General features: G+C 61.0%; 55 protein-coding genes and 1 pseudogene (1 of these 56 running past the window's edge). 31 read left to right on the top strand and 25 right to left on the bottom strand.

Annotated features, from left to right (window positions below; translation table 11 throughout):
* The 3 genes from AB1E33_RS11050 to AB1E33_RS11040 form a co-directional block, all read left to right on the top strand.
* Nucleotides 1-439, top strand: partial view of a pyridoxal phosphate-dependent aminotransferase gene (locus tag AB1E33_RS11050; RefSeq protein WP_372577762.1) — the 3' end only. The gene continues 671 nt to the left of window position 1, outside the view; only the last 439 of its 1110 coding nucleotides appear in the window; its start codon lies beyond the left edge, outside the window; its stop codon occupies nucleotides 437-439.
* Nucleotides 440-486: 47 nt separating this feature from the next.
* On the top strand, nucleotides 487-669 hold the full coding sequence (locus tag AB1E33_RS11045; protein ID WP_372577332.1) for a hypothetical protein: 183 nt from the start codon (nucleotides 487-489) through the stop codon (nucleotides 667-669).
* A 150-nt stretch (nucleotides 670-819) separates the two neighbouring features.
* Nucleotides 820-2676, top strand: coding sequence for an ABC transporter ATP-binding protein (locus AB1E33_RS11040; protein ID WP_372577331.1), 1857 nt, complete (start codon nucleotides 820-822; stop codon nucleotides 2674-2676).
* Between the two features lie 7 nt (nucleotides 2677-2683).
* Here AB1E33_RS11040 and eda read toward each other — a convergent pair whose 3' ends face one another.
* The 5 genes from eda to AB1E33_RS11015 form a co-directional block, all read right to left on the bottom strand.
* Nucleotides 2684-3316: a bifunctional 4-hydroxy-2-oxoglutarate aldolase/2-dehydro-3-deoxy-phosphogluconate aldolase gene (gene eda / locus AB1E33_RS11035; RefSeq protein ID WP_372577330.1), complete on the bottom strand. Its 633-nt coding sequence runs from the start codon at nucleotides 3314-3316 to the stop codon at nucleotides 2684-2686.
* Nucleotides 3316-5127, bottom strand: a complete 1812-nt coding sequence (edd, locus tag AB1E33_RS11030; RefSeq protein ID WP_372577329.1) for a phosphogluconate dehydratase — start codon at nucleotides 5125-5127, stop codon at nucleotides 3316-3318. Before edd ends, eda begins: the two co-directional genes overlap by 1 nt.
* Nucleotide 5128: 1 nt before the next feature.
* Nucleotides 5129-6580, bottom strand: coding sequence for a glucose-6-phosphate dehydrogenase (gene zwf / locus AB1E33_RS11025; RefSeq protein ID WP_372577328.1), 1452 nt, complete (start codon nucleotides 6578-6580; stop codon nucleotides 5129-5131).
* Nucleotides 6581-6733: 153 nt separating this feature from the next.
* Nucleotides 6734-8977, bottom strand: coding sequence for a phosphoenolpyruvate--protein phosphotransferase (ptsP, locus tag AB1E33_RS11020; RefSeq protein WP_372577327.1), 2244 nt, complete (start codon nucleotides 8975-8977; stop codon nucleotides 6734-6736).
* A gap of 46 nt (nucleotides 8978-9023) precedes the next feature.
* Entirely contained in the window at nucleotides 9024-10262 is a 1239-nt protein-coding gene (locus AB1E33_RS11015; protein ID WP_372577326.1) for an aspartate kinase, read from the bottom strand.
* A gap of 192 nt (nucleotides 10263-10454) precedes the next feature.
* Between AB1E33_RS11015 and AB1E33_RS11010 the strand changes: the two genes are divergently transcribed.
* Nucleotides 10455-10811: a hypothetical protein gene (locus AB1E33_RS11010; protein WP_372577325.1), complete on the top strand. Its 357-nt coding sequence runs from the start codon at nucleotides 10455-10457 to the stop codon at nucleotides 10809-10811.
* On the opposite strand, the gene AB1E33_RS11005 is transcribed toward AB1E33_RS11010, so the two are convergent.
* The 4 genes from AB1E33_RS11005 to AB1E33_RS10990 form a co-directional block, all read right to left on the bottom strand.
* Nucleotides 10805-11443 carry an SDR family NAD(P)-dependent oxidoreductase gene (locus AB1E33_RS11005; RefSeq protein ID WP_372577324.1) on the bottom strand — a complete coding sequence of 213 codons (639 nt, stop codon included), beginning with the start codon at nucleotides 11441-11443 and terminating at the stop codon, nucleotides 10805-10807. The genes AB1E33_RS11010 and AB1E33_RS11005 overlap by 7 nt on opposite strands.
* A gap of 1 nt (nucleotide 11444) precedes the next feature.
* Nucleotides 11445-11903: a DUF1178 family protein gene (locus tag AB1E33_RS11000; protein WP_372577323.1), complete on the bottom strand. Its 459-nt coding sequence runs from the start codon at nucleotides 11901-11903 to the stop codon at nucleotides 11445-11447.
* Between the two features lie 112 nt (nucleotides 11904-12015).
* Nucleotides 12016-12780, bottom strand: a complete 765-nt coding sequence (locus AB1E33_RS10995; protein WP_372577322.1) for an EcsC family protein — start codon at nucleotides 12778-12780, stop codon at nucleotides 12016-12018.
* A gap of 53 nt (nucleotides 12781-12833) precedes the next feature.
* On the bottom strand, nucleotides 12834-13322 hold the full coding sequence (locus tag AB1E33_RS10990) for a GNAT family N-acetyltransferase (protein WP_372577321.1): 489 nt from the start codon (nucleotides 13320-13322) through the stop codon (nucleotides 12834-12836).
* An 82-nt stretch (nucleotides 13323-13404) separates the two neighbouring features.
* Between AB1E33_RS10990 and AB1E33_RS10985 the strand changes: the two genes are divergently transcribed.
* Nucleotides 13405-14010, top strand: coding sequence for a flavin reductase family protein (locus AB1E33_RS10985; RefSeq protein WP_372577320.1), 606 nt, complete (start codon nucleotides 13405-13407; stop codon nucleotides 14008-14010).
* Nucleotides 14010-14654, top strand: coding sequence for a CatB-related O-acetyltransferase (locus tag AB1E33_RS10980; protein ID WP_372577319.1), 645 nt, complete (start codon nucleotides 14010-14012; stop codon nucleotides 14652-14654). Before AB1E33_RS10985 ends, AB1E33_RS10980 begins: the two co-directional genes overlap by 1 nt.
* Before the next feature lie 152 nt (nucleotides 14655-14806).
* Here AB1E33_RS10980 and AB1E33_RS10975 read toward each other — a convergent pair whose 3' ends face one another.
* Entirely contained in the window at nucleotides 14807-16441 is a 1635-nt protein-coding gene (locus AB1E33_RS10975; protein WP_372577318.1) for a SulP family inorganic anion transporter, read from the bottom strand.
* Nucleotides 16442-16608: 167 nt separating this feature from the next.
* On the opposite strand from AB1E33_RS10975, the gene AB1E33_RS10970 reads away from it, so the two are divergent.
* A complete protein-coding gene (locus tag AB1E33_RS10970) occupies nucleotides 16609-17163 on the top strand; it encodes a hypothetical protein (protein ID WP_372577317.1) in 555 nt (184 codons plus the stop codon).
* A gap of 80 nt (nucleotides 17164-17243) precedes the next feature.
* Entirely contained in the window at nucleotides 17244-18134 is an 891-nt protein-coding gene (locus AB1E33_RS10965; protein ID WP_372577316.1) for an S-methyl-5'-thioadenosine phosphorylase, read from the top strand.
* Here the strand turns inward: AB1E33_RS10965 and AB1E33_RS10960 are convergent.
* Complete coding sequence (locus AB1E33_RS10960) at nucleotides 18115-18762, bottom strand: hypothetical protein (RefSeq protein WP_372577315.1); 648 nt, start codon at nucleotides 18760-18762, stop codon at nucleotides 18115-18117. The genes AB1E33_RS10965 and AB1E33_RS10960 overlap by 20 nt on opposite strands.
* 333 nt (nucleotides 18763-19095) lie before the next feature.
* Between AB1E33_RS10960 and AB1E33_RS10955 the strand changes: the two genes are divergently transcribed.
* Complete coding sequence (locus AB1E33_RS10955) at nucleotides 19096-20142, top strand: DUF418 domain-containing protein (RefSeq protein ID WP_372577314.1); 1047 nt, start codon at nucleotides 19096-19098, stop codon at nucleotides 20140-20142.
* Between the two features lie 26 nt (nucleotides 20143-20168).
* Here AB1E33_RS10955 and AB1E33_RS10950 read toward each other — a convergent pair whose 3' ends face one another.
* Entirely contained in the window at nucleotides 20169-21041 is an 873-nt protein-coding gene (locus AB1E33_RS10950; protein ID WP_372577313.1) for an alpha/beta hydrolase, read from the bottom strand.
* Nucleotides 21042-21217: 176 nt separating this feature from the next.
* Between AB1E33_RS10950 and AB1E33_RS10945 the strand changes: the two genes are divergently transcribed.
* Nucleotides 21218-21847, top strand: coding sequence for a LysE family translocator (locus AB1E33_RS10945; protein WP_372577312.1), 630 nt, complete (start codon nucleotides 21218-21220; stop codon nucleotides 21845-21847).
* A gap of 80 nt (nucleotides 21848-21927) precedes the next feature.
* Entirely contained in the window at nucleotides 21928-22467 is a 540-nt protein-coding gene (locus tag AB1E33_RS10940; protein WP_372577311.1) for an adenine phosphoribosyltransferase, read from the top strand.
* A 141-nt stretch (nucleotides 22468-22608) separates the two neighbouring features.
* Here AB1E33_RS10940 and AB1E33_RS10935 read toward each other — a convergent pair whose 3' ends face one another.
* The 11 genes from AB1E33_RS10935 to coxB all read right to left on the bottom strand — a co-directional run bounded on the left by AB1E33_RS10935 (nucleotide 22609) and on the right by coxB (nucleotide 32457).
* Nucleotides 22609-24021 (bottom strand): FAD-binding oxidoreductase, encoded by a 1413-nt coding sequence (locus AB1E33_RS10935; RefSeq protein WP_372577310.1) that lies wholly within the window; start codon nucleotides 24019-24021, stop codon nucleotides 22609-22611.
* Between the two features lie 38 nt (nucleotides 24022-24059).
* Nucleotides 24060-24878, bottom strand: a complete 819-nt coding sequence (locus AB1E33_RS10930; RefSeq protein ID WP_372577309.1) for an MBL fold metallo-hydrolase — start codon at nucleotides 24876-24878, stop codon at nucleotides 24060-24062.
* Nucleotides 24879-24916: 38 nt separating this feature from the next.
* Nucleotides 24917-25501, bottom strand: a complete 585-nt coding sequence (locus tag AB1E33_RS10925) for a GNAT family N-acetyltransferase (protein ID WP_372577761.1) — start codon at nucleotides 25499-25501, stop codon at nucleotides 24917-24919.
* Nucleotides 25501-26763: a M16 family metallopeptidase gene (locus AB1E33_RS10920; RefSeq protein WP_372577308.1), complete on the bottom strand. Its 1263-nt coding sequence runs from the start codon at nucleotides 26761-26763 to the stop codon at nucleotides 25501-25503. The genes AB1E33_RS10925 and AB1E33_RS10920 overlap by 1 nt, the downstream gene beginning before the upstream one ends.
* A complete protein-coding gene (gene thrC / locus AB1E33_RS10915; RefSeq protein ID WP_372577307.1) occupies nucleotides 26760-28148 on the bottom strand; it encodes a threonine synthase in 1389 nt (462 codons plus the stop codon). The genes AB1E33_RS10920 and thrC overlap by 4 nt, the downstream gene beginning before the upstream one ends.
* The gene (locus AB1E33_RS10910) at nucleotides 28145-28822 is read right to left on the bottom strand and encodes an SURF1 family protein (protein ID WP_372577306.1); all 678 of its coding nucleotides are present in this window, start codon (nucleotides 28820-28822) and stop codon (nucleotides 28145-28147) included. Before AB1E33_RS10910 ends, thrC begins: the two co-directional genes overlap by 4 nt.
* A gap of 200 nt (nucleotides 28823-29022) precedes the next feature.
* Nucleotides 29023-29838 (bottom strand): cytochrome c oxidase subunit 3, encoded by an 816-nt coding sequence (locus tag AB1E33_RS10905; protein ID WP_372577305.1) that lies wholly within the window; start codon nucleotides 29836-29838, stop codon nucleotides 29023-29025.
* Nucleotides 29839-29860: 22 nt separating this feature from the next.
* Nucleotides 29861-30436 carry a cytochrome c oxidase assembly protein gene (locus AB1E33_RS10900; RefSeq protein ID WP_372577304.1) on the bottom strand — a complete coding sequence of 192 codons (576 nt, stop codon included), beginning with the start codon at nucleotides 30434-30436 and terminating at the stop codon, nucleotides 29861-29863.
* Nucleotides 30436-30597 carry a cytochrome c oxidase system small membrane protein gene (locus AB1E33_RS10895; protein WP_372577303.1) on the bottom strand — a complete coding sequence of 54 codons (162 nt, stop codon included), beginning with the start codon at nucleotides 30595-30597 and terminating at the stop codon, nucleotides 30436-30438. The genes AB1E33_RS10900 and AB1E33_RS10895 overlap by 1 nt, the downstream gene beginning before the upstream one ends.
* Entirely contained in the window at nucleotides 30594-31550 is a 957-nt protein-coding gene (gene cyoE, locus AB1E33_RS10890; RefSeq protein WP_372577302.1) for a heme o synthase, read from the bottom strand. Before cyoE ends, AB1E33_RS10895 begins: the two co-directional genes overlap by 4 nt.
* A gap of 70 nt (nucleotides 31551-31620) precedes the next feature.
* Nucleotides 31621-32457: a cytochrome c oxidase subunit II gene (coxB, locus tag AB1E33_RS10885; protein ID WP_372577301.1), complete on the bottom strand. Its 837-nt coding sequence runs from the start codon at nucleotides 32455-32457 to the stop codon at nucleotides 31621-31623.
* A 175-nt stretch (nucleotides 32458-32632) separates the two neighbouring features.
* On the opposite strand from coxB, the gene tldD reads away from it, so the two are divergent.
* The 5 genes from tldD to AB1E33_RS10860 all read left to right on the top strand — a co-directional run bounded on the left by tldD (nucleotide 32633) and on the right by AB1E33_RS10860 (nucleotide 39661).
* On the top strand, nucleotides 32633-34054 hold the full coding sequence (tldD, locus tag AB1E33_RS10880; RefSeq protein ID WP_372577300.1) for a metalloprotease TldD: 1422 nt from the start codon (nucleotides 32633-32635) through the stop codon (nucleotides 34052-34054).
* 96 nt (nucleotides 34055-34150) lie between these two features.
* A complete protein-coding gene (gene dprA, locus AB1E33_RS10875; RefSeq protein ID WP_372577299.1) occupies nucleotides 34151-35302 on the top strand; it encodes a DNA-processing protein DprA in 1152 nt (383 codons plus the stop codon).
* Between the two features lie 207 nt (nucleotides 35303-35509).
* Entirely contained in the window at nucleotides 35510-38143 is a 2634-nt protein-coding gene (gene topA, locus AB1E33_RS10870; RefSeq protein WP_372577298.1) for a type I DNA topoisomerase, read from the top strand.
* A gap of 166 nt (nucleotides 38144-38309) precedes the next feature.
* Nucleotides 38310-39032 (top strand): CoA transferase subunit A, encoded by a 723-nt coding sequence (locus AB1E33_RS10865; protein ID WP_372577297.1) that lies wholly within the window; start codon nucleotides 38310-38312, stop codon nucleotides 39030-39032.
* Complete coding sequence (locus tag AB1E33_RS10860) at nucleotides 39032-39661, top strand: CoA transferase subunit B (RefSeq protein ID WP_372577296.1); 630 nt, start codon at nucleotides 39032-39034, stop codon at nucleotides 39659-39661. The genes AB1E33_RS10865 and AB1E33_RS10860 overlap by 1 nt, the downstream gene beginning before the upstream one ends.
* A 63-nt stretch (nucleotides 39662-39724) precedes the next feature.
* On the opposite strand, the gene AB1E33_RS10855 is transcribed toward AB1E33_RS10860, so the two are convergent.
* Nucleotides 39725-40582 carry a lytic transglycosylase domain-containing protein gene (locus tag AB1E33_RS10855; protein WP_372577295.1) on the bottom strand — a complete coding sequence of 286 codons (858 nt, stop codon included), beginning with the start codon at nucleotides 40580-40582 and terminating at the stop codon, nucleotides 39725-39727.
* Between the two features lie 350 nt (nucleotides 40583-40932).
* Here AB1E33_RS10855 and AB1E33_RS10850 point away from each other — a divergent pair, with 350 nt between their 5' ends.
* From AB1E33_RS10850 to AB1E33_RS10780, 15 genes are all read left to right on the top strand, one after another.
* On the top strand, nucleotides 40933-41145 hold the full coding sequence (locus AB1E33_RS10850; protein WP_372577294.1) for a hypothetical protein: 213 nt from the start codon (nucleotides 40933-40935) through the stop codon (nucleotides 41143-41145).
* Nucleotides 41146-41589: 444 nt separating this feature from the next.
* The gene (gene cpaB, locus AB1E33_RS10845) at nucleotides 41590-42447 is read left to right on the top strand and encodes a Flp pilus assembly protein CpaB (RefSeq protein WP_372577293.1); all 858 of its coding nucleotides are present in this window, start codon (nucleotides 41590-41592) and stop codon (nucleotides 42445-42447) included.
* 193 nt (nucleotides 42448-42640) lie between these two features.
* A complete protein-coding gene (locus tag AB1E33_RS10840) occupies nucleotides 42641-44047 on the top strand; it encodes a type II and III secretion system protein family protein (protein ID WP_372577292.1) in 1407 nt (468 codons plus the stop codon).
* A 17-nt stretch (nucleotides 44048-44064) separates the two neighbouring features.
* On the top strand, nucleotides 44065-44685 hold the full coding sequence (locus tag AB1E33_RS10835; protein WP_372577291.1) for an OmpA family protein: 621 nt from the start codon (nucleotides 44065-44067) through the stop codon (nucleotides 44683-44685).
* A gap of 204 nt (nucleotides 44686-44889) precedes the next feature.
* Nucleotides 44890-46131, top strand: a complete 1242-nt coding sequence (locus AB1E33_RS10830; RefSeq protein WP_372577290.1) for a CpaE/TadZ family protein — start codon at nucleotides 44890-44892, stop codon at nucleotides 46129-46131.
* 24 nt (nucleotides 46132-46155) lie between these two features.
* On the top strand, nucleotides 46156-47601 hold the full coding sequence (locus AB1E33_RS10825) for a TadA family conjugal transfer-associated ATPase (RefSeq protein WP_372577289.1): 1446 nt from the start codon (nucleotides 46156-46158) through the stop codon (nucleotides 47599-47601).
* A gap of 11 nt (nucleotides 47602-47612) precedes the next feature.
* The gene (locus AB1E33_RS10820; protein WP_372577288.1) at nucleotides 47613-48581 is read left to right on the top strand and encodes a type II secretion system F family protein; all 969 of its coding nucleotides are present in this window, start codon (nucleotides 47613-47615) and stop codon (nucleotides 48579-48581) included.
* A gap of 12 nt (nucleotides 48582-48593) precedes the next feature.
* Nucleotides 48594-49577, top strand: coding sequence for a type II secretion system F family protein (locus tag AB1E33_RS10815; protein WP_372577287.1), 984 nt, complete (start codon nucleotides 48594-48596; stop codon nucleotides 49575-49577).
* Between the two features lie 16 nt (nucleotides 49578-49593).
* Nucleotides 49594-50172: a tetratricopeptide repeat protein gene (locus tag AB1E33_RS10810; protein ID WP_372577286.1), complete on the top strand. Its 579-nt coding sequence runs from the start codon at nucleotides 49594-49596 to the stop codon at nucleotides 50170-50172.
* Nucleotides 50173-50199: 27 nt separating this feature from the next.
* Nucleotides 50200-51048 (top strand): tetratricopeptide repeat protein, encoded by an 849-nt coding sequence (locus AB1E33_RS10805; protein ID WP_372577285.1) that lies wholly within the window; start codon nucleotides 50200-50202, stop codon nucleotides 51046-51048.
* Between the two features lie 3 nt (nucleotides 51049-51051).
* Nucleotides 51052-51546, top strand: a complete 495-nt coding sequence (locus AB1E33_RS10800) for a prepilin peptidase (protein WP_372577284.1) — start codon at nucleotides 51052-51054, stop codon at nucleotides 51544-51546.
* A 116-nt stretch (nucleotides 51547-51662) separates the two neighbouring features.
* Nucleotides 51663-52970: a DUF8689 domain-containing protein gene (locus AB1E33_RS10795; protein WP_372577282.1), complete on the top strand. Its 1308-nt coding sequence runs from the start codon at nucleotides 51663-51665 to the stop codon at nucleotides 52968-52970.
* A gap of 62 nt (nucleotides 52971-53032) precedes the next feature.
* On the top strand, nucleotides 53033-55441 hold the full coding sequence (locus tag AB1E33_RS10790; protein WP_372577281.1) for a ligase-associated DNA damage response DEXH box helicase: 2409 nt from the start codon (nucleotides 53033-53035) through the stop codon (nucleotides 55439-55441).
* Between the two features lie 40 nt (nucleotides 55442-55481).
* Entirely contained in the window at nucleotides 55482-56144 is a 663-nt protein-coding gene (gene pdeM, locus AB1E33_RS10785; protein ID WP_372577280.1) for a ligase-associated DNA damage response endonuclease PdeM, read from the top strand.
* A gap of 67 nt (nucleotides 56145-56211) precedes the next feature.
* On the top strand, nucleotides 56212-56619 hold the full coding sequence (locus tag AB1E33_RS10780) for a PaaI family thioesterase (RefSeq protein WP_372577279.1): 408 nt from the start codon (nucleotides 56212-56214) through the stop codon (nucleotides 56617-56619).
* On the opposite strand, the pseudogene AB1E33_RS10775 reads toward AB1E33_RS10780, so the two are convergent.
* Nucleotides 56616-56762: pseudogene (locus AB1E33_RS10775) on the bottom strand (bifunctional methylenetetrahydrofolate dehydrogenase/methenyltetrahydrofolate cyclohydrolase); the annotation flags it as partial. The gene AB1E33_RS10780 and the pseudogene AB1E33_RS10775 sit on opposite strands and share 4 nt — an antisense overlap.

The raw sequence follows: 56762 nt of genomic DNA, 5'->3' as shown, positions 1-56762 counted from the left end.
ACACGGGTTGGCAGGCGCGCGCGTCGGTTATGCGATCGGCGCTCCAGAGCTGATTGCGGCCTTTAACAAGGTGCGGAATCACTTTGGCATGAACCGCTCGGCCCAGATTGCAGCGCTTGCCGCGCTGGAAGATCAGGACTGGCTGTCTGATGTCACCGCATTGATCGCAGCGTCGCGTATGCGGATCGAGGATATTGCACGCGAAAACGGGCTGTCGCCGCTGCCCTCCGCCGCCAATTTTGTGGCCATCGATTGCGGGCGTGACGCCGATTTTGCAAAGCGCGTGCTGGATAACCTAATCGAACTTGGCATTTTTGTCCGCATGCCGTTTTCGGCACCGCAGAACCGCTGCATACGCATCAGCTGCGGGACAGAGGCCGATCTGGACGCCTTTGCCGCCGCCCTGCCCCGCGCATTGGACTGCGCCGCCAAGGGCTGATATCGTGGATCATCCGGCAGCTATCGAAACAGACGGTCCGGACCGGCATGGACGATCACAGGATACCACGCGCACCGGATTACACGCTGGCCGCCCTGATCATGGGCGGGATCAATCTGACATGGATTTTCATTGTGATCTGGGCACTTTATGGGTTGGTCTCGGTGCTGGTATTGGCGGCCCTGCTCAACCACGCCATTTCGCGCCTGCGAGACTGGAGAAGCACTTAGCCCGGTCGCATGTGACATTGCAGCGACGTGTCTAACCGATACCCGACCTGCCGCCCCAACAGCTTGCAACGTGCCCACCACCTGCTTAAATGAGCGCGTCATGACCAATTGCACGTCATTCCCCTTCCCCCTCCCGCACAAGGCCGCGCCATGAGCAAACCAGCATATACCGCCCGCGAACTCATCGCGTGGGTCTGGACGGACTACCTGCGGCGGTATCGCTGGATATTGGTGGCAGCCTCGATCTTCATGTTCATCGAAGGCAGCATGGTCGGTGCGCTCAGCTACATGATGCAACCGATGTTCGACAAGGTCTTCGTTCAGGGCAACGAAGACGCGCTGGTCTGGGTCAGCGTGGTGTTCTTCCTTATCTTCACCACACGCGGGCTTGCCGGTGTCGCTCAGAAGATACTTCTGGCGCGGGTGTCCCAGAAAATGGCGGCGAATCTACGTGTCGACATGCTGACGAAGATGGTACGGCAGGATACGTCCTTTCATCAGGTCCATCCCCCCGGCTACCTGATCCAGCGCGTTCAGACCGATGTCGGATCGGTCAACTCGGTCTGGCAGATGATCATCACCGGCATGGGCAAGAACCTGATTTCTCTTTTCGTATTGCTGGGCGTTGCGATGAATGTGGATGTGGTCTGGACGCTGATCATGCTGGTGGGCATTCCGCTGACATTCCTGCCGATCGGTGCAGCTCAGCGTTATGTCAGAAAACAGGCCGCGAAGGTCCGTGACCTTGGCGCATCGCTTGCAGTACGGCTGGACGAGACCTTTCACGGGATCACCCCGGTAAAGCTGAACAGCCTCGAAGAGTACCAGGTCGGTCGCTTTGCCGCAGGCAACGAAAAATTTGTCCGCGCGGGCATTAAGTCGACGATAGGTACCGCCTCGATCACCGCGTTGGTCGACGTGATGGCCGGTGTCGGCTTTATGGGCGTGCTGCTTTATGGCGGGACCGAAATTATCAGCGGTGAAAAGACCGTCGGTCAGTTCATGAGCTTCTTCACCGCAATCGGTCTGGCCTTCGACCCAGCGCGGCGCATAGCAGCGATGAGCGGAAAGTGGCAGGCCGCCGCCGCGGCACTTGAGCGGGTCAAGGAACTGATGGATGCGCCAGTAAAGCTGCTGCCACCCACCAACCCGAAACCCGCGCCCAAAGGCCGTCCGGGTGTGGAACTGGACAACGTCTCGCTCAGCTATGGTGACGCGCAGGTTCTGCGCGATCTGTCGTTGGTGGCCGAGCCGGGCGAGACCACAGCGCTGGTGGGCGCATCGGGGGCTGGGAAATCGACTGTTTTCAACGTGCTGACCCGGCTGGTCGATCCTGCGCAGGGCGCGGTGACCGTTGGTGGCGTGCCTGTCAGCGAGATGAGCTTTCCTGACCTGCGTGGGCTTTTTGCGGTGGTGACGCAGGACGCGCTTCTGTTCGACGAATCGGTGCGCGAAAACATCCTGCTGGGTCGGACCGACGTGTCCGACGACGACCTGCAGGAGGTTCTGAAAGCGGCCCATGTGGCGGATTTCATCCCCAAGCTGGCCAACGGTCTGGATACGCAAGTCGGCCCACGCGGTTCGGCCCTGTCGGGAGGTCAGCGCCAGCGGGTGGTGATCGCTCGCGCCCTGCTGCGCGACACGCCGATCCTTCTGCTGGACGAAGCAACCAGCGCGCTGGACGCACAATCGGAAAAAGTGGTTCAGCAGGCGCTTGATCGGCTGTCCGGCGGGCGTACGACCATCGTGATAGCACACCGGCTATCGACCATCCGCAACGCCGACAAGATCGTTGTGATGGATCGCGGACGCGTGGTCGATCACGGCAGCCATGACGAATTGCTGGCGCGTGGTGGCATCTATGCGGATCTTTACCGGCTGCAATTCCAGGACGGGTTGACGGTTGTGGACCAGGCAGGCGTCGCGGCGCTGACCCCGAGGGCGCCGCATCTCGACGCGCCCAAGGAAACCTGGTTCCGGCGCATGGTGAACAGATTTGCGGGCTGAGGCGCTCTCAGCCCAAGGCAGCCGCCTCGCGGGCCAGTGCCTCGATTCCGGCCCAGTCACCGGTCTGAACCTTATCCTTTGGGGCCACCCAACTGCCCCCGGCACAGACCACGTTGGACAGTGACAAATAGCTTTCGGCGTTGGCCGTTGAAACGCCGCCCGTCGGACAGAATGAGATCTGCGGCAGCGGCGCGCCGATGGCCTTCAGCGCAGGTGCCCCACCCGAGGCCTCGGCAGGGAAGAATTTGAGCATGTCATAGCCCGCCTCCAGCAGGCGCATCGCCTCGCTGGCTGTGGCGGCCCCTGGCAGCAATGGCAAGTTCTCGGCCTCGCAGGCCGCAATCAAAGCATCGGTCGCACCCGGAGAGACCCCGAATTGTGCACCCGCCGCCTTGGCAGCACGTACATCCTCAGGGGTGACCAGCGTGCCCGCGCCAACCACGCCACCGGAGACCTGCGCCATGGCGTGGATCACATCAAGCGCCACCGGTGTGCGCAGGGTCACCTCAAGCGCGGGCAGACCGCCCGCTACCAAAGCCTGCGCCAGCGGAGCGGCGTGGGCCAGGTCATCGACCACCAGTACCGGAACGATAGGTGCCAGCGCGCAAATCTCGCGGGCGCGGGTGGATTTCGATGTCATCAGAACTCTCCAAACACGGTTGCGCCGGCATCAGCCCGGCTCACATTGCGGCGGAACAAGGCGAACATCTCACGCCCTGTGCCAAATTCATTTCCGGTCAGGTCGGCCTGTATCGGATCGCGATCCAGCACCCCTTCGGTCAAGATCTCAAGTTCGCCCGAGACTGCATCCACCCGGACCAGATCGCCGTCCTGCAGCCGCGCAATCGGTCCGCCATCCAGCGCCTCGGGGCAGACATGGATCGCGGCAGGCACCTTGCCCGATGCTCCGGACATCCGGCCATCGGTGACCAGAGCCACCTTGTGCCCCCGTCCCTGTAGGATCGACAGCACCGGCGTCAGCGAATGCAACTCTGGCATACCGCTGGCCTTGGGTCCCTGGAACCGCACGACAACAACCACGTCACCGGTGAACTCTCCGGCCTTGAACGCCGCTTTCACGTCCTCTTGATCGTTGAAGATGCGTGCGGGCGCCTCGATGATCCGGTGTTCGGGCGCAACCGCCGAGACTTTCATAACCCCGGTACCGAGCGACCCGCTCAGCCGCGACAAACCGCCGGTTTCCTGAAACGGGTCCGCTGCGGGGCGAAGGATCTTGTCATTGAGCGACGCGCCCGCGCCGTCCTGCCAGACCAACGCGCCGTCGATCAGCTTGGGCTCGCGGGTATATTCGGCCAACCCCTGCCCCGCAACCGTGATGGTGTCGGGATGCAAGAGCCCCTCTTCCATCAGCGTGTGGATGGTGTAGCCCAAACCGCCTGCCGCGTGGAAATGATTCACATCGGCGAGCCCATTGGGATAGACTCGCGCCACTAGTGGCACAACTTGGGAAATTTCTGAGAAATCCTGCCAGTCCAGCCGGATGCCACCAGCCCGTGCCATCGCGATCAAGTGAATGAGCAGGTTGGTGGAGCCCCCTGTCGCCATCAGACCGACGATGCCGTTCACATAGGCCTTCTCATCCAACACCTTGCAAGCGGGCGTGTAATTGTTGCCCAGCGCGCTGAGCGACAGCGCGCGTTTTGCGCCCTCTTCGGTCAGCGCATCGCGCAGAGGCGTGTTCGGGTTCACAAAGCTCGCACCCGGCAGGTGCAGCCCCATGAACTCCATCAACATCTGGTTGGTATTGGCGGTGCCGTAGAAGGTGCAGGTGCCCGGCCCATGATAGGCGGCCATTTCAGCCGCCATCAGTGCGTCGCGCCCGACCTCTCCGGTGGCGAATTTCTGGCGTATCTTGGCCTTTTCATCATTGGGCAACCCGCTGGTCATGGGACCGGCGGGCAGGAACACGGCAGGCAGATGGCCGAAGCTTTGTGCCGCGATCACCAAACCCGGCACGATCTTGTCGCAGACCCCCAGAAACACAGCGGCATCAAAGGTGTTGTGACTGAGTGCCACACCGGTCGCCATCGCAATCGCGTCACGGGAAAACAGCGACAGCTCCATCCCTGCCTCGCCCTGCGTGACCCCGTCGCACATGGCCGGAACCCCGCCCGCCACTTGCGCGGTGCCGCCCGCGTCGCGGGCAGCGGTCCGGATCAGGTCGGGGAACCGTTCGAATGGCTGATGCGCCGAAAGCATGTCATTGTAGGTCGTCACGATGCCTAGGTTGCCCGCCGAGCTTGTGGCCAGCGCCTGCTGATCCGACCCCGCCCCAGCATAGGCATGCGCCTGACCGCTGCAGCTGAGATGGGCGCGGGCCGGGCCTTTGCTGGCGGCCTGATCCATCCGCTCCAGATAGCGGTCGCGCGTGCCTGCGCTGCGCTCGATGATGCGCAGGGTCACATCCTGAATGGTGCGGTGCACGTTCATGTCACCCTCCTATATGGCGCCAGCGGCGACCGTCGCGATGCATCAGCATCAGCGCTTCTTCGGGACCGGAAGTGCCCGGATCGTAAGCTGCAGGCTGATCGCCGGTTTCTTCCCAGTTTCGGATGATCGGATCAACCCAGGCCCAGGCGGCCTCGACTTCATCACCGCGCATGAACAGCGTCTGATCGCCCCGGATCACGTCCATCACCAACCGCTCATAGGCGTCCTGCTGGCGCACATCCGCGCCCAGCGCATCGGCAAAGCTCATGTCCAGCGACACCTCGGACAGGCGCAGACCACCCGGTCCCGGATCCTTGATCGTGGTGCGCAGGGTGATGCCTTCATCCGGTTGGAGCCGGATCACCAGCACATTGCCGCGTAACCGGCCCACATTGGGAAAGATCGTGTGCGGCGGATCGCGGAACACCACCGCGATCTCAGATTCCCGCGCCCGCAGCCGCTTGCCGGTGCGCAGATAGAACGGCGTGCCCGACCAGCGCCAATTGGCGACGCTGACCTTCATGGCGATAAAACTCTCGGTGTTGCTGGAGGGATTACCGACATGGTCGCGATAGCCATCGCCGCCCGCATCGGCCCGATACTGGCCGCGCGCGATATCACCCGGCTCGACCGGATCGAGCGCCTCAATCACCTTGACCTTTTCGTCACGCACTGCGTTGGGTGTGAATTTCGAAGGCGGCTCCATAGCGGTCAGGCACAGAAGCTGTACCAGGTGGTTCTGAACCATGTCCCGCATCGCGCCCGATTGATCATAATAGGCCCCGCGCCCGTCGATTCCGATGCTTTCGGCCACGGTGATCTGAACATGATCGACATGGGTGGCATTCCAGAGCGGTTCGAACAGTGAATTGGCAAATCGTAGCGCCATCAGGTTCTGCACGGTTTCCTTGCCCAGATAGTGGTCGATCCGATAAATCTGGTGTTCTTCGAAACAGGCCCGCAGCCCTTCGTTCAAGGCACGCGCCGAGGAGAGATCCCGACCAAAGGGCTTTTCGACGACGATCCGGCTGTCGGGCGTGGCCAATCCGCAATCATGCAGCCGTCCGGCGATATCGGCAAACAGTGAGGGGCCCACCGACAGGTAGAAGGCTCGCACAACATCGGGTCTGAGCGCATCCGCCAGGGTCTGCCAGCCCTGATCGGACGAGACATCGACAGTCACGTAATCCAGCCTTTCCAGAAACTGTGCCAGTGTCTTGGCGCGGTTCGGGCTGTCGGGGGTGAACTGCTCAATGGCGTCTTTGGTGACCTGACGAAAGGTCTCTGCATCCATCTCGGTCCGGGCCGAACCAATGATGCGGGCCTCGGACGGCATCTGGCCGACTTCGAAACGATGAAACAGACCCGGCAGAATCTTTCGTTTCGCCAGATCGCCGGTCGCACCAAACAGGACAAGGTCAAAGGGGTCTACGGGGATGACACGCGAGACCATGGGTTGGCTCCAGTTCTGGCCGGCAGACGGTTTTGGCACCGATCCGCATAACGGCCACTGTTAGCGTTAACAATTCATCGCGTTAATTGCCCATCCGGCCTCGGAATGCAAGAGCGAAATGGCCTTGCCGCATGAAATGCCTTTGCAGGAGTTTCACCTGCTTTGCCGGAACCACTCCATCACCATCGGGCGCACGGTCTGTTCGCCGCGATGGCGGGCATCCAGGATCACCTTGCGCAGATCGTCGAGATTTGTCCGCAAAAGCAGGCTTTTGACCGGCCCGATGGAGGCCGGGCGCATCGACAGCGTGCGCAGGCCCATGGCGGCTAGGCACACCGCCTCGACCGGACGGCCCGCGTCCTCGCCACAGAAGCTTAACGGCGTGCCGGAGATGGCGCAGCGTTCCACGATCCGTTCGATCAGGCTAAGGAAGCTTGCATTCAGGGTATCATAACGGCGACGCACGCGCTCGTTTTCGCGGTCGGCGGCAAAGAAGAACTGTTTCAGGTCATTGCCACCGATCGACAGGAACCCGACCTCGTCAAAGAATTTCTGCGGCGCGAACGCTAGCGAAGGGGTTTCCAGCATCGCGCCAATCTCAAGCGTTTCCGGCAGCACATGACCCAATCGTTCCTCGCGGGCGATGGTCTTGTCCACTTCGGCGCGGGCGGCGCGATATTCCTCGGCCTGGGCGACGAATGGGAACATGATGGTCAGCGGGCGCCCGTTGGCGGCGCGGATCAGTGCCTGCAACTGCATCCGCATGATGCCCGGCTTGTCCAGCCCAACCCGGATCGCGCGCCAGCCCAGAGCGGGGTTCGGCTCATCGGTGGGTTTCATATATGGCAGGACCTTGTCGGAGCCGATATCAAGCGTGCGGAACACCACGCGCTTACCTCCGGCGGCATCAAGAACCCGGCTGTAGAGCGCCACCAGTTCCGATCGTTTGGGCATCTTGTTGCGCACCAGAAACTGCAATTCGGTGCGGAACAGACCGACCCCTTCGGCGCCGGAACTGGGCAGCGACGGCAGGTCCGCCATCAATCCGGCATTCATCACGAGACTGATCTCTTTGCCATCCTGCGTGGTCGCAGGTTTGTCGCGGATCGAGGCATAGCGTTCCTGGGCTTCGGCTTGCATCGCAATCTTGTCGCGAAAGGCAGTGACAACCGTGTCATCTGGGCGCAGATGCACAACGCCCTGATCACCGTCGACCATGATGTGATCGCCGTTCAGTGCCTCGGTCGTGACCCGCTTGGCATGGACCACCAGCGGAATGGCCAGCGCGCGCGCGACGATGGTTGCGTGGCTGCCGACCGAGCCTTCTTCCAGCACGATACCCCGCAGCGATCGGCCGTATTCCAACAATTCAGCCGGACCGATATTCCGCGCCACAAGGATCGGGTCGGCGGGCAGGTCAATGCCCGTCTCCTTGCCCTGCCCGGTCAAAATCCGCAGCATCCGGTTGCTCAGATCGTCAAGATCCGCGAGCCGTTCGCGCAAATAAGGGTCCGACACCTGCTCCATGCGCGCGCGGGCCTGCGATTGTTCCTTCTCGACGGCGGCCTCAGCGCTCAACCCGCGCGAGATATCCTCTTCCATCCGGCGCATCCAGCCCTTGGAATTGGCGAACATCCGGTAGGCTTCGAGAACCTGCAACTGTTCCTTGTCGCCGTTCTGCGACATCTCAAGCATCTTGTTGACGCCAACGCGCAACTCTTCGACCGCGTGATTGAGACGGGCCTGTTCAATATGTGGGTCATCCGCTATCGGGTTGGTAATGACGACGCGCGGTTCATGCAGCCAGACATGCCCCTCGGCGGTGCCTTCTTGGCCGGTGCCGCCGCGCAGCAACACTGGTTGCTGGTGCAAGGGCGACAGGGCCGCGCCTTCACCGACAAAGGCGCCTAGCTCGGTCATCTCAGCCAGGACCATTGCGACCACTTCCAGCGCATAGACCTCGTCGGCCAGATATTCACGCGGATCACGGGACTGAACCACCAGTACGCCGAGTTTCTCGCCAAGCCGCTGGATCGGGACGCCAAGGAAAGACGAGAACCGCTCTTCGCCCGTTTCGGGCATGAACCGGAACCCCTTGGCCGCAGGTGCATCCGGTGTGTTCACCACCTTGCCAAATCGGGCGACCCGGCCCACAAGCCCCTCGCCCATCCGCATCCGGGTCTGGTGTACGGCCTCGGTTTTCAAGCCTTCGGTTGCACAAAGCTCCAGCGTGTCTTCATCTCGGAAAAGGTAGATGGAACAGACCTCTGTGCCCATGCTGTTGGCAATCAGATGGGTGATCTTGTCCAGGCGTTCCTGACCGGCAGAGTCACCGGCCATCGCCTCGCGCAGACGCCCGAGGAGTTTTCTGGATCCGCTTTCCGTACTATCCGCCATGGGCCCCGTTCAATCTGATTTGACGGCGGCCCTAGGCTTGTCTGCCTCAGGCCGCCTTGTCCAAGTCAAACGCATCATGCAGCGCCTGAACGGCAAGTTCCATGTATTTCCGATCAATCAGGACCGAAATTTTTATCTCGGAGGTGGTGATAACCCGGATGTTGATTCCTTCATCGGACAGCACCTTGAACATCTTGGCCGCAACCCCCGATTGCGAGCGCATACCGATCCCCACGACCGAGACCTTGGCCACATCCTCGTCGGCCACCAGCTCGGCATAGTTCAGCTCGCCCGCGCCCTTGATTTCCAGCAGCGCCTTTTCCGAGCGCGCCACCTGATCGGTCGGACAGGAGAAGGTCATGTCGGTGCGCCCCTCATCCGAAATGTTCTGCACGATCATGTCCACGTTCACCCCTGCCTCACTAAGAGCGGAGAAGATCGTGGCGGCGATGCCGGGGCGGTCGGCGACCGACACCAGCGTCATCTTTGCTTCGTCGCGGGAATAGGCCACACCGGCCACGACATTGGATTCCATAATATCCTCCTCGGCACAGACCAGCGTGCCCGCATTATCGGATTGTTCCTCGAAACTGGACAGCACGCGCAGCCGCACGCCAAATCGCATGGCCAGCTCGACCGAGCGGGTCTGCAACACCTTGGCCCCCAGCGAGGCCAGTTCCAGCATCTCCTCGAACGAGATCTTGTCCAGCTTGCGCGCCTTCTCGCAGATGCGCGGATCGGTGGTATAGACGCCATCCACATCGGTGTAGATGTCGCAGCGTTCGGCATCAAAAGCGGCGGCAAAGGCAACCGCGGTGGTGTCCGAGCCACCCCGGCCCAGCGTGGTGATACGACCCTCGGGGCTGAGTCCCTGAAAGCCCGCGACCACGGCCACTTTCATGCCTTCGGAAAATTTGGCGTTGATGTTCTCGGTCGGGATATCATTGATCCGCGCCTGGCTGTGGGCGGAGGTGGTCAGCAGCGGTACCTGCCAGCCCTGCCAGCTGCGCGCCGGCACGTCCATTTCCTGCAGGGTCAGCGCCATCAGACCGGCGGTCACATTCTCGCCCGAGGACACGACCGCATCATATTCGCGGGCGTCGTATAGCGGCGAGGTCTCATCGACCCAGCCGACCAGCTCATTGGTCTTGCCGGACATGGCCGAGACGATGACGATCACATCATAGCCCTTGGCCACCTCGACGCCGACACGTTTCGCAACGCGGCGGATACGGTCGAGATTGGCCACCGAGGTGCCACCGAATTTCATCACGAGCGTGGGCATAGGGCTTGTCGTCTCCGCGCCTTGGATTTCCGATCAGGGGGGTCTTAAGCGAGGGGGGACGCAAGGGCAAGTGGGCATCCCTGTCCGGGCAGGTTCTGTGACATAGGTGTCCGGCGCTGTCGCAACATCCCGCTTTACTTTGGCCGGGGCGACTGCCACCGTCCCGGCGACCAAAACCCCAAAGGAATTCCCATGCGCGTCTTATTTCTGGCCCTGACCCTAGCCGCCACTCAGGCCACAGGTCAAAACGCGACCGTATCCGGAACCGACGGCCAGAGCGCGCTTGGGACCGTTCCCTGCGCGGCGATCGCGGATCAGCCCATCGCACAATGTCCCGCTGAGCTGCGCCGCAAAGACGATGGCAAAGCCACGCTGGCCGTGCAACTGCCCACCGGAGAGGTGCGCAGAATATATTTCGAAAACGGTGAACCGACCTCGTCCAGTTCTACTTCGCCCGTAAACCATGAACTCAACGGTGATATCATGATAATCTTCATCGAGCCGAACGAAGTGTTCGAGCTCCCGGCAAGCGCCGTTAAAATTCAGTAGTCGATAGGACCGCCGTCCCAGCTTTCGAAGCAGCCCGTCGTCGCTAGAGAAAGCGCGTCGAACCGGTCCACAAGGCCTGATGTGGCCTCGTCCACATGCAGATCCGCGCCGGTACCGCCCATATCCGTGCGCACCCACCCGGGATGGTAAATGCCCACCGCAACGCCCTGCGGCTCAAGATCCGTCGCCAGGTTGCGTCCCAGATTGAGTACCGCCGCCTTCGAGGCACGATAGACATAGCTGCCGCCCGGCGCACGCGTGTGAGATGCCATGATCGAGGACAGAACCGCGATCCGGCCACCTGCCGCCCGGAGATTCGGCAACAGCGTCTGAACCGTCAGGAACACACCAGTGACATTCGCTGCAAATGTCTGCGCCCAGAGATCGCTGTGGTACTCGTCGAACCCATACCCCTTGTCCAGATAAACCCCGGCATTGCAGACCAGCAGATCGATCTCGCGCCCGGCCAGCGCCTCAGCCATCTTTGCATGCGTATCGGGCTTGGTGACATCCAGCGAGATGGCCTCGCTGCCATCGCGCGCTGTGCCCGTGACTTCGTGCCCAGCCGCGCGGTAGCGATCCGCCAGCGCACGGCCAATCCCGCGATTGGCGCCGGTGATCAGAACATGCATGTCAGTTCGACTTGCGGTTCGGAACGAACGGCAGGGGTGCGACCGGCACGCCATCCTCGACCAGCGCACGGGCCTCGTCCAGCTTGGCTTCGCCATAGATCGCCCGCGCGGGCGCGTCGCCCAGATGCATCTTGCGCGCCTCGCTGGCAAATTCGCGACCGACATAGTCGGACGTGTCCTCGACCCGTTTGCGCAGCTCGGCAAGGGCCTTTTCGGCCGCATTGCGCGGCACGTTCAGCGGCACAGCCTCGCTCTGCGGCTTGGGCGGGGAATTCGGGACATCGACCGCATTCCGTGCGGGACGGACACGCGGCGTCATGACTGCCTTTTCAACGTGTTGGTCACCGCAGATCGCGCAAGCCACCATGCCCGCCGCCCGCAGCTTGTCATAGGCGGCTGCGGACTGAAACCAGCTATCAAAGCCGTGGCCATGACTGCATTTCAACGCGTATTGAATCATTTGACTTCCAAAACACAAGTCTCCGGGCGACTCATACAAGCTCAGGGCCTAACATCAAAATAAACTTTAGGATTAGCAACTCAAGATTGACGTTTGGCTATATGAGAAATCTTTAAGGTTGCGGCGGCGGTAGATTCAGCCGTTCGGCCAGCAGCGCGACCAGTTCCTGTTGCGGCATGTCGGCATGGATGGCCAGTCTGCGCAATCCAAAATGAACATGCGCCACCTGCTGGTAATAGCGGGTGTAGACATAGTTCGTCCCCGCCCCAGCCACAGCCCCCAGCAACGGGACGGTCTGCGCCGCCAGCTTCTGCCCCAGAACCGTAGCGAGCCGTGGGGCGACCATCGCGATCAGCTTCTGCATCGCGGTGCCGGTCAGCGTCAGTCGGACCGAGAGAAACCCCAGATCGGCCCCGTCATCGACTTCAAGCGGCCCGGCGGCAGAAAAGACCCGCACGCAGTCAAAACGCACATTCTCGGCAGCGGGATCAAAGCCCTCGGCCGCCGCAACACCCTGAATGGCGCGCAGTAGCATGGTGGTGGTCAGCGGCAGTTCCACCAGCGCCGACGGCATCCCGCCCAAACCTCCTGCCGCACCCATGGCGGTGGTCACAGCGGTATTCACCCAAGGTTTCTGGTCTGGCACCGCCTTGCGTGAGCCCTGTGCGGCCTGCATCGCCACCCTGAGCGCCTGTTCCGTACCCTCATAAAGCCCGGCGCGCACCGGTTCGGGCAAACGGTCCAGCAACCCTTCGGCCTTGCCGCCCAACAGGTTGAGCATCTGCACTCCGGCTCCTCCGGCGGATTGGTACCGCGCGGCGATCCGGTCCAATTCGGCATCCAGATCAACCGGCGCCGGGGTAATGACGTCATGCATGCGAAACCCTCCTGACCCTAAAGATCGGGGCCGAAAAGTCGAAATTCAATGCTTTATCGGCACCAGCGAGAAACCAAGCCCGATATTCCCCGCCAGGCTTGCGGCACCAGATCATGGCCCAGAACACGTTCTGGGTTCGTCGGTGGCGGCATCTCTATTGTCTCAAGACGGGCAAAACCGAAGCGGCCATAATAGGGCGCGTCGCCCACCAGCATCACCCTCTGCCAGCCCTTGTCGCGCCCAGCCTCCAACCCCTCCTGAATCAGAAAACCGCCCAGGCCTTCACCCTGATGGGTCGGGTGCACGGCGATCGGCCCCAGAAGCAACGCATCCGCCGTCCCGACATGCACCGGCCAGAAGCGGATCGCGCCTGCAAGCGTGCCATCGCCATCGCGCGCCACATGGGATAACCCGCGCACTGGTTCCACCCCATCGCGCAGCCTGTAAGACGACAGCGCCTCGCGGCCCGGCGCGAAGCAGAGGTCGAGCAAAGCTTCGACCTCCCACCAGTCATCGGGTTGTTCCGGCCTGACTTCGATCACCTGCCCGCACACCTTCCATTCAACGGTGGCAATCGCCCTACCACTTCGCTACCCCTTGGGCAAATGCCTGGAGACGCACGCAATGTTCTACCGCCCCGAGGACGGCCACGGGCTACCGCACAACCCGTTCAACGCTATCATCACACCTCGCCCCATCGGCTGGATCTCCAGCCGTGACGCTAAGGGTGTGAACAACCTGGCGCCTTATTCCTTCTTCAACGGTGTCGCGTATCAGCCGCCACAGGTGATGTTCGCCTCGACCGGCAACAAGGAAGATCAGGAACAGGGCAAGGACAGCCTGTCCAACATCCGCAAGACCGGAGTATTCTGTGTCAATATCGTCGAATACGCAGCCCGGGACGCCATGAATGCCAGTTCTGAAACGCTACCCCATCATGTGGACGAGTTCGACCATGCCGGTTTGACCGCGCAAAATTGCGAGACAATCGACTGTGCCCGCATTGCCGGCGCCCCGGCTGCGCTGGAATGCCGACTGACCCAGATCACGACCCTGCCGGGCGCATCGAACCACGTGGTCTTTGGCGAAGTGACCGGCATTCACCTGCGCGACGACTGCCTGCGCGACGGCGTGTTTGACGTCACCACATATCAACCGCTCGCCCGGCTAGGCTATCGCGACTATTCGGTGGTCACCGAGCTTTTTAGCCTTACGAGGCCCGATGACTAATGCCCTTTCCCGACCCAACCCGCCGCTATCCGATCACCCTGCCCGACGGCAGCGACCACAAGGGCTCGGTCTTTCTCAACCGCGTGATCGACCATCCCCGGTTTCAGGCGGGTGATTTCACCTATGCGTCCGATTTCGACCCGCCCGAGGACTGGTGCGCGCGGCTGGCGCCCTACCTGTTCGATTTCTCCAAAGAGACCCTCCGGATCGGCAAGTTCTGCCAGATCGCCCACGGGGTGCGCTTCATCACAGCCTCGGCCAATCACGCCATGGATGGTCTGACCACTTTCCCCTTCCCCGCATTCGATCTGGAAAACCGCGCCGTATCCCAGCCCGACATGCGCGACACGGTGATCGGCCACGACGTCTGGATCGGTTATGGCGCCCTGATCCTGCCCGGCGCGCAGATCAGCAGCGGTACCATCATCGGCGCAGGCAGCGTCGTGCGCGGAGATATCCCGCCCTACTCGGTTGTGACCGGCAATCCGGCGAAAGTCGTCAGACCACGGTTTGAGCCTTCCCAGATTGCGGAGCTGATGGACCTGGAATGGTGGCACTGGCCTGCCCGGCAGATCGCAACTGCCGAACCCGCTCTACTCACTGGCGACATCAACCGGCTCAAGGCGAGGACGCCAGAACGCTGAAGCAACTCCCCTTGTTCGTCTGGTTTCAAGTTCCCTGGGGGCCGCCCCTGAAGTGCCATTGGTTCAGGCGCCAATGGCGGCGGCAGGCCTCGCAACCGCACGTCAGCGCAATTAATGCGCGCGCCGCAAGGCGCGCTCCGCTGGATTGCGGCTCAGTGACCGCCTAGCATGCCCGTGCGCACCGAGTAATCCACAACCAGCCCGTATTCGGGATCGTCGTCGCTGTCGATCATCAACTGACCCGCCTTGGTCAGCAACTGATGGCAGTCGCGGCTCAGATGGCGCAGCATCAGCGTCTTGCCCGCCGCCGCATATTTAGCGGCCACTGCCTCGATCGCCTGCAGGGCGGATTGATCCACCACACGGCTCTCAGCGAAGTCGACGATCACGGTGTCCGGATCATCGGTAATGTCGAACAGTTCAGCAAACCCGTCAGCAGATCCAAAAAACAACGGGCCCTGAATTTCGTAAACCTTCGCGCCCTTTTCGGTCACCGACTCGCGGGTCACCGCATGGATGCGCGTGGCGTTGTTCCATGCATAAGCCAGCGCCGAGACAATGACACCGACGACAACGGCGACCGCAAGGTCTTCCATCACCGTCACCACGGTCACCAGCACAATGACAAAAGCGTCCATCAGCGGCACTTTGCTCATGATCTTGAACGAGTTCCAGGCGAAGGTCCCGATCACCACCATGAACATCACGCCGACCAGAGCCGCCAGGGGGATCTGCTCGATCAACGGCGCGGCGAACAGGATGAAGATCAGCAGGAACATGGCTGCCGCGATCCCGGCCACGCGGGTGCGGCCACCGGATTTCACGTTGATCATCGACTGACCGATCATCGCGCAGCCGCCCATGCCACCGAAGAAGCCCGTCACTGTATTGGACACGCCCTGCGCGATGCATTCCTGCGACGCGCCACCGCGCTTGCCGGTCATGTCGCCTACAAGGTTCAGCGTCAGCAGCGATTCAATCAGGCCAATCGCCGCCAGAATGACCGCATACGGCAGGATGATCTCGAAGGTTTCCCAGGTCAGCGGCACCATCGGGATGTGGAACGGCGGCAGGCTGCCCTGGATCGAAGCCAGATCGCCGACGCGTGGCACGTCCAGACCCATCGCGATCACCAGAATGGCAACAATGCCGATCCCGGCCAGCGGCGCGGGCACGATGCGGGTGATGCGCGGCATCACCCAAATGATTGCCATGGTCAGCGCCACCAGCCCCAGCATCAGGTAAAGCGGCATACCCGACAGCCATTCGCCACCGCTCATGCCATGCCCGGTATTCTCCATCGAGCCCGGCACCTTGAATTGTCCCAACTGCGCCAGAAAGATCACGATCGCCAGACCATTCACAAAGCCAAGCATCACCGGATGCGGCACCAGACGGATGAACTTGCCCCACTGCATGACGCCCGCGATGATCTGAAGGATGCCCATCAATACCACTGTTGCAAACAGATATTCGACCCCGTGCTGCGCTACCAACGCCACCATCACAACCGCCAGAGCCCCGGTCGCGCCCGAGATCATGCCCGGACGCCCACCGATCAATGCGGTGATCAACCCCACCAGAAACGCCGCATACAGCCCGACCAGAGGATGCACCCCGGCCACAAAGGCAAAAGCCACCGCCTCTGGCACCAACGCCAAAGCGACGGTCAGACCCGAGAGCAGTTCGATCCGCAGACGCGAGGGCGTCAGTTTCTCATCCGGCATCCATCTGAGGTCGGGATAGGCGAATCGGCTTTCGAAAGCTGCCTTGAGGGCGCTCAACATGGCTATGTCCTGATATCGGGTCTGTTCGCGGCGATGGGGCGTCATACAGGCTCGGAGACCACTGAGCCACCGCACTGCACGGGATGCTGCCATGCAATTTGGTCATAGCTGAGTGCTCTCACCAACGTGACTTGTACTCGCCACCCGGCCTTATCATCGTGGCGGCCATGAAATGGATCACGCTCTTTACCTTCTTGTTCGCCCTGCATGCCGCGGCACAGGACAGGCAGGGTAACGACACCGCAAGCGATTGGCGCGTAACGCATTATCAGAGCTTCGACATCTGGAATTCGATCTGTGACGAGCGGATTGAGGAAACCGCATTGGTCCAGCGATGCTATCTGCGATGGGTCGATGTGTACTCTCCTCATCCCAAATTCGGCGCACAATTTGTCTTTGTCACACCTGAACTCGGAGGCTACCAAATCGAACTTGGGATCGAACCCGGTACGCTCTTTTTTCCCGAGGGGTTTCGGATCGAGGATGCGGGCGAGGTGACATGGCGCACGCGCTGGCCGGGTTGCCTGACCGGATTGAGCTGCACGTTTTCCGGCAGCGACGCTGATGAATTGCTGGCCGCCATGACAGGCGGGGGAACCTTTCGGTTCAGCTTCCGGGATCGCCACGGCGTCGCACGGGACCTGAGTTGGCCGCTTGTCGGGTTCCCGGCGGCGCTGGCTGATTTCGAGCAACAGACGCAATCCCGTGGATTACGGCAATAGGCACGCTACTCACGCTTGTGAAACCGCCCAAAACCTTCCAATTATGCGCAGCAGGCAGTCAGTCAGGATTGGAGACCATCGTGAACAGCAAGACCAAGATCGCCGTGATCGGCGGATCGGGCATTTATGACATTGACGGGCTGGAATCCCCCGAATGGGTGAGCGTCGAGACCCCGTGGGGCACACCCTCGGACCAGATACTCACCGGATCGCTTGAGGGGGTCAACATGGCCTTCCTCCCCCGTCACGGGCGCGGTCATGTGCATTCGCCCACTGATGTGCCCTATCGCGCCAATATCGACGCGCTGAAACGGTTGGGGGTGACGGATGTGATCTCGGTCTCGGCCTGCGGGTCGTTCCGTGAGAAGATGGCGCCGGGTGATTTCGTAATCGTGGATCAGTTCATCGACCGGACATTTGCCCGCGAGAAAAGCTTCTTTGGCAGCGGCTGCGTCGCCCATGTCAGCGTCGCCCACCCAACGTGCCCGCGTTTGAGCGACGCCTGCGAGAGTGCCGGGCGCGCGGCGGGCATCACCCTGCATCGCGGTGGCACCTACCTGGCCATGGAAGGCCCGCAATTCTCGTCGCTGGCGGAATCAAAGATGTATCGCGAGCACTGGGGCTGCGACGTGATCGGCATGACCAACATGCCCGAGGCCAAACTCGCCCGCGAGGCCGAGCTGTGTTACGCCTCGATCGCCATGGTCACCGATTATGACAGCTGGCATCCCGATCACGGCGAAGTGGACGTGGCCGCGATCATTGCAACCCTGACAGGCAATGCCGAGAAAGGCCGCGCCTTAGTCAAGGGCCTGCCCGCCCTGCTGGGCGCCGCGCGCGCGCCCTGCCCGCATGGTTGCGACCGGGCGCTGGACTACGCGATCCTAACCGCGCCCGAAAAGCGCGACGCGGCGCTTATGGCCAAGCTCGACGCGGTGGCGGGCCGCGTTCTTAACCCAACTGTATGCTGACAAACGCATCTTTGAGACGCGTCACGAAACCGGGTTCAAGCAGATCTTTCAGATTCAGCCGTTCACCCGCAACATCATCTAGGACAGCAAACGAAACTGAGACAGGCTTAAAACGAACCATAAGGGGTTTTTGACGATCAGTATTGGCCTGATACACTGTTTCGACGATAAATACCCCGTATTGAGGATCATCAACTTTCTCACTCACGTTACTAAGGCATTCCATCGGAAATTTGGCTCCAGAACGCTCATATCGAATTTTGTTGGTCAGCCATTCAACCCGGACATTCTTTGCGGCAAGCCACGGCTGAAAACGGTCCCCCAAGGTCTCTTTCAGTGCCTCATTGAAGCTCGCCCCCGCGGAATTTAGACCAACAAGCAAGATTTCTTCTAAAGGGGCAAGTTCAACCCCTATTTGCTGGCATAACTCTGTCTGCTCCCATGTGCGGCTTTGCTCATGGAATGCATAAGCTTTTCCGGGAGCCGGCGAATGAAGCTCATTGGCATCGACCGTTTTCATATCCAGGAAAAGGTCGGCATCGTGTGTAGAGAGAAATTGCTGCCTGGTAATAATAAAACCGGTGCAAGCGATTACCGCCACAGCAAGAAAAACATAACGTTTCCACATAAGACCAACCTCAAATCAATTTGGGCAGCAAAGGTTGCCGCCACACCCATAAGATCCAGGAGGGCAGGTTTGGGCTGAAGATGCTGCAGGTAAAATTGTGAACATGAGCAGCAAAGAGATCAAAAAATACCTCATAACAATAACCTCGAATCACGAATAATAATTCAAATTATATCACATTTTTGTGCCCATTTCGATTTTCAGATGCATGTGTTCCAAAGGCCACTACCAATAAAATCAAAACACGAAAAAACAAACCCTTAGCGAGCAAAACTTCGCCGGATACCACTTTACATTTCTTGAAATGCCCTTCACCCACTGAACATGAAGCCCATGGACGACGCCCGTTTGACACGAAACAAATCACGCCTTCAGGGTCTCGACGCCGCGCGGTATCTGGCCTTTTGCGGCATGGTTCTGGTCAATTTCCGGATCGCGGCCGAGGTCACGTCGGACAACGACTGGGCGTCACTCCTGATCGGATCGCTCGAAGGGCGCGCGGCGGCGCTGTTTGTGGTGCTGGCCGGGATCGGTGTATCGCTGTCGCGGATCGGCGCGGGTCTGTTGCTGCGCCGTGCTGCCTTCCTGTTTGCGGCGGGACTGGTCAACATGACCATCTTCGAGGCCGATATCCTACATTTCTACGCGCTTTACTTCGTCGTCGGCGCAATGTTTCTGAACGCCCCACCCCGGACGCTCTGGGCCGGGGCGCTGGGGTTTGTTGCCGCCGCTTTTGTCGCGGTCCTGCTCTTCAACTACGATGCTGACTGGGATTGGCAGGATCTGACCTATTCCGAACTATGGACACTGCCCGGCTTTCTGCGCAATGCGTTTTTCAATGGCTGGCACCCGGTTCTGCCCTGGGCCGCGTTTCTGCTGATCGGCATGGGCGTTGGACGGATGGACCTGCGCCAGGTCTGCATCCAGCACCGCCTGATCCTATGGGGCCTCGCTGCCGCGCTTGTCGCGCTGGTCCCGCAATATCTGACCCAAGAGCCTGAGCTTGCGGCTTATCTGGGCACCGAATCCATCCCGCCCGGCCCGCTCTACATCCTTGCCGGAACCGGCACCGCTTGCGTCACTGTCGGCCTCACGCTTAAGCTCTGGCCCCTGGTCGAGCGCCTGCGGCTCGGACGCGTCCTCACTGCGCCTGGGCGACAGGCCCTGACACTCTATGTTGCGCATATCCTGATCGGCATGGGCACACTCGACGCGCTTGGCCTGCTTGACGGCTCGCTCACCGCGCCACAGATCGTCGCGATCGCGCTGGGGTTCTGTGCCCTGTGTTCGGGTTACGCCGTTATGTGGCAGAAGATCTTCCCACGCGGCCCATTGGAAGGCCTGATGCGCCGGATCACTGAACCACGTCGCGCTGGCTGAAAATCCGTGTGTCTCGCGGGCAGGCATCACTGATCCCTCCCGTTGACCTGGCGCTGGACCTCATCCCAGAGCCCATGCGACCACAGATTGCCATGATCCGCGCCCTCAACGACCATCAGGGACCGGGGATCATTGGCGAAACCGAACAGGGCCTCGCCATGGGCCACAGGGATCACGTCATCTGCCGTTCCATGGGCGATGAAGACCGGCGCATCGACCTCTCCGATCCGGTCGCGCGACGCGAACGGGTCCTTCATCAGAAGCGACACCGGCAGCCAGGGATATTGCTCTGCAGCCATGTCCACCGTCGCTGTATAAGGCGCCTCGAGCACCAGAAGGTCGACGCCCGCGCGCTGCGCCGCGACAGCTGTCGCGACACCGGTGCCAAGACTTTGCCCATGAACGATCACCGGTGCGTCACCGCCGGACAAACGGTCGAAATGTTCCAACCCGTCGGCGATGAACGCAACCTCCGAGGGCGCGCCGCCGCTGCCCGGATAGCCCCGGTAGCCCGGCGCATAGAGGCCATAGCCGCTGTCCAGAATATGGCGGAACCGGTCTGCGCGGTCACTCAGATTGCCGGAATTGCCGTGAAAAAACAGCACGGTCGGAGCGTCCTCCGTGGTCGGGGGCGCGGTCCAGACCATCACCTCGGTCCCGTCAACCATGCGGATCGTGTCCACCGACATCTCGGGCACACCCACCGCCGCCGGGGTCGCGACCTCGCCTCCCGGTTTGAACACGAAAGAGCGTTGAAGCAGGTACATGTAAGCCATTGCTGACAGATACGCTGTGGCTGCCGCCACCAGGACACCGATCAGGATGCGCCGCGCGGGGGACCGCCCGACCGCATTGCGCGCCGGGGTGGTATCGGTCTCAATATTCAACGTGTCGGACATCCGCTCCTCCCGCATTTCACCTGCCTTCCATGTGTTTGCCCGCAGCATAGCATTCAAGCCGCAAATGCTATCAGTGGAATGAAGTCTTCTTCATCTTGGCACCTGCTCCTCCCCAACTGGACTTGCAAAGCGCAAGCACTTTGCACAGGCTGTGCCAAACCATAAGGACCCCGCGAATGTCACCAGAGCTTTGGCTTGCCTTCGTCGCCGCCTCTACCGCCCTTTTGCTGATCCCTGGCCCGACCGTTCTGCTGGTGCTCAGCTATGCGCTCTCCAAGGGCCGCAGCGTCGCGGTTGCCTCAGCCTCTGGGGTGGCACTTGGCGATCTGATCGCGATGAGCGCCTCGCTGGCCGGGTTGGGCGCGCTGGTAATGGCCTCGGCCACGCTGTTTTCGGTTCTCAAATGGGTCGGCGCGGCGTATCTGCTGTGGCTGGGATACAAGCTGCTGCGCAGCGCCCCGTCCGAGGGGCTCTCGACGGTCAGGGCCAAAGGTGATGTTACCGCGCGAGGCGTTTTCTGGCATGCCGCCGCCGTGACTTCATTGAATCCCAAATCCATCGCCTTCTTCATCGCCTTCGTGCCGCAATTCCTGCGCCCGGATCAGGCACTGTTGCCGCAATTCGCCATTCTTATCGCAACCTTCGTCGGCCTCGCCGCGCTCAACGCGCTGGCTTATGCGCTGCTGGCCGACCACCTGCGCCGCTGGGTCGGGCGGCCTTCGGTGGTGACCGGCCTGACCCGCGCGGGCGGCGTGACGCTGATGGGAATGGGCGTCGCCACGGCGCTGCTGCGACGACCTGCCTGACTCGGCCAAGGCCTCTTTCCCTTGCACCGACACCCTGACTGCGCCAAACCCTCAGGCGTCGCAACCACTCAGAGCACCCCATGCCCAAACACGCCACCGTCAAGGATTACATCCGCACCATCGTCGATTTCCCGCATGAAGGGATCATGTTTCGCGACGTGACCACGCTCTTTGCCGACCCGCGCGGGTTCCGCATGGCCATCGACCAGATGCTGCACCCTTATGCGGGCGAGCGCATCGACAAGGTCGTGGGGCTCGAGGCGCGCGGTTTCATCCTGGGCGGTGCCATCGCACATCAGCTCAGCGTCGGCTTTGTGCCGGTCCGCAAGAAGGGCAAGCTGCCCGGCACCACGATCAGTCAGGATTACAAGCTGGAATATGGCGAGGCCATCGTCGAGATCCACGATGACGCGATCCAAGCGGGCGAAAAGATTCTGGTGGTCGACGACCTGCTGGCCACCGGCGGCACCGCGGCAGCTGGCATCAAGCTTATCGAACGCCTGGGCGGCGAGATCATCTCCTGCGCCTTCATTATCGACCTGCCTGATCTGGGCGGGCGCGCGGTACTCGAAAGCATGGGTATGGATGTCCACGCCCTCTGCGCCTTCGACGGCGAATAGCGTACAGAATCCGCCCCCTCATCTGGCCAGGAATATCTCGGGGGGGTGAGCAAGCTTCCCGAAAACGGTCCGGTGAACCGTTTTGCAAGCAAACGGGCGGAGCCCCGGAACGGGCGGCGGGGGAGTGCCCCCAATCCGCGCTTAGCGCAACACCACCCCTGGGTTCATGATCCCCAATGGGTCCAGAGCGGCCTTGATCGCCCGCATGGCGCTCAGCTTGGCGGGGTCGGCATAGCGTTCCAGATCTTCAACCTTGAGCCGCCCGATCCCATGCTCGGCACTAATCGAGCCGTCCATCTCATCGACCAGATCATGCACAACGCGTTTCACCACCGGTGCCAGATCGGCAAATTCCGCGCGCTGCCGGCCCTTTGGCGGAAAGACATTGTAGTGCAGGTTGCCGTCGCCCAGATGACCGAATGCGTTGATGCGTAACGGGCCAAGGTCTGCCACCACCTCGCGCCCTCGCGCGATGAACTCCGGGATCACCGAAATCGGGATCGAGATATCGTGGCTCGACACTGACCCGATCAGCCGGTTTGCCTCCGGTATCTGTTCGCGCACCATCCACAGTTCATGCCGCTGCGTCTCGGATTGGGCAATCAGCCCGTCGCTGGCAACGCCGCGTGTCAGCGCGCGGGCGAAAAGCGCCTCCAATTGCTCTTGCGGGTTCAGGCCCGGTGACAGACCAAACTCGATCAGCACCGACCATTCAGGCGGGTCGTCAAAAGGCTGGCGTACATCCGGCAGAACCTCGGTCAGAAACCGCAGCCCCTCGCCGTGGATCAGCTCAAAGGCGCTGATCCCTTCCGCCACCTGTTCGCGCGCCAGCGACAGCAACTCCAGCGCAGCCGCCGGGGAAGGCACGACCATCACTGCCGTCCCCACAGCCGCCGGAATCGGGGCCAGCTTCAGCGAGGCGGCGGTGATGATCCCCAACGTCCCCTCGGCCCCGATCAGCAGATCGCGCAGGTCATAGCCGGTATTGTCCTTGCGCAACCGGCTCAGCCCGTTCCAGACCTCGCCATTGGGCAGTACCGCCTCGAGTCCCAGGCACAGATCGCGCGCATTGCCGTAGCGCAGCACATTCAGTCCACCCGCATTGGTCGACAGGTTGCCGCCGATCCGGGCCGAGCCCTCGGCCGCCAGCGACAGAGGAAAGAGCCGCCCAGCCTCTGACGCCGCCGTCTGCACATCGGCCAGGATCGCGCCCGCCTCAGCCACCATGACGTTTTCGGGTGGGTAGATGCCGCGCACACTGTTCATCCGTTCCAGCGAGATCAAGAGCGGCGCGGCGCCGTCCGGCTTCACCTGCCCGCTCACCAGACCGGTGCCGCCGCCATAAGGCACGATACCGACTCGCGCGTCTCTGGCAGCCCGCACCAGCAGCGCGACCTGTTCGGTGTCATGCGGCAACGCCAACAGACCCGCCTGCCCCTGCCATCGCCCGCGCGGCTCTTCCAGATAGCGAGGTGCTACCGGGCGCAGCACGTCCTCGGGAAGGAGCTCGGCGAGCCGTGCGGCAAAGCGCGCATCTGCGGGGTTCAGATCCATGCGCCACCCTCACCCGAACCGCGCCGCAGCCGCAACCGCTATTCCTGTTCGATCAAATATTGCGGCTCCAGTACGACCACCGTGGGCTGGTCCGGCAGGTTGGCCAGCGAGACCTCGATCGAGCTTTCGCCCGGCTGCTGGACCGGAAACACATCGGATATCCCGACCAGAAAGGCGCCAAGCGAATACCGCGAAAACCAGTGCATCGGAATGATCACCGAGCTTTTGAGCCGCCGCAACGTGCGGATCATCTCGGGCAGCGGCATGGTGGTGCCGCCGTCCACCGCCGCCATCACCACATCCAGCCGCCCAAGTGCGGCAAACTGTTCGTCACTTGGCACGTGATGCAGATGGCCCAGATGCCCGATGCACAGCCCCTCGACCTCGAACACGAAGATCGAATTGCCCTTGTCCTCTCGCCCGCCAAATTGCGAGCGGATATCGGTCGAGACATTGCGGATCAGCACTTCGCCCAGATCCAGATGATGCTCGATCCCTTCGCCAAACGGTCCCCATCCTTCCAGAACATGCGGGATCGCCGGATCGGGAAAGGCGGTCCAATGGGTGTCATGAGCATGATTCATCGTGACGATATCGGGAATCAACGGGGCAGAGCCAACAAAGCCGGTGAAATCGGTCACCGCGTTCAGCCCGCCGCGCGTCTGGATCAGAAAGCTGGCATGGGCGATATAGCTGATCCGCACCGAATACTCCGGCACCGGTTCCTGCCAGTTTGCTTTGTGCAGATAGTTGATTCCAGGCGCGGCATCGGCGATGGCGATGCAATGGCTCGGCCGCCGCTCCTGCGCCGCCGCACTGCTCGCCATCAACACCAATGCCAGAATGATCCACCGCATGAGGGAAGTTTAGCGCAACCCTCCCGCAAGTCACGTCCCTATCCGGTCAGCGTCTTGCCGCGCCGGTCCGATCTGAGACATGCATAAAGCACATGGGTCCGCCAGCGCCCGTCGATCTGCAAATAGGACTGTGCCACGCCCTCATATTTGAATCCCGACCGTTCCAGCAACCCGCGAGAGGCTGCGTTTTCCGGCAGGCAGGCGGCCTCGATCCGACTCAGGTCAAGCCGCGCAAAGGCATAATGCACGATCGCACCGATCGCCTCGCGCATATAGCCCTGCCGCGCATGGGTCTCACCGGTCCAGTATCCCAGCGTACCGGCCTGGGCCGGACCACGGCGGATATTGTCCAGCGTGATCGCCCCGATCAATCGGTCATCCGAGCGCCGGAATAGAAACAGCGGCATCGCCGCCCCCGACGCAACCGAACGCTGCGCCCAATAAACCCGATTGGTGAAGGCCTTGCGGCTCAGGTGATCGGGGGCCCAGCTGGGTTCCCACGGGATCAGGAAATCACGACTGGACTGGCGCAGCGCCGCCCATTCGCGGAAATCGGAATGGATCGGCGGGCGCAAGCTCAGGCGCTCGGTCTCAAGTTTCGGCCTGCGTTTGCCCAGCAGCATCACGCCGCCCGCCGCTCCTGTATCTCGGCCAGGCTGGGAGCGTCGGCAACAGGGCCGTACAGCGCCAGCGCCGCAGGCGCATCGACTGCCATCCGCGCGGCAAACGCCTTTACATCCGCCGTGGTCACTGCGTCGATCTTGGCGATGGCCTCGTCCAGCGAGGGCACCTCGTCCCAGATCTGCACCAGACGCGCCAGACGCTCGGCCCGGTTCGACGGACTTTCCAAGCCCATCAGCATCCCGGCCTTCATCTGCGCCCGCGCCCGCGCGACCTCTGCCTGACTCATGTCGTCGGCGGCGCGTTTCATTTCATCAATGGTGATCGCCGCCAGTTCAGCGACCTGCCCGGCCGAGGTGCCGGCGTAGATCGTGGTGGTGCCGGTATCTGCGTAGGCGCCAGCCTGAGCGAAGATCGTGTAACAGAGGCCGCGCACCTCGCGGACCTCCTGAAACAGCCGCGAGGACATGCCGCCACCCAGCGCGCTGGAATAGATCTGCGCGGTATAGATCTCGTCATCGCGATAGCCCGGCCCTTCGAGTGCCAGCGCGAAATGAGCCTGTTCCAACTCCTTGTCGCGCCGCGCCTCGCCGCCAATGAAGCGGGCAGGTTCGGCGATCAGACCCTTGCGGGGCTGCAGATGCCCGAACATCTGCTCTGCCGCCTTGACCAACGCATCATGATCGACCGCTCCGGCGGCGGAGAGGATCATCTCCTCGGGTCCGTAATGCTCGGCCACAAAAGCCGACAGATCTTCGCGGGAGAAGGAACTGACCCGTTCGGTGGGGCCAAGAATGGTGCGGCCCAAGGGTTGGTCGCGATAGCTTTCTTCCTGCAGCCAGTCAAAGATCACGTCATCAGGCGTGTCATGCGCCTGGCCGATCTCTTGCAGAATGACGCCACGCTCGACCTCGATCTCGCGCGGATCAAAGATCGGGTTCATCACGATGTCACCGATCACATCCATCGCCAGCGCCACATCCTCTTTCAGGACGCGGGCGTAATAGGCGGTCACCTCGCGCGAGGTATAGGCGTTGATGTAGCCGCCCACATCCTCGATCGCCTCGGCGATCTGCAAGGCGCTGCGGCGCGCGGTGCCCTTGAACGCCATATGTTCAAGGAAATGCGCGATGCCGTTCTGTTCGATCCGCTCATGCCGCCCACCGGCGGTCACCCAAATGCCAATGGCCGCCGATTGCAGCCCCGGCATGTGTTCACTGACAATGCGAAATCCGTTGGCCAGTTGATCCTGTTGTACCGTCACGCAGGTATATGCCCTTTGATATGCTTCTCGATGGCGCCCAGATCATTGGCGATGCGGGTCACCCGTTCCGACCTCTCATACAGGTCCGACATGCGCGGGGGAAGAGGCGGAAACACGCCGCTGGCCTTCTCGACCGCTGCCGGGAATTTCGCGGGGTGCGCGGTGGCCAGCGTGATCATCGGCACGTCGCTTTTACGTTGTTCTTCTGCAACCTTAGCGCCGATGGCGGAATGCGGGCAAAGCAGCTCACCGCTCGACGCCAATGTCGATTTTATTGCCGCCATCGTCTCTTCTTCCGATACCCGGCCCGAATCGAAGCTCTCGTGCAGCGCTTGCAGCGCGCCCTGGCTGACATCGAAGCCACCCGCTTTCAGCTCTTCCATCAGCGCAGCGATGGCGCGGCTGTCCTGATCGTAGGCATAATAGAGCACGCGTTCGAAGTTCGAACTGACCTGGATGTCCATCGACGGGCTGATTGAGGGGATGGTATTCCCCTTGTGATACCCCTGCCCCGACAGGCAGCGGTGCAGGATGTCGTTCTGGTTGGTCGCCACCACCAGCCGGTCGATCGGCAGGCCCATGCGTTTGGCAAGATAGCCCGCGAAGATATCGCCGAAATTGCCCGTCGGCACGGTGAAGCTGACCTTGCGATGCGGCGCGCCCAGGCTGACGGCGGAGGAGAAGTAATAGACGATCTGCGCCAGAACCCGGGCGAAGTTGATCGAGTTCACCCCGGCCAACTTGACGCTATCTCGAAACTCGAAATCGTTGAACATATCCTTGAGCGCGGCCTGACAATCATCGAAATCACCATCCACGGCCAGCGCATGCACGTTGCTATCGGCGGGCGTCGTCATCTGACGGCGCTGTACCTCGCTGACCCGGCCATGCGGGTAGAGGATGAACACATCCACAGCATCCAGTCCCCGGAACGCCTCGATCGCGGCAGAACCGGTGTCGCCGCTGGTCGCACCGACGATGGTCACCCGCTCGCCGCGCTTTTTCAGAGCCACCTGGAACAGCTGGCCGATCAGCTGCATGGCGAAGTCCTTGAAGGCCAGGGTCGGGCCGTGGAACAACTCCAGCAGGAAATGGTTTTCGTTGAGTTGCTTAAGCGGTGCGCGCGCGTCATGACCGAAACCCGCATAAGCGCGGTCGATGATGTCGCGGAACTCCTGCTCGGAGAAAGACCCGTTCACATAGGGCCACATCACGCGAAAGGCGATTTCCTCATATGGTTGCCCGGCCAACGCGGCGATCTCGTCGTGGCTCATCTGTGGGATCTCGGCGGGCAGATAGAGGCCGCCATCGCGCGCAAGCCCCGTCAGCATCGCCTCTTCAAAGGTCAGTTCGGGCGCCTGCCCGCGGGTCGAGATATATTTCATGAGGTCTCGCTTTCAGGTCCGGCGCGGGTGCGCCACAGGAAATAACCCGTCATCCCGGCCCAGACAGCGGCCAGGCCAAACCAGGTGACGGCGTATTGCAGATGATCGTTCGGGATACCGGCGCTGTCCACTGGCAAGGGCGTGATGTTCGGGTCGGTAGGGCTGCGCGCAATCAGCAGGATCGGCTCAGTGCCAAGCACCTCGGCCAGCGCGGGAACGTCGCGGGCGAACCAGATGTTTTCTTTCAGGTCCGGCTCGGGCGTGTAACTATCAATCTCCTGCGGCCAGTGCAGGTTGCCGGTGACCTGCATCGAACCAAGCGCGCGCGCTGTGGTGTGGTCTTCGATGCGCACAAAGCCCCGGTCCACCAGAATCCGGCGGCTCTCGGTCTGAAACGGCGCGATGATGCGATAGCCCGGACCAACTTGTTTAACCGAGACTAGTACCGGCACCTCGCCGGGCAGCATCTCTCCGGCAATCACGACGGGCAGATAGCGGTCCGTTTCCGCGTCGGGCCGGATCGGCAAAGCGCCGGGTGCGTCGCTAATGCGCGCATCAATATCTGCCAGCAGCGCCTGTTTCCAACTCAGTCGCTGCATTTGCCAGGTACCAAGCGCGACAAGAACACCGAGCCCGGCCAGTCCAAATAACAGCAGAAAGAGAATGCGGCGCATCATTCGGTCCGGGGTTCATGGGCAGAGCAGCCCGCGTGCAGGGCCTTGTTTCCTGTGCCGCGCGCCGATTTGCAACCACTTTGCGACCGCAGAGCTGCGTTTCGGGCACAAAAAAGCCGCTTGGAAGCGGCTTTCTAGCGGAATGCAAACCGCTTGGACAAGGCGATTGCAAACGCCTCGCCCGTTATTCATCTGCCGCGTCAGTAAAGCGGCGCCTGTCCCCAGATGTAAACCGCGACGAACAGGAACAGCCAGACCACGTCAACGAAGTGCCAGTACCAGGCGGCCGCCTCGAAGCCCACATGCCTCTCGGGGGTGAAATCTCCGCGCAGGGCACGGATCAGACAGACCGTCAGGAAGATCGTACCGATGACCACGTGGAACCCGTGGAACCCGGTCGCCATAAAGAAGTTCGAATAGAACTGGTCGCCCCCGAAGGTCCAGTCTTCGTGCAGCAGCAGCTCGGCATATTCAAAGGCCTGCAGCGCGGTAAAGGCGATGCCCAGCACAATGCCGATGGCCAGACCCTGCACCAGCGCCTTGCGGTCGCCCTCGTGCACCAGCGCGTGGTGCGCCCAGGTCACGGCACAGCCCGACAGCAGCAGAACCAGCGTGTTGATCAGCGGCAGGTGGAACGGGTCCACCGCGTGGATCGCAGGGGCGACGTATTCAGAGCCGACATAGTCCTGCATCGGATAGATACGGTGTTTAAAGAAGGACCAGAACCAGGCGAAGAAGAACATCACCTCAGACATGATGAACAGGATAAAGCCATAGCGCAGGCCGATCCGCACAACGGCCGTGTGATCGCCGATATGGCTTTCAACCACAACCTGCGACCACCAGGCGAACATGGTGTAAAGGACGCCGACCAGACCCATCCAGAAGATCCATGCGGTGATCCCATGCATCCACAGCACGGCGCCAAACAGCATGACGAATCCGCTGAGCGCGCCGATCAGCGGCCAGATCGAGGGATTCAGAATGTGATAATCGTGGTTCTTAACATGTGCCATGAGCGTCCCTCACCTTGCGGCCTTAATTCGTAGTGGTTTGCGCCTGCGTATTGAGGGCGGCATATCCCTCGGGCAGGTCTATTTCGTAGAACGTATACGACAGCGTGATCGTATGTACATATTTGCCGTCGCGATCGTCGACGATCGCGGGGTCAACAAAGAACGTCACCGGCATCTGTACCCGCTCACCGGGTTGCAGAACCTGCTCTTCGAAGCAAAAACAGTCGATCTTGTCGAAGAACCCGCCCGCCGTGTAGGGCGTCACGTTGTAGGACGCCTGGCCTGCAATGGGGCGATCGGTCGGGTTGTAGGCCTCATAGAAGGCCAGCCCGGTTTCACCGATGTGCAATTCCATCTCGCGTTCGACCGGCGTGAACTCCCACGGCATGTCGCGTTCCTTTGAGGCGTCGAAACGTACCTTGATGGTCTGGTCAAGAACAGTTTCCGCGCCTGCAGTGGAAACGCCAGTGACGCCGCCGAAACCGGTGACTCGGCAGAACCAGTCGTAGAATGGCACCGAGGCCCAGGCCAGCCCACCCATCAGCACCACGACGCCGACGGTCTGCATTACGGTTTTCTGCGGCCCGCTCATCGCCATCAGTTTTGCACCTCGCCGCGCGGAGGCTCAAAATCACCGCGGGTCACTTTCACCACGGTCAAGCCAAAGACGATCACGATGAATGCCGCCAACGTCAGGGCAACGCCCAGATTGCGGCCATAGCGGCGCTTGTGCAGTTCATGCGGCTGACGCAGGCTCATGACCAGCCTCCCAGCCCGTAGGGCTTGAGCAGCGCTTCCACCAGAATCGCGCCGAAATGCAGGAAGAGGTAGAGCAGCGACAGTTTGAAGAACCCACGTTCGACCTTGAAATTGTCTGCCTCGGACATGTCCTCATCCCGGTGCCAGATGCGCCAGGCGCCGCGCAGGAAGAGCGCGTTCAGCACCAGCGCAACTGCCAGATAGAGCGGACCACCAATGCCCGAGAACGCCGTCCCCACCGCCAGCAGCGCCAGCAGGATAGTGTAAACGAGGATATGCACCCGTGTCGCCGGGCGGCCATGGGTCACGGTCAGCATCGGCACGCCGGCATCGTCGTAGTCGCTGCGCATGAACAGCGCCAACGCCCAGAAATGCGGTGGCGTCCACATGAAGGTCAACGCGAACATCAACCATGGTTCCACCGACATCGACCCGGTTGCGGCGATCCAACCGATCACCGGCGGGAAGGCCCCCGCCGCGCCACCGATCACGATGTTATGCGGCGTCGAACGCTTGAGCCACATGGTGTAGACCACAGCGTAGAAGAAGATGGTGAACGCCAGAAAAACGCCGGCAATAACATTGGTCGCCAGACCCAGCATGATCACGCTGAGCCCCGACAGCGCCAATCCCAGTGCCATGGCTTCGCCCGGCTCGATCTTGCCTGCAGGGATCGGACGCCCCTTGGTGCGTTTCATCACCCGGTCAATATCAGCGTCCCACCACATGTTGAGCGCACCCGAGGCACCGCCGCCGATGGCAATGAAGAGAATCGCGCAGAACCCGATCACCGGATGCACAGGCACCGGTGCCGCCAGCAATCCAACCAGCGCAGTAAACACCACAAGCGACATCACGCGGGGTTTCAGCAGGGCGAAGTAATCGCCGAAACTGGCTTCGTCCTCGCGGCCCGCGCTCTGGGCTGTGCTGGCATTGATGCTCGCGTCGCTCATCTTGGTCCTTTTGGGTCGAAAGGTGCGTGAAATCACGCACCCTGCATCGTTTCAGTGCAGTGGGTCGCCGTTACTGCGAAGCCACCTGATAGCTTTGCGGCAGACCGGCATATTCGTCGATCGCGCCCTTCAGCCATTCGTCGTAGGCTTCCTGGCTGACCACCTTGACGGTGATCGGCATATAGGCGTGGTCCTTGCCGCACAGCTCTGAACACTGGCCAAAGTAGATACCTTCTTTTTCGGCCTTGAACCACAACTCTGCCAGACGGCCCGGCACCGCGTCCTGTTTCACGCCGAAGGCGGGAATGGTCCAGGAATGGATCACGTCGGCCCCGGTCACCTGCATCACCACGATCTTGTTGATCGGAACAACCACGGCAGTATCGGTGGCCAGCAGGTATTCGTCTTGGCTATAGCCTGCGGCCTCAAGCCCCTCACGGCCCAGCATGAAACTTTCGAACTCGAACTCGTGATCGACATATTCATAGCCCCAGTACCACTGATAGCCGGTGACCTTGATGGTCAGGTCCGCCTCGGGGATTTCCTGCTGCTTGAACAGAACCGGTAGCGAATAGGCCCCGATCAACACCAGGATCAGGATCGGCCCCACGGTCCAGGCGATCTCGACTGGGGTGTAGTGCGAAAACTTCGCCGGGGTCGGGTTCACGCGGCTGTTGTAGCGCATGATGGCATAAAGCAGCAATCCGGCGACAAACACGCAGATGATCGTGATGATCACGAGGATCAGGCCATCCAGCCATTGCAAGTCGCGGGCCAGTTCGGTCGCGGCGGGCTGGAAGCCGACCCCGCCGTCTACGGGCTTGCCGATTATCTCAAGCTCCTGCGCCATTGCTGGCAAGCTCGTAAGGGTGGCGAGAAGCCCCGAAAGCGTCAAAACGTTCTTCATTTTCTGTCCTGATCGGTTGATCTTTGCGTCCCTGTCCGGCCGAGATGAATCAATTCAGATTCCGACCGTTGTCATTGGCTGCGGTAAAAACCATATTCCGGGAGGCAGATAAAGCAAAATGCTTGCGTCAAACAGACGCTATTTTTGATCTGGATCAAATAAAGAGACCAAACGCATGTCAGAGACCCCGTTCCGCCCCTTCGACACCGCCCTTCCGCAGGACGAGGCGCTGGACGTGTTGCGGTACGCGACCGGGGGCGCGGATGATGGCGAGCTATTTGTCGAACGCCGCCGGTCCGAGTCGCTGACTTTTGACGACGGGCGGCTGCGTAGCGCCTCTTATGACGCGGCTGAGGGATTCGGGCTGCGCGCGGTCCGGGGCGAGGTGGCCGGGTATGCCCATTCCACCGATGTCTCGATCCCGGCGCTGCGGCGGGCGGCGGAGACCGCGCGTCTGGCCGTGGGAGATGGCGGCGGCACGTTGGCCGATGGCCCCGCCCCTACCAACACAAGGCTTTATACCGATGACGATCCGATCGCCTCGGCCGAGTTCCCTGTCAAGATCGACACGCTGCGCGAGATCGACGCCTTTACCCGCGACCTTGACGCGAGGGTAGTGCAAGTGACCGCGTCGATTGCCGCCTCGTTGCAAGAGGTCGCGATCCTGCGCCCCGACGGTGCAGTGGTGCGAGACACGCGCCCGATGACCCGGTTGAACATCTCGGTCATCGTCGAGCAGGATGGACGTCGCGAAAGCGGCTCTGCTGGTGGCGGCGGGCGTGTGGGTCTCGATGGGTTGATCGACCCGGCGGACTGGCAGGCAAAAGCGCGCGAGGCACTCAGGATCGCCAAGGTAAACCTGGACGCGGTGCCCGCTCCTGCCGGCGTGATGGAAGTGGCGTTGGGCCCCGGCTGGCCTGGCATCCTGCTGCACGAGGCGATCGGCCACGGGCTGGAGGGCGATTTCAACCGCAAGGGCAGCTCCGCCTTTGCCGGGCTGATGGGCCAGCAGGTGGCCGCCAAAGGCGTGACCGTTCTGGATGATGGCACGATCCCGGACCGGCGCGGCTCGATCTCGGTGGACGACGAGGGCACGCCCTCGGGCCGGACAACGCTGATCGAGGACGGTGTTCTGGTGGGCTATATGCAGGACCGGCAGAACGCGCGTCTGATGGGGGTGGACCCAACTGGCAACGGGCGGCGGCAGAGCTATGCCCACAAACCGATGCCGCGCATGACCAACACGGTGATGCTGGGTGGGGATGCAAAGCCCGAGGATCTGGTGGCCGAGATCAAGGACGGCATCTGGGCAGTGGGATTCGGCGGTGGGCAGGTGGATATCACCAACGGCAAGTTCGTGTTCTCCTGCACCGAGGCCTACCGGATCGAGAACGGCAAGATCGGCGCACCGGTCAAGGGCGCGACGCTGATCGGCGACGGCCCATCGGCGTTGAAGCAGGTGCGCGGGCTTGGCAATGACATGGCGCTCGATCCCGGCATGGGCACTTGCGGCAAGGATGGCCAATGGGTTCCGGTGGGCGTAGGCCAGCCAACCGTGCTGATGGACGGGCTGACGGTGGGTGGATCGGCGGCCTGAGCGGGAAACTCGACAATCTTCGGCAAATTTGCACCGATTCATGGGATGTTAACCTGGTGAGTCGTACACCGGTTCTGCACAGAAGCGGAGCCACGGATGACCGAAGATCACATTTCTTCCTATCACCCCCCACTCCCACCCACCACGGAAGATGACCGGTTCGCGTGGCTCCGTCTTCTGCGCTCGAGACGGGTTGGCCCAGCGACGTTTCGTCGGCTCATGTCGGAACACGGTACGGCGCAGAACGCGCTGTCGGCGCTGCCCGAAGTGGCGCGCAAGGCCGGGGTCGAGGGCTATGAAACATGTCCTCCCGGCGTGGTCGAGGCAGAATTCAAAGCCGCAAAAGCCGCCCGCGCGCGGCTTTTGTGCCTGGGTGACCCCGATTATCCGCGTCAGCTGATCGACCTCAACGATGCGCCGCCGGTGCTTTGGACGATGGGCGACGTATCGCTGCTGCACCGTCCGATTATCGCAATGGTGGGCGCGCGCAACAGCTCCTCCCTCGGTACAAGAATGGCCCGGGCGCTGGCGCATGACCTCGGATCCAGGGGCTTTGTGGTCGTGTCGGGGCTGGCCCGTGGCATTGACGCCGCCGCCCATACCGCCGCGCTCAAGACCGGAACCATTGCCGTCATGGCGGGCGGCGTGGACGTGATCTATCCGGCCGAAAACACACATCTTGCGGAGAATATCGCCGCGCAGGGCCTGCGGATTTCCGAGCAACCTGCCCGCCTGTCGCCACAGGCGCGGCATTTCCCGCGCCGCAACCGGATCATCTCGGGCCTGGCGCGGGCCGTTGTCGTGGTCGAGGCCGCCGCCAAGTCCGGCAGCCTCATCACCGCGCGCGACGCGCTGGATCAGGGGCGCGATGTGCTGGCAGTGCCCGGTCACCCTTTTGATGCACGCGCGGCGGGCTGTAACCATCTGATCCGTGACGGCGCGCAACTGGTGCGCAACGCCGAGGACGTGATCGCAGCGCTACCCGCCGAAGAACCTGCCGCGCCTCAACCCGAACTGGCCAACCTGATGGAGGACCTGCCGCAAACACCGCAAACGCGAACCCTGCACGACACCGCGCAACTGCATGGGCAGATCTTGAACCGGCTCGGCCCCTCGCCGATCGCCGAGGATCAGCTGATCCGCGATCTCGGTGCCGCACCGGGGGACGTTGGACCCGCCATCGTGGACTTGGAACTGGACGGCAAGATTCAGCGGCAAGTGGGCGGGCTCCTGGCACTGGCAAATTGACCGCCGGTTCGTTTCAGCAACTGCATCGCAAACCGGCAAATTCACACCCGCGCGCCAACTACTTGACGATCTTGCGATCCGGCACGCTGCAGAAAACCGCGGCCTTTCGTCGGGGCAGATTCTGGCGGATTGACAATTCCCTCTTGCACCCCACATGTTGCCCGGCCATAGAACGCGCCGTGTTCGTTGCATGAGGTTTTAATATAAATGCCTGTAGTTGTTGTAGAATCCCCGGCCAAGGCAAAAACGATCAATAAGTATCTTGGCTCTGACTACACGGTTTTGGCCTCTTACGGCCATGTGCGTGACTTGCCGCCCAAGGACGGATCGGTCGATACCGAGCATGAGTTCGACATGAAATGGGAGGTCGGAACCGATAGCCGCAAACATGTCAAAGCCATCGCTGACGCCTTGAAAGACGACAACGAGCTGATCCTCGCCACCGACCCCGACCGCGAGGGGGAAGCGATCAGCTGGCACCTGCAGGAGGCGCTGACCAAACGCCGCTCAATCAAAAAGGATACGCCGGTCAGCCGGGTGGTGTTCAACGCAATCACCAAATCCGCCGTCACCGAGGCAATGCAGAACCCGCGCCAGGTCGACATGCCTCTGGTCGAGGCCTATCTGGCCCGCCGCGCGCTGGACTATCTGGTGGGCTTCAACCTCAGTCCCGTGCTCTGGCGCAAGTTGCCCGGCGCGAAATCGGCAGGCCGCGTGCAATCGGTCTGCCTGCGCCTGATCGTCGAGCGCGAAATGGAGATCGAGGCCTTCAAGCCGGTCGAATACTGGTCCGTCAAGGCGATCTTCGAGACCCCGCGCGGCCAGACTTATGAAGCACGGCTGACCACACTGGCCGGCAAGAAGCTGGACAAGCACGATATCGGCAACGCCACCCAGGCCGAACTGGCCGTGCAGGCGATCACCAGCCGCGCGCTGAGTGTGACCTCGGTCGAGGCAAAGCCCGCCGCGCGCAACCCCTCGGCCCCGTTCATGACCTCGACCCTGCAGCAGGAGGCCAGCCGCAAATTCGGCATGGGTGCGCGGCAGACCATGAGCACGGCGCAGCGCCTCTATGAGGCGGGCTACATTACTTATATGCGGACCGACGGGATCGACATGGCCCCCGAGGCCGTCACCGCTGCGCGCGACGCGATCAAGGACCGATTTGGCGCTGAATACGTGCCGGACAGCCCTCGCATGTACAAGAACAAGGCCAAGAACGCCCAGGAAGCGCATGAATGTATCCGGCCAACGGACATGACGCGCGATGCCGAAGCGCTCAAGTTGAAGGAACCGGATCAGCGCAAGCTCTATGATCTGATCTGGAAACGCACCCTGGCCTGCCAGATGGCGGCGGCCCGGCTGGAACGCACCACTGTCGACATCACCAGCGAAGACGCGCAGGTCGGACTGCGCGCCACCGGTCAGGTGGTGCTGTTTGATGGTTTCATGCGCGTCTATGAAGAAGGCCGCGACGATGTGGCCGATGATGACGACAAGCGCCTGCCGCAGATCATGCAGGGTGAACGCGCGGTCTTCGCCAAAACCTCGTTGTCCGATCAGTTCGCCAAGGCTACAGGCGAAGCGCAGGTAACCGAAGGCGCGAAAGTGGCGAAAGAGGCGGTGCTGGCCGAAAACGAGGCGGTGCTGGCGCTGCAGCACCACACGCAGCCCCCGCCGCGCTATACCGAAGCGACACTGGTCAAGCGGATGGAAGAGCTGGGGATCGGGCGGCCTTCGACCTATGCCTCGATCGTGACCACGATTCAGGACCGCGAATATGTGCGCAAGGACAAGAACCGGCTGATCCCCGAGGAAAAAGGCCGGATCGTCACCATCTTCCTGCTGAACTTCTTCCGGCAATATGTCGGCTATGAGTTCACCGCCAATCTGGAAGAGCAGTTGGACAATGTCAGCGCCGGGGATGCAGATTACAAGGACCTGCTGGGCCGATTCTGGCGCGATTTCTCGGCGGCGATCTCGGAAACCTCGGAACTGCGTATCACCGAAGTGCTCGACAAGCTGGACGCGGCGCTGGCGCCGCAGCTTTACCCACCGCGCGAAGATGGCTCGGACCCGCGGATCTGCCCCAAATGCGGCGCCGGTCAGTTGCACCTCAAGACCTCGCGCACCGGCGGGTTCGTGGGCTGTGGAAACTACCCCGAATGTCGCTATACCCGCCCGATCAGCGGTGATGCCGATGATACCGGTGACCGGGTTCTGGGCGAGGATGCGGGCGACGAGATCAGCCTGAAGAAAGGCCGGTTCGGACCCTATGTGCAACGTGGCGAGCCCACGGAAGAGAACAAGAAACCCCCGCGCGCCAGCCTGCCCAAGGGCTGGTCGCCGGATGATCTGGACCTTGAGAAAGCACTGATGCTGCTCTCCTTGCCTCGCGAGGTCGGCGCGCATCCCGAGGATGGCGAGATGATCGAGGCCGGGATTGGGCGCTATGGCCCCTTCGTCAAGCACGGCCGTCTTTATGCCAACCTCAAGGAAGCCGATGAGGTCTTTACCATCGGCATGAACCGCGCGGTGGAGGTGCTGGCGCAGAAAGCCGCGTCGCGCGGGGGACGTGGCGCGGCGGTCAAGCCTTTGAAAGAGTTGGGCGAGCATCCTGAAAGCGGCGGCGCGGTGAATGTCATGGAAGGTCGGTACGGGCCTTACGTCAAATGGGAGAAGGTGAATGCAACCCTGCCCAAAGGCACCGAACCCGCCGATGTGACCATGGAAATGGCGGTCGAGCTGATTGCTGAGAAAGCCGCCAAGAAAGGCGGGCGCAAGAAAGCTGCGCCAAAAAAGAAAACCGCTGCCAAGAAACCCGCCGCCAAAAGCGCATGATCCGATGCCGCCCGTCTGAGAGGGCCTCCTCTTCAGACGGGCGCGCTGACCTTTATGCCAGTTCCGATCCCCATCCGTAGAAATACCCACCCCGTCAAGTTTCGTTGACTTCGATGGGATGCGGCGGCAATACCTGTCGCGTCATAAGGATTTTGCGGAGATTTCCATGAAAAAACTCTATCCCGACGCCGATGCCGCGTTGGAGGGCGTGCTGGAGGACGGCATGCTGATCGCGGCGGGCGGATTTGGCTTATGCGGCATTCCGGAACTGCTGCTTGAGGCCATCAAACGCTCGGGCGTCAAGAACCTGACATTCGCCAGCAACAATGCGGGCGTCGATGATTTCGGCATCGGCATCCTGTTGCAGACCCGACAGGTCAGCAAGATGATCAGCTCTTATGTGGGCGAGAATGCCGAGTTCATGCGCCAATATCTGAGTGGTGAACTGGAGCTGGAGTTCAACCCGCAAGGAACGCTGGCCGAACGGATGCGCGCGGGCGGCGCAGGCATCCCCGGCTTCTATACCAAGACCGGCGTGGGCACGGTGATCGCGGATGGCAAGGAACACAAGGATTTCCCGACAGGCCCCGATGGCCAGCCCGAGACCTACATCATGGAGGAAGGCATCTTTGCCGATCTCTCCATCGTGAAGGCCTGGAAGGCGGATGAGACCGGCAATCTGGTCTTTCGCAAGACCGCGCGCAACTTCAACCAGCCCGCCGCCACCTGTGGCCGGATCTGCGTGGCCGAGGTCGAGGAGATCGTGCCGACTGGCTCGCTGGACCCCGATTCGATCCACCTGCCCGGCATCTATGTGCACCGCCTGATCACCGGCAGCCACGAAAAGCGCATCGAACAGCGCACCACCCGCAAGAAGGAGACCGCCTGATGCCCTGGGACCGGAACCAAATGGCCGCCCGCGCGGCGCAGGAATTGCAGGACGGCTGGTATGTGAATCTCGGGATCGGCATCCCGACGCTAGTGTCGAACTACATACCCGATGATGTGCATGTGACGCTGCAATCGGAAAACGGCATGCTGGGCATGGGCCCTTTTCCTTACGAGGGCGAGGAAGACCCCGACCTGATCAATGCTGGCAAGCAGACCATCACCGAATTGCCGCAGACCGCCTATTTCGACAGCGCGCAGAGCTTTGCGATGATCCGCGGTGGCAAGATTGCCATGGCGATTCTGGGCGCGATGGAAGTGGACGAAAAGGGCGATCTGGCCAACTGGATGATCCCCGGCAAGCTGGTCAAGGGCATGGGCGGCGCCATGGATCTGGTGGCGGGTGTCGGTCGTGTGGTGGTGGTGATGGACCACACCAACAAGCACGGCGACAGCAAAGTGCTCAAGGAATGCACCCTGCCCCTGACCGGTAAGGGCGTCGTGGATCGCATCATCACCAATCTGGGCGTGCTGGATGTGGTCGAAGGCGGGCTGAAGATCGTGGAACTGGCCGATGGCGTCAGCGAAGACGAGATGCGCGCCGCGACGCAGGCAACGCTGGTCGTCTAAGCGGTCTTCCGAACATGTTCACGGCCCCTGCCGACAGGCGGGGGCCGTTTTGTTAGGTTCCGCTCAATTCATGACCGTAAAGACGCACCCATCCGTTATAAGCTCGGGCGGTGTGGCACAGAGGCCCCGCGCGGTCTGAAATGCGGCCAGCACCTTTGGTACATAGTCGCGGGTTTCGGCAAAAGGCGGCACGCCCTTGTGAGTCCGCACCGATCCCTCACCGGCATTATATCCCGCCAGCACAAGGATCGGGTCGTTGTCGAACTCGTTCATCAGCCAGTCGAGGTATTTGACGCCCCCGGCGATGTTTTCCTGCGGTGACAGGCTGTCCTCGACCCCGAAGCGCTCTGCGGTGGCGGGCATCAGCTGCATCAGCCCCTGCGCCCCCGCCCCGCTGACCGCATCGGGCTTGCCAGAGGATTCCACCGCGATCACCGCCAAGACCAGCGCGGGCGAGACATTAGTACCGACGGTGGATTGCAGGATCGGTATGCCGCGCTCTTTCGCGATATCTTGCATCGATTGCAGTCGCGGCGCCGCGACGCCGCCGTTGCTGACCGCCTGCATCGCTGCGGTCAGGCGGCCGGGCCGCGCATCCGCCAGCGCGGGGGAGATCTTGTCCCAGAACCACGCATAGCTGCTTTTGGGGCGATCCGGCGCGGCGTCGGGCGTTGTCGCAGGTTCGGGCGGCGCAACAACATCCACGATCGGTTCCCGATACCCGGTCGATGGCGCATAGGGCGCGGTGGCGTGTTCTTCGGGCGATATCTGCACGTTTATGCGCGAACCGGTCCCGGGGGATGGCGGTGTGATACGTTTGAAAGGCGTCTCGGCCAGCACGGCGCCCGGCCCGCTCAGCCCCCACACCAGACCTGCCGCAACGGCCAGACCCACCTGCGTCAAGGATTTGTTGAGAAACATCTGCTCTTCTCATCATTATTTTGAGTCTTTTTCTCCCGAAACAGAGCCTTGAGACCAGAAAAACCGTGTGAATTGAGGCATTTTCGCCCAAATTGCCGCCATTTTGCATCGCCCGCCCACCCAGACGGCAAGAGCGTGAAGTTTGTTTTCCTTAAAATTCAGATAGTTACGCGAATAGTATGCAAAAAGTTAAACTTAGGCCGGAAAATTCGCGTTTTGGCCCAATTCCTGCCACGCGTAACAGGCAAAACTCTATTCATACCACGACGGACACGGGCCACGAGAGAGAGACGGTTCAGACGGACGGCGAGGTTAACGAAACATACCGTGATCCTTAGGAGGGACATTCCATGATCAAATTTTTCAAAAACTTCCGCAAAGACGAAGACGGCGCCGTAACTGTTGACTGGGTCGTTCTGACCGCAGCCGTTGTTGCTCTGGCCGCCGTTGCCTATAACGGCATCTCGGGCGGCGCGTCGGGCCTGGCAGGCACCGTGAACTCCACACTGTCCAACGCAACCGTGACCATCGGCGAAGCGGGCGGTCTGGGTAGCGGCAGCTAATCCAAAATAATCCGAACCTTAGGGGCCATGCCTTGCGAAAGGTGTGGCCCTTATTTTTAGGGAGGCGCTGTCGAAAGATGCCAGTATGTGTCAGACACTTCCTGAGATCGGAACTTGGTGCTGTAACGGTCGATTGGGTTGTACTTACGGCCGTCGTCGTTGGGCTGGGCGGAGCGACAGTGCTCGCGCTCGGAGGAACGCAAGGTGACGGTTTTGCGGATGGGATAGGCGGGCAAATCGCTGAAGGAGAGGTTCACTTGAATGGACCCTTCGGAACAAAGTGATACGCTCAACTCCCAGATTATGAACGCTTAGTTCAAAATCGCCTCATACCACATGCTTTGTCCCTTATTTCGACACATTTCATGGGTATGAGCAAGGATGGTTCAGTGCGTACCGGGCCACCGGTATGCTCTGAACCGCAGCAGATTAAGAGGTGCGGGAATGCGAGCTGTTTTTGGTCTTGTTCTGATCGTTGGGGTGGCGCTAGCCGGGGGCGCCGTGATGATGGCGCGCGGCTATATCGAAGAACACCGCTTGCAGCTTGCGCAAGAACGGCAGGCGCGCGCACAGATCGTGCCGACCCAAGAGGTCCTGGTTGCGAACACGCAACTGCAATATGGTGTACAACTCAAGCCCGAGCACGTGCGTGTGGTCAGATGGCCGGTGGACGCCATCCCGGAAGGCACATTCTCCAAAGCAGAAAATCTCTTCGCCACCGAGTTGAACGACAATCGTTTCGTCATTCGGACCATGGAAAAGAGCGAGGCGATCATGGCCGTCAAGGTCACCGAGATCGGTGAAGATGCCGGTCTGACCTCGCGCCTGGAACGCGGCATGCGGGCCTTTGCAGTCAAGGTGGATGTGACCAGCGGCGTGTCGGGCTTCCTGCGTCCCGGTGACCGGGTCGACGTATACTGGACCGGCGGCATTGGTGGGGCCATTGAAGGCGAAAGTGGCGAGGTAACCCGCCTGATCCAAACAAATATTCAACTGATCGCGATCGACCAGAGCGCTGGAAACGAGCGCAATGGCGCCTCGATCGCCCGGACGGTGACCGTTGCCGCCAAGCCCGAGCAAATCGCCATTCTGGCGCAGGGACAGAACACCGGCAAGCTCACGCTTGCCCTGGTAGGCGCGACAGATGACACCGTGGCCTCCACCGTGGAGGTCAACAAGCGTGCCTTGCTGGGACTGGGGGATCGCGAAACGGCCCCTGAAGTGCAGCAGAAAAAGGTCTGCACCGTCCGCAACCGGCGCGGTGCCGAGGTGATCGAAATCCCGATTCCCTGCACAAACTGACGCCATTTCAACCTGTTAGTCTGGCGAACCCGACAAAACGTCTGGTTCGCTTTTTTGCATTGTTGCCTGTTATCCACATAAAAGCCCGCGCTCAAACCATTGATTATTGCAAAAAAACTGCTTCTGACGCAGAGTGAGCGCGACAAAGGGCAAAAAGACCCAAAAACGAGGCGTGATCGGAAAGGCAGGTCACATGAAAATCGACAGTTGGATGAGGGCAGCCCTGATGGGGCTGACTGTCTTGTGCAATCCCGTTGTAGCCCAGGCGCAATCCGAGCCGCTGCGGGTGGTAAAAAGAGACATGGCCACGACGCTTGATGTTCCAATGAACAGGGCGGTGGTGGTGGAAAGCGACGAACCTTTCGCCGAGCTCAGCATCGCAAATGCGGGTATTGCCGATATCTCGTCCCTGTCCGATCGCAGCATCTATGTTCTTGGCCGGTCTCCCGGCGTCACGACGATGACGCTGCTGGATGCAACAGGCCGGCTGATCACCAATGTCAACGTGCGCGTCGCACCCGACGTGACCGAGTTCAAGGAACGCCTGCGGCAGATTCTGCCCGGCGAAGCCATCGAGGTGCGTACGGCCAATGACGGCATCGTGCTCTCGGGCAATGTGTCCAGCAGTTCCCGCCTGCAACGTGCTCTGGAACTCGCCGAACGGTATGCGCCCGAACGGGTTTCGAACCTGATGAGCGTGTCGGGTGTGCAGCAGGTCATGTTGAAAGTGCGGTTTGCGGAGATGCAGCGTTCGGTAACCAAATCGCTCAGTGCCTCGCTGGGCTTTTCGGGCGGCAATGCCACCGGCGGCATCAACACACTCAATAATTCGCTCGACCTTACCCGGGCATTGAATGGTAATATCCCGGCCGCCAACGAAAACACCGGCGCATTGCTGTTCGGCTTCAGCGCCGGGGCCACACAGATTCGCCTATTGCTGGAAGCGCTGGAACAAAAAGGTGTGGTTCGCACCCTGGCGGAACCGAATCTTTCGGCCCTTTCGGGGCAAGAGGCGACCTTCTTGGCCGGTGGTGAATACCCGATCCCGGTCGCCCAGCGTGACGGGTTGTTTTCGGTGGAATTCAAACCCTTTGGCGTCCAGTTGAGCTTTATTCCTAGGGTGGTGGACGGCGACCTGATCAATCTTGAGATGGTGGCCGCGGTTTCCGCGCTCGACCCGACCAATTCGGTGGTAATCAACGGTGCGACCGTTAACGGGTTCTCGCGCCGGGAGACTTCAACGACCGTTGAGCTCTTTGACGGCGAGAGCTTTGCCATCGCCGGTTTGATCCAAGACGATTTCCTGGATAACAACTCACAGCTTCCCTGGTTGGGCGATCTGCCGGTACTTGGAACATTGTTTCGCAGTGCGAACTACCAACGCAGCCAGACCGAGCTTGTGATCATCGTGACCGCTCATCTGGTCTCACCAACACGTGGCGAGGCACTGGCGCTACCGACCGACCGTGTGACACCACCGAGCGAAACCGAGCTGTTTCTGTTCGGCAAGACCGCGTCAACTGTGCGAGCCGGGGGTGGCGCCGCATCCGAGGTCGCAAAACAGGATTTCAGTGGGTCTTACGGCTATGTGCTTGAATGATCGGGAGGATGAAACCAATGCATAAGATGATTTCGATCCTTGGCCTCTCCGTCGCTGTTGCCGGGTGTGCCTATGATGCGGGCCATAGAGTGGATTCGGGCACATTCGGAAACGCCACGCTCAACAATGCCCAGATCCAGACCGGTGCAAAAAGCTATGTCCAGGTATTGGGTGAGCGCTTTGCCCGCGAAGTCCCGGATCAAGTGAACTTTGCGTTCAATAGTTCACAGCTCGACCCGACCGCCCAGCAGATCCTGCGGCAGCAGGCGCACTGGATCAAGCAATTTCCCGAGGTCCGCTTCAAGGTATTCGGTCATACCGACAAGGTCGGGTCGCCGGCCTATAACCAGCGCCTCGGGCTGCGCCGCGCACAAGCCGTGGTGAACTATCTGACCAGACAGGGCATCAGTCGCAGCCGCCTAGAAGCGGTTTCGTCGCTTGGCGAACGCGAGCCGCTGATCAACACGCCAGACCGCGATCGCCGCAACCGGCGCACTGTCACCGAAGTGACCGGCTTTATCAAACGAAACCAGACACTGGATGGCAAATACGCCCAGGTGATCTATCGCGAATATATCAAAAGCGCAGAACCGCCTACGACGCTTAACGCAGGCGACTCATCAGCCTTTGAAAACTGAGTACAATAGCGACGAATTGGGCGGGATCGTCGCCCAATTCCCTACAATTGGTTCTTTTCGGCCCAAATCTCGCCCAACTTCGCGACGACACTGCTTTCAATAGGTGATTTGCGGCCTTTTTCAGGGCCGCGGGTGGGTGAAACAAGCCGGATGCAGCGCCAAGCTGTTCGACTTTCCTGCCATTTTTGAATGAGGATGAAGGTAATGAGCAGTGGAATGCCGCAATCTGAGACCGCTCCGATCCTGGCCTGCACGGTCAGCCGGGACGTCCAGAATTTCGACCTGCTGATCGAAGACATGGAAGCGGCAATGGGCGAAAGCTGGGGCGACCTAGGCTTTGCCGAGGCGCTGGCCTTTTTCGGACAGCCCGAAGCGGAAACACTGGAATTCATTGCATTGGCGCTGGATGGCGATGATGAGGACAATCTGGTCCTGATGGGCGAGATCATCACCCAGGCCAAGACGCGCGACATTGGCGTCATTCTGATTGCCGAGGACGTAACGCCAGCATCTCTTCACCAGCTTCTGCGCAAGGGCGCGGATGAATTTGTCCCCTACCCGCTTCCCGAGCAGGAGTTGCAACTGGCCATCGACCGACTGCGCAGCAAAGAAGACGCGCAGGCGACGCAGGCCCAGACCAGCAGCGCACCGCTGAATTCCGGCACCTCGAAAGAGGGCGCGGTGATCGTTGTTCATGGCCTTGCGGGCGGCGTTGGATCGACCACGATGGCGGTGAACCTGGCATGGGAACTGGCCAATGTGTCGGGCGACGATTCTCCGTCGGTCTGCTTGCTAGATCTCGACCTGCAGTATGGGTCGGTCTCGACCTATCTCGATCTGCCGCGGCGCGAAGCCGTGTTCGAGATGCTGACCGACACAGAGAATATGGATGATGAAGTATTCGGTCAGGCGCTGGTCAGCTATGAGGACAGGCTTCAGGTCTTGACCGCCCCCTCCGACATGGTGCCACTCGACCTCGTGACGCCGCAGGATATCGAACGGGTGATCGAACTGGCGCGCGCGCATTTCGATTTCGTCATCATCGACATGCCCAAGACACTGGTGCAATGGTCAGAGACGGTTCTGCAGGCCGCGCATGTCTATTTCGCGATGATAGAATTGGATATGCGATCCGCCCAGAACGCACTGCGCATGAAACGGGCGCTGCAATCCGAGGATCTGCCATTCAACAAGCTGCGCTTTGCCCTTAACAAGGCTCCGAAATTCACCGACCTGAGCGGCAAGAGCCGTGTCAAGAGAATGGCGGAATCGCTGGGCATTTCCATTGAACTGCAACTGCCAGATGGCGGCAAACCAGTGACACAGGGCGGCGATCACGGCCAGCCTCTGGCAACGTCCGCGGCAAAGAACCCGCTGCGCCGGGAAATCGCCAAACTCGCGCAATCCATCTACGAACTGGGCACAGGCGAAGCGGAAGCTGCCTAACGCGATTCACGAGAGGGGTCCAAGATGTTCTCGAGATACAAAAAGCAAGCCGACGCCGCACCCGTCAAGGCAGTGCCAGCGACCAAAACCGCCAAACCCTCCCCCGAAATCGCCCCCGCTCCAACCAAGAAAGAGCTACTGCGCAAGCCGATGCCGGGCAAAAAAGCCGAGGCGGCACCGCAGGATCGCGAACGCAAGCGCAAAGACCGTCTCGGCGAGATCAAGATCGAGCTGCACCGCGAACTGCTCGAGAATCTCAATCTCGCAGCGCTTGAACACGCGTCGGAAGCGGAACTTCGCAACGAGATTAGCTCGATCTCTTCCGAGATTCTCGAACAAAAAAGTATCGTTCTCAACCGTGATGACCGTCAGACCCTCAACAAGGACCTCTATGACGAGGTGACCGGACTGGGCCCGCTTGAAACGCTGCTTCAGGACGACACGGTCAACGATATCCTGGTCAACGGCCCCCACCAGATCTTCGTGGAACGGGACGGCAAGCTCGAACTCAGCGATGTCCGGTTCAAGGATGAACGTCATCTGCTGCGGATCATCGACAAGATCGTGTCAGCCGTGGGCCGACGCGTCGACGAATCGAACCCCTATGTTGACGCCCGCCTGGCCGATGGCTCGCGTTTCAACGCCATGGTGCCACCAATTGCGGTGGATGGCTCGCTGGTTTCGATCCGGAAGTTCAAAAAAGACAAGCTGGGCATCGACGATCTGGTGAATTTCGGGGCCTTCACCGAAGAAATGGCTGCTTATCTGCAAGCCGCCGTTGCCACCCGTCTGAACATTATCGTGTCCGGCGGCACCGGTTCGGGTAAGACGACAACGCTGAATGCCCTGTCCAGCTTCATCGACAATGCAGAACGTATCCTGACGATCGAAGACACCGCCGAACTGCAGTTGCAGCAGACCCATGTGGGCAGGATGGAAAGCCGTCCACCCAATGTCGAGGGCAAAGGTGAAGTCAGCCCGCGCGACTGTCTGAAAAACGCCCTGCGGATGCGTCCCGACCGCATCATCGTGGGCGAGACGCGCGGCGAGGAAGTGATCGACATGTTGCAGGCGATGAACACCGGCCATGACGGATCGATGACCACAATCCACGCCAACTCGGCCCGCGACGGTATCAGTCGACTTGAGAACATGATCGCCATGGCGGGGATCGAGATGCCGATCAAGGCGGTGCGCAGTCAGATTTCTTCGGCTGTGAACCTGATCGTGCAGGCCAGCCGCCTGCAGGACGGTTCTCGCCGGATGACCTCGATCACCGAGATCACCGGGATGGAGGGAGATGTTATTTCCATGCAGGAAATATTCCGCTATCAGCGCGTCGGCCTGACACCCGACAACAAGATCATTGGCCATTTCACCGCCACCGGCGTGCGCAGCCACTTTTCGGAACGGTTCCGCATGTGGGGGTATGACCTTCCCGCATCGATCTATGAACCGGTCAACATGTAGGGGAACAGGCCATGACTATCAGCGCAGAGCCACTCATCTACATCGGGATATTCGTCGGTGTGCTTTTCCTGGTCGAGGGCGTCTACCTGCTGTTTTTCGGCAAGTCGATCAGCCTGAACAACCGGGTGAACCGCCGTCTGGACATGCTGGACAAAGGCGTCGGTCGCGAGGAGGTGCTCGAGCAACTGCGCAAGGAAATGCAGCAGCATATGCGCAGCCAGTCGATCCCGCTCTATTCGCTGCTGGCGGACAAGGCGCAGAAGGCGGCGATCGCCTTCACTCCGCGCCAATTGATCATGATCATGATCGGTGTGGGCGTCGTTGCCTTTGTCGGCCTGAGCATCGGCACTGAAACCGAGCCGCCGCTGCGCATCGCCGCCTCGGCCCTGATTGGCGTTAGCGCGGTCTATATCTGGGTGAACCACAAGGCAAAGAAACGCATGTCCTTGATCGAGGAACAACTGCCCGATGCAGTCGAACTGATGGTCCGGTCGCTGCGTGTCGGTCACCCCTTCGTTGCCTCGATCCAGATCGTGGCGAAAGAGGCCAGCGATCCGATCGCAACCGAGTTCGGTGTCATATCGGACGAAGCCTCGTATGGTCGCGATGTCAGCGACGCGCTCAAAGAAATGGCCGAACGCCTGGATATCCAGGATTTGCGGTTCCTGTCGGTCGCGGTCTCGATCCAGCAGCAATCGGGCGGTAACCTGGCCGAAGTTCTCGAAGGTCTGGCCAAGGTGATCCGCGCGCGGTTCCGGCTGTTTCGCCGGGTCAAGGCGATCACTGCCGAGGCGCAATGGTCGGGCAAGTTTCTGTCGGCCTTTCCGCTGGTCTGCCTGATGGTGATCCTAGTCAACGATCCCGGCTATTATGACGGTGTCATGGATCACCCCTGGTACATTCCAGCCTGTTTCTTCGTTGGCATCATGCTAACGGCCAACCTGATCGTCATGCGCATCTTGACGAATATCAAAGTCTGAACCGGAGGACCGATGGAATTCCTGCAGCAAATCAATGACCTCCTGACCGAAAACCTGGGCGAGTTCGGCCCGCTCATCGTAGTGGGTGTCGCGGGCTTGTTCATGATCCTGGTGACGCTTCCCTTCATCCTCAATCAGCCTGAGGATCCGCTCAAGAAGCTCAAGCGGGACGTGAACCCGAAGCCCAAGGCAAAGACCAAGAAAGAGCAACTGCGTCAAGGCAGCCGGAACGAACAGCTTGACCGGTTTGCAAACTTTCTCGAGCCGCAGGATGCCGAGGAATACACGGCGATGCAGCTCAAGATGCGGCAAGCCGGTTACCGGTCTAAGGATGCGATCCGCTTCTTCCATTTCTCCCAATTTGTCCTAGGACTGATCGGCCTTTTGATTGGCGTGGTTTATGTGACGATCATCGTCGGCGATCAGGACCTCGAAGGTACAACACAGCTGATGTATGTGTTCGGGCCGGGGCTGGCGGGGTATTTCCTGCCGAAATACTGGATCACCCGGCGCGTCGAAGAACGCAAACAGGCCATTATCTCGGGCTTTCCGGATTCGCTCGACATGATGCTAGTCTGTGTCGAGGCCGGGCAGTCGCTGGATCAGGCCATCGTTCGAGTTGCCGCCGAGTTGCGCGCCTCTTACCCTTATTTGGCGGATGAGTTCGAGATGGTCGCCTATGAGATGAAAGCCGGTAAAGAGAAAGACAAGGTTCTGCGTGACTTCGCGACGCGCTGTGATGTTACCGATGTCTCGTCTTTTGTGACGGTGATGATCCAGTCCGCCAGCTTCGGCACGTCAATCGCCGAGGCGCTCAGGGTCTATGCCGGCGAGATGCGTGACAAACGCGTGATGCGCGCCGAAGAGGCTGCAAACAAGTTGCCAACAAAAATGACACTTGCCACAATGACCCTGACCGTCCCGCCCCTGCTGGTCATTCTTGTCGGACCTTCGGCAAAGGGCATCATGGACTTGGGCAATATGAGTTCTGGCTAATACGAAAGTGGAAGGTGTGAACGTAACCGCACCAAGTCTGAAACACCTCATCGCCACCGCCGCCCTCGCGGCGGTGGTTTCGTGTTCGACATCCGATGAGGTTACGCTGCCGGACGATCCCTACCCCCCCGGTATCGATCACGGGGCGCAGGCGGTGGACGGAGTCGAAGTTGGCCATCGACTGATGGCTGCTGGCGAGTATGAGCTTGCGATGGATGCCTTCACCCGCGCCGCGCTGGAACAGGGAATGACGCCGGAAATCCTGACCGGTCTGGGCACAGCCAATCTTGAACTGGGCCGGTTGGGGCAAGCTGAGGTCATGCTGCGCCGCGCCGTCACAGATACGCCGGACTGGCCCGAGGCTTGGAACAATTTGGGCGTGCTTCTGATGGAAAAAGGCGAGACCGCCGAGGCCACCCAAGTGTTCAAAAAAGCCTATGCTCTGGACAATGGCCAAAGTGACTCAATCCGGGACAATCTGCGGATAGCACTCGCAAAATCTGAAAATCCTGCTAATAATGCGCCTGAGGCAAACGACGAATATAAGCTGGTGCAGCGGAGTGAGGGGCAGTTCCTGATCCGCAAGACGCCATAACGGATAGAGCAGTAAAAGGACGCAAAAATGCGCCACCTTATTTTGATCCCGGCACTTGTTGCAGGCGGGCTCGGGCTTTCCGCGTGTGTGAGCAAGGAAGATCAGGCCGTCGAACGGGCGCTGCAGGATGTGAACGTCATCGACGAGACCGGCATCAACGACGTGATGCTAACGGTCGGAGACCCGAACGAGGCGGTCACTTATTTCCAACGCGCCACCAATACCGCACCGGACCGGATCGACCTTCAGCGCGGTCTGGCCATGTCGCTGGTGCGGGCCAAGCGCAACACCGAAGCGGTCTCAACCTGGTCCAAGGTAGTCGAGATGGAAGGCGCCAACGACGCCGACTCGGTCGAGCTGGCCGATGCCTACATCCGTAATGGCGATTGGAAAAAGGCCGAGGAGACGCTGGACAAGGTGCCGCCGACCCACGAGACTTTCAAACGCTATCGGCTTGAGGCGATGGTGGCCGATGCCAACAAGGAATGGAAACGCGCCGACAGCTTTTATGAAACCGCCGTTGGTCTGACGACGAAACCCGCCGCCGTGACCAACAACTGGGGCTATTCCAAGTTGACACGCGGCCAGTATGCCGAAGCCGAAAAGTTGTTTGGTGAGGCGATCCGGCAGGATCGCACCCTGTTCACCGCAAAGAACAACCTGGTTCTGGCACGTGGCGCGCAGGGTAACTACACGCTGCCGGTGGTACCGATGAATCAGGTTGAGCGGGCACAGTTGCTGCACACAATGGCGCTGACCGCGATCAAGCAGGGCGATGTCACCAAGGGCAAGGCTTTGCTGCGTGATGCCGTCAAAACCCATCCCCAGCATTTCGAAGAGGCGATCAACTCGCTACGCGCATTGGAAAGCGCCTGAGCTATGGCGATTCCGTCCCTGGTCGCGCTGTGGTTCCTTCCGCTGGTGCTGCCGCTCTGCTTCTATGTGGCCTTCACCGATCTGCGCGAAATGCGGATCACCAACCAGGCCGTTATAGCGCTGGCACTGATCTTTGTGGTGATGGGACCGTTCTTGATGAGCTTTCCTGCTTATGGCTGGCAGTTGGCGCAGTTGGTTATTGTGCTGATCGTGGGCATTGCCCTGAACGCAGCCGGTGCGATGGGAGCAGGCGACGCCAAGTTTTTGGCTGCCGCAGCACCCTACATCGCACTTGGCGATCTGTCCCTTGTTTTCATGATCCTCTGCGCCAGCCTTCTGGCGGCGGTGGCCACCCATTGTCTGGCCAAACACACTGCCCTACGCCGGGTGGTACCGGATTGGAAAAGTTGGGATATGGGCCGGAAATTCCCCATGGGGCTGAGCCTTGGCTTCACGCTGGCGCTCTATCTCGTGCTGGGTGCTGTTTACGGAAGTTGAACAATCCCCGCCTCCGCCCCGGCTTTGCCCTTCTGCTGCCACAATGGGCGGGCAGTTTCGCCCCATGCGGAGACACCGCAGCGTTTTGATGAGCCAGCCCAAGACGGATTTTGCCGATGAATATGCAGACCCCCAATGTCATGGCGCCCCCTGCCCCCAACGGGCTTGCCGAAATGCGCCTTCCGATCGTGATGATGCGGGACATTTTGCTAAAGACGATTTTCCGCAAAAACCTCGAGATGGTCAGCGAGATCGCCGAAGCGATCTGCCTGCCCGGATCGGTGACGCAGGAAATTGTCGATCTGTCCCGCGATCAGAAACTGCTGGAGGCGACGGGCACGCTCAACGCCAACAACGGCAACGAAATGGGCTATCAACTGACCGATGCAGGCCGCTCACGCGCGCTGGATGCGCTGAGCCAGTCGGAATATTTCGGCGCGATGCCGGTGCCGCTGGAAGTATATAGCGAGCAGGTCAAGCGCCAGTCGATCCGCAACATCCAGGTCACGCGTGAGCAACTGACCAACGCGATGGGCCATTTGGTTCTGCCCGACAGCCTGCTGGATCACCTCGGCCCCGCCGTCAGCGCCGGGCGGTCGATCCTGATGTACGGCCCGCCGGGCAACGGGAAATCCTCGATCTCGAACGGCATCCGCGACGCGCTGGGAGATAAGGTCTACGTGCCACGCGCCATCGAATATGCCGGTCAGGTCATCACCGTCTATGACCCGATCGTGCATAACGCCATAGAGCAAGAGGCTGACGATCCGACACAGTTGCGCCGCCGCAAACGCTTCGATAGCCGCTATGTGATGTGCGAACGCCCCACCGTGGTCACCGGGGGCGAGCTGTCGCTGTCGATGCTCGATCTGGTCTACAACCCGACCGCGCGCACCTATCAGGCCCCGCTGCAACTGAAATCAACCGGTGGCATCTTCATCGTCGACGACCTTGGTCGTCAGGCCGAACCACCGCAGGCCCTGATCAACCGCTGGATCGTCCCGCTGGAAGAAAGCAAGGACATCCTCGCCCTGCAATCGGGTGAAAAGTTCGAAGTGCCGTTCGACACGCTGGTCATCTTCTCGACCAACTTCCACCCCAACGAAATCTTCGACAAGGCGGCGCTGCGGCGGATCTTCTTCAAGATCAAGATCGACGGACCGGATCAGGAAAACTTCCTGAAGATTTTTGCGCTGGTGGCGCGCAAGAAAGGCATGCCGCTGGACGAGGATGCGCTGGTGCATCTGCTCAAGGTCAAATACCCGACCATCGACAATGTCTATGCAAACTATCAGCCTATCTTCCTGATCGACCAGATGATCGCCATCTGTGAGTTCGAGGGTATCCCTTATCAGATGCGGCCTGACTTGATCGATCGCGCCTGGGCGAACATGTTCGTGAAAGAAGAAGAGATCATTCACTAGGCCCGTTCACAGGGCACGTGCACCCGTTCCAAAGGGGAAACCGCTGCGGTAAGCTGTCTGCAATGTCGCAGATTCCCCCCGCAATTCAGACCTGGTTCTCGGCCAAAGGCTGGTCGATACATCCACATCAGCAGGATATGTTCGACCGTGCGCAAGACCCGGCGACGCTGCTGATCGCGCCCACGGGGGGCGGCAAGACGATGGCTGGTTTCCTGCCAACGCTGGCGGAACTGGCTGACGGCAGCCATGATGGCCTGCACACACTCTATGTCTCACCGCTCAAGGCGCTGGCAGCCGATATCAAGCGCAACCTGCGCACGCCGGTGGACGAGATCGGGCTGCCGATCCGGATCGAGGACCGCACCGGCGATACGTCGGCCACGCAGAAGAAGCGCCAGCGCGCCGACCCGCCGCATATCCTGCTGACCACGCCGGAAAGCCTGGCGCTGCTGACCTCCTACGAAGATGCGCCGCGCATGTTTGCCGGGGTGCAGCGGGTGGTGGTCGATGAGATTCACGCGCTGGCTGAGAGCAAACGGGGCGATCAGCTGATGCTGGCGCTGGCGCGATTGCAAGCGCTCTGTCCCAACCTGCGGCGCGTGGGGCTTTCGGCCACAGTCGAGGATCCAAGCGCCATCGCCCAGCTCTTGGCCCGCCACCCCGATCCCTGCGTTGTCCTGCTGGCCGATCCCGGCCCGGACCCCGATATCGCCATGTTGGAAACCGAGGACATGCCGCCCTGGTCCGGCGGCGGCGCGGCCTATGCGATCCCGGCGGTGCTGGATCAAGTGCGCCAACACAAGACCACGCTGATCTTTCACAACACCCGCGCGCAGGCGGAAATTTTCTTTCACAATCTGTGGCTTGCCAATGACGAGGGGCTGCCGATCGGCATCCATCACGGCTCGCTCGACCGGCAGCAGCGCCAGCGGGTCGAGGCCGCAATGGTGCGGGGCGACCTGCGGGCCATCGTCTGCACCGGCTCGCTCGATCTGGGGATTGATTGGGGCGATGTCGATCTGGTGATCCAGATCGGTGCGCCCAAGAACGTCAAGCGGCTAGTACAGCGGATCGGACGCGCAAATCACCGCTATAACGCGCCCTCCAAGGCGCTGTTGGTGCCCGCCAACCGGTTCGAGGTGGTGGAATGTGTTGCCGCGCTGGAAGCAGTCAAGGCGCATGATCTGGACGGTGATCCGCGCGGGCGCGGACCCCGCGATGTGCTCTGCCAGCATATCCTGATCGCCGCCGCAGCCGGTCCGTTTGAAGCGGATGCGCTTTATATGCAGATGACCTCCGCCGGCCCCTTCGCCGATCTGACCCGCGCGGAATTCGACGATTGTCTCGATTTCTGCGCCACCGGCGGCTATGCCCTGCGGGCCTATGACCGCTGGCAACGGTTGCAACAGCGCCCCGACGGGCAATGGCAGCTGCGCGACCCCCGCGCGGCGGCGCGGATCAGGATGAATATCGGCACCATTCAGGACACAGACACCCTCAAGGTCCGGCTAATGCGCAACCGCGGCGGCAAGCCATTGGGCGAGATCGAGGAAGGCTTTGCCGCGTCGCTGACACCGGGCGACACGTTTCTGATCGGCGGGCAGATCGTGCGCTATGAGGGATTGCGCGAGATGACCGTCGAGGTCACCCGCCGCGCCGACAAGAAGCCCAAGATCGCCACCTTCATGGGGACGAAATTTGCAACCTCCACCCAGCTCAGCGCCCGCATCCTTGACATGTTTGCGCAGGATAGCTGGCCGCAACTGCCACGACACACCACCGAGTGGCTGACCCTGCAACGTGAGGTGTCACAACTCCCGCGGCGGGGCCGGTTGCTGGTCGAAAGCTTCCCCCATGACGGGCAAGAGCATGTTTGCGTCTACGGCTTTGCCGGGCGCAACGCGATGCAGACGCTCGGCCTGCTTCTAACCAAGCGGATGGAAGAGATCGGGCTGCACCCGCTGGGCTTTGTTTCGACCGACTACGCCACGCTGATCTGGGGGCTGGACGCGCTGACCGACGCGGCGCCGCTCTTTCGCATGGAGGCGCTGCGCGACGGGCTGGACAGCTGGCTGGCGGGCAATGCGGTGATGAAGCGGACTTTTCGGGCCTCGGCGACCATCGCAGGGCTGATCGAGCGCAACACCGCCGGGCAGCGCAAAAGCGGGCGACAAGCGACGTTTTCGTCGGATATCCTTTATGACACGCTGCTGAAATACGACCCCGATCATGTGTTGATGCAGATCACCCGGGATGAGGCGATGCGCGGGTTGGTCGATTTCGGCCGCATCGAAGAGATGATCGCGCGAGTCGGCGACCGGATCGATCTGGAGCGGCTGGACCGGATCACGCCATTGGCTGCGCCTTTGCTGCTTGAGGTTGGCAAGGTGCCGGTCAAGGGATCTGCCGAAGAACGGCTGCTGGCCGAAGAAAGTGATCGCCTGCTGTCCGAGGCCGGGCTGACGTCATGAAAGACTTGCACAGAGGTGAAACCCGAGGGAAGAACGGGGCATGAAAGGACTTGATTTCGAATTTGCAGGTAAGCAGTTGATGGCGCTTGGGTCCGGTGCACTCTGGTGGCCGGATTGGGGGCTGCTTTGCGTATCGGACCTGCATCTTGGCAAGTCCGAACGGATTGCCCGCCGCGGCGCGCCTGCGCTGCCGCCTTACGAGACCCGCGACACGCTCAGCCGTCTGGCCGATGATCTGGACCAGACGGGGGCGCGTATCGTAATCTGCCTGGGCGACAGTTTCGACGATCTGGATGCGGCGCGCGCGCTTGGTGAAAGCGACAGGCAGTGGATCGCTTCGCTGCAGGCAGGGCGCGACTGGACTTGGATCGAGGGCAATCATGACCCCGGCCCGGTCGAGATCGGCGGCGGACACCGGCACGAGCTCAGGTTCGACACCGTTAGTTTCCGCCACATCGCCACGCCGGGCGCAACCGGCGAGATCTCGGGGCATTACCACCCAAAGGCGCGGGTCCGGACCCGCGGCCTTAACATCACTCGCGCTGCGTTCTTGCTCGACCGGGACAGGATTCTGTTGCCCGCCTATGGCACCTATACTGGCGGGCTGCATTGCGACGAGCCGGTCCTGCGTGACCTGATGCGCCCCGATGCGCTGGCCATCCTGACCGGCTCACCACCGCGCGCAGTGCCGATGCCGCGATAGAGGCGACCACCTGGCCCCATCTGTGCTAACCACATTGGCAGCGACAAGCAGGGATACTATCAGGTATATGGAACAGCGTATCAGGGACAGTTTTGCGCGCCAGTCGATGATGAAGACGTTCGGCGCGTGCATCGACGAGGTCGCAGAAGGCCGAGTGGTTCTGAGCGCGCCTGTTCTCGAGACCGCCCTGCAGCAACATGGCGCCGCCCATGCGGCCCTGAGTTTCGCCCTCGGGGATTCGGCCGCGGGATATGCCGCGTTGACGATGCTGAAACCGCCACAAGAGGTGATGACGGCCGAAATGAAGATAAACCTGCTCGCGCCCGCGCGGGGTCAGCATCTGCGCGCGGTTGGCCGGGTGGTAAAACCCGGCCGCCGGTTGATCGTGGTGGCGGCGGATGTCTATGCCCTGCGGGACGATACCGAAACCCATATCGCCTTGTTGCAGGGCACGATGGTACCCGTCGCGCCCTAGGCCGTTAGGCCTTCTGGTTCTTGCAGGTCATTTGCGCGGGATGCTGCTGTGAGTGTGTTTGCGAGGAGGCAGGCGATTGTCATGGGGCCTACGCCTCCCGGGACGGGGGTTATGGCGCCGGCAACCTCTGCCGCGCTGGGGTA

It is taken from the genome of Ruegeria hyattellae, from assembly GCF_041537925.1.
Taxonomy (GTDB): Bacteria; Pseudomonadota; Alphaproteobacteria; order Rhodobacterales; family Rhodobacteraceae; genus Ruegeria_C.
The sequence above is the reverse complement of the archived record's forward strand: the minus strand, read 5'-3'. Positions and strand labels throughout refer to the sequence as shown.

Coding starts and splice junctions, on each gene's coding strand:
- AB1E33_RS11045 (WP_372577332.1), top strand. CDS start 487: ATGGACGATCACAGGATACCACGCGCACCGGATTACACGCTGGCCGCC.
- AB1E33_RS11040 (WP_372577331.1), top strand. CDS start 820: ATGAGCAAACCAGCATATACCGCCCGCGAACTCATCGCGTGGGTCTGG.
- eda (WP_372577330.1), bottom strand. CDS start 3,316: ATGACATCGAAATCCACCCGCGCCCGCGAGATTTGCGCGCTGGCACCT.
- edd (WP_372577329.1), bottom strand. CDS start 5,127: ATGAACGTGCACCGCACCATTCAGGATGTGACCCTGCGCATCATCGAG.
- zwf (WP_372577328.1), bottom strand. CDS start 6,580: ATGGTCTCGCGTGTCATCCCCGTAGACCCCTTTGACCTTGTCCTGTTT.
- ptsP (WP_372577327.1), bottom strand. CDS start 8,977: ATGGCGGATAGTACGGAAAGCGGATCCAGAAAACTCCTCGGGCGTCTG.
- AB1E33_RS11015 (WP_372577326.1), bottom strand. CDS start 10,262: ATGCCCACGCTCGTGATGAAATTCGGTGGCACCTCGGTGGCCAATCTC.
- AB1E33_RS11010 (WP_372577325.1), top strand. CDS start 10,455: ATGCGCGTCTTATTTCTGGCCCTGACCCTAGCCGCCACTCAGGCCACA.
- AB1E33_RS11005 (WP_372577324.1), bottom strand. CDS start 11,443: ATGCATGTTCTGATCACCGGCGCCAATCGCGGGATTGGCCGTGCGCTG.
- AB1E33_RS11000 (WP_372577323.1), bottom strand. CDS start 11,903: ATGATTCAATACGCGTTGAAATGCAGTCATGGCCACGGCTTTGATAGC.
- AB1E33_RS10995 (WP_372577322.1), bottom strand. CDS start 12,780: ATGCATGACGTCATTACCCCGGCGCCGGTTGATCTGGATGCCGAATTG.
- AB1E33_RS10985 (WP_372577320.1), top strand. CDS start 13,405: ATGTTCTACCGCCCCGAGGACGGCCACGGGCTACCGCACAACCCGTTC.
- AB1E33_RS10980 (WP_372577319.1), top strand. CDS start 14,010: ATGCCCTTTCCCGACCCAACCCGCCGCTATCCGATCACCCTGCCCGAC.
- AB1E33_RS10975 (WP_372577318.1), bottom strand. CDS start 16,441: ATGTTGAGCGCCCTCAAGGCAGCTTTCGAAAGCCGATTCGCCTATCCC.
- AB1E33_RS10970 (WP_372577317.1), top strand. CDS start 16,609: ATGAAATGGATCACGCTCTTTACCTTCTTGTTCGCCCTGCATGCCGCG.
- AB1E33_RS10960 (WP_372577315.1), bottom strand. CDS start 18,762: ATGTGGAAACGTTATGTTTTTCTTGCTGTGGCGGTAATCGCTTGCACC.
- AB1E33_RS10955 (WP_372577314.1), top strand. CDS start 19,096: ATGGACGACGCCCGTTTGACACGAAACAAATCACGCCTTCAGGGTCTC.
- AB1E33_RS10950 (WP_372577313.1), bottom strand. CDS start 21,041: ATGTCCGACACGTTGAATATTGAGACCGATACCACCCCGGCGCGCAAT.
- AB1E33_RS10945 (WP_372577312.1), top strand. CDS start 21,218: ATGTCACCAGAGCTTTGGCTTGCCTTCGTCGCCGCCTCTACCGCCCTT.
- AB1E33_RS10940 (WP_372577311.1), top strand. CDS start 21,928: ATGCCCAAACACGCCACCGTCAAGGATTACATCCGCACCATCGTCGAT.
- AB1E33_RS10935 (WP_372577310.1), bottom strand. CDS start 24,021: ATGGATCTGAACCCCGCAGATGCGCGCTTTGCCGCACGGCTCGCCGAG.
- AB1E33_RS10930 (WP_372577309.1), bottom strand. CDS start 24,878: ATGCGGTGGATCATTCTGGCATTGGTGTTGATGGCGAGCAGTGCGGCG.
- AB1E33_RS10925 (WP_372577761.1), bottom strand. CDS start 25,501: ATGCTGCTGGGCAAACGCAGGCCGAAACTTGAGACCGAGCGCCTGAGC.
- thrC (WP_372577307.1), bottom strand. CDS start 28,148: ATGAAATATATCTCGACCCGCGGGCAGGCGCCCGAACTGACCTTTGAA.
- AB1E33_RS10910 (WP_372577306.1), bottom strand. CDS start 28,822: ATGCGCCGCATTCTCTTTCTGCTGTTATTTGGACTGGCCGGGCTCGGT.
- AB1E33_RS10905 (WP_372577305.1), bottom strand. CDS start 29,838: ATGGCACATGTTAAGAACCACGATTATCACATTCTGAATCCCTCGATC.
- AB1E33_RS10900 (WP_372577304.1), bottom strand. CDS start 30,436: ATGGCGATGAGCGGGCCGCAGAAAACCGTAATGCAGACCGTCGGCGTC.
- AB1E33_RS10895 (WP_372577303.1), bottom strand. CDS start 30,597: ATGAGCCTGCGTCAGCCGCATGAACTGCACAAGCGCCGCTATGGCCGC.
- cyoE (WP_372577302.1), bottom strand. CDS start 31,550: ATGAGCGACGCGAGCATCAATGCCAGCACAGCCCAGAGCGCGGGCCGC.
- coxB (WP_372577301.1), bottom strand. CDS start 32,457: ATGAAGAACGTTTTGACGCTTTCGGGGCTTCTCGCCACCCTTACGAGC.
- tldD (WP_372577300.1), top strand. CDS start 32,633: ATGTCAGAGACCCCGTTCCGCCCCTTCGACACCGCCCTTCCGCAGGAC.
- dprA (WP_372577299.1), top strand. CDS start 34,151: ATGACCGAAGATCACATTTCTTCCTATCACCCCCCACTCCCACCCACC.
- topA (WP_372577298.1), top strand. CDS start 35,510: ATGCCTGTAGTTGTTGTAGAATCCCCGGCCAAGGCAAAAACGATCAAT.
- AB1E33_RS10865 (WP_372577297.1), top strand. CDS start 38,310: ATGAAAAAACTCTATCCCGACGCCGATGCCGCGTTGGAGGGCGTGCTG.
- AB1E33_RS10860 (WP_372577296.1), top strand. CDS start 39,032: ATGCCCTGGGACCGGAACCAAATGGCCGCCCGCGCGGCGCAGGAATTG.
- AB1E33_RS10855 (WP_372577295.1), bottom strand. CDS start 40,582: ATGTTTCTCAACAAATCCTTGACGCAGGTGGGTCTGGCCGTTGCGGCA.
- AB1E33_RS10850 (WP_372577294.1), top strand. CDS start 40,933: ATGATCAAATTTTTCAAAAACTTCCGCAAAGACGAAGACGGCGCCGTA.
- cpaB (WP_372577293.1), top strand. CDS start 41,590: ATGCGAGCTGTTTTTGGTCTTGTTCTGATCGTTGGGGTGGCGCTAGCC.
- AB1E33_RS10840 (WP_372577292.1), top strand. CDS start 42,641: ATGAAAATCGACAGTTGGATGAGGGCAGCCCTGATGGGGCTGACTGTC.
- AB1E33_RS10835 (WP_372577291.1), top strand. CDS start 44,065: ATGCATAAGATGATTTCGATCCTTGGCCTCTCCGTCGCTGTTGCCGGG.
- AB1E33_RS10830 (WP_372577290.1), top strand. CDS start 44,890: ATGAGCAGTGGAATGCCGCAATCTGAGACCGCTCCGATCCTGGCCTGC.
- AB1E33_RS10825 (WP_372577289.1), top strand. CDS start 46,156: ATGTTCTCGAGATACAAAAAGCAAGCCGACGCCGCACCCGTCAAGGCA.
- AB1E33_RS10820 (WP_372577288.1), top strand. CDS start 47,613: ATGACTATCAGCGCAGAGCCACTCATCTACATCGGGATATTCGTCGGT.
- AB1E33_RS10815 (WP_372577287.1), top strand. CDS start 48,594: ATGGAATTCCTGCAGCAAATCAATGACCTCCTGACCGAAAACCTGGGC.
- AB1E33_RS10805 (WP_372577285.1), top strand. CDS start 50,200: ATGCGCCACCTTATTTTGATCCCGGCACTTGTTGCAGGCGGGCTCGGG.
- AB1E33_RS10800 (WP_372577284.1), top strand. CDS start 51,052: ATGGCGATTCCGTCCCTGGTCGCGCTGTGGTTCCTTCCGCTGGTGCTG.
- AB1E33_RS10795 (WP_372577282.1), top strand. CDS start 51,663: ATGAATATGCAGACCCCCAATGTCATGGCGCCCCCTGCCCCCAACGGG.
- AB1E33_RS10790 (WP_372577281.1), top strand. CDS start 53,033: ATGTCGCAGATTCCCCCCGCAATTCAGACCTGGTTCTCGGCCAAAGGC.
- pdeM (WP_372577280.1), top strand. CDS start 55,482: ATGAAAGGACTTGATTTCGAATTTGCAGGTAAGCAGTTGATGGCGCTT.
- AB1E33_RS10780 (WP_372577279.1), top strand. CDS start 56,212: ATGGAACAGCGTATCAGGGACAGTTTTGCGCGCCAGTCGATGATGAAG.